The sequence below is a fragment of the Aeromonas sp. S12(2024) genome, from assembly GCF_041402305.1.
Lineage (GTDB): Bacteria > Pseudomonadota > Gammaproteobacteria > Enterobacterales > Aeromonadaceae > Aeromonas > Aeromonas veronii.
Window position 1 is genome coordinate 1 of record NZ_JBGLRB010000022.1, and the last position, 56966, is coordinate 56966.

The 56966-nt window shown below is 59.0% G+C and carries 55 protein-coding genes and 1 pseudogene (1 of these 56 running past the window's edge); 28 read left to right on the top strand and 28 right to left on the bottom strand.

Translation table 11 applies throughout. The annotated features are described in order from the left end of the window. Positions 1-185: 185 nt before the first annotated feature. From ACB035_RS18205 to glpT, 9 genes are all read right to left on the bottom strand, one after another. Complete coding sequence (locus ACB035_RS18205; protein ID WP_371167852.1) at positions 186-1376, bottom strand: amino acid aminotransferase; 1191 nt, start codon at positions 1374-1376, stop codon at positions 186-188. Positions 1377-1521: 145 nt separating this feature from the next. After that, a complete protein-coding gene (locus ACB035_RS18210; RefSeq protein ID WP_371167853.1) occupies positions 1522-2463 on the bottom strand; it encodes a hypothetical protein in 942 nt (313 codons plus the stop codon). A gap of 171 nt (positions 2464-2634) precedes the next feature. After that, complete coding sequence (hdfR, locus tag ACB035_RS18215) at positions 2635-3507, bottom strand: HTH-type transcriptional regulator HdfR (RefSeq protein WP_005337525.1); 873 nt, start codon at positions 3505-3507, stop codon at positions 2635-2637. Continuing rightward, positions 3507-3878: a DUF413 domain-containing protein gene (locus ACB035_RS18220; RefSeq protein WP_005350885.1), complete on the bottom strand. Its 372-nt coding sequence runs from the start codon at positions 3876-3878 to the stop codon at positions 3507-3509. The genes hdfR and ACB035_RS18220 overlap by 1 nt, the downstream gene beginning before the upstream one ends. A 298-nt stretch (positions 3879-4176) precedes the next feature. After that, complete coding sequence (eco, locus tag ACB035_RS18225; RefSeq protein WP_005337529.1) at positions 4177-4659, bottom strand: serine protease inhibitor ecotin; 483 nt, start codon at positions 4657-4659, stop codon at positions 4177-4179. Positions 4660-4877: 218 nt separating this feature from the next. Continuing rightward, the gene (gene glpQ, locus ACB035_RS18230) at positions 4878-5966 is read right to left on the bottom strand and encodes a glycerophosphodiester phosphodiesterase (protein ID WP_005337531.1); all 1089 of its coding nucleotides are present in this window, start codon (positions 5964-5966) and stop codon (positions 4878-4880) included. A gap of 106 nt (positions 5967-6072) precedes the next feature. Beyond that, on the bottom strand, positions 6073-7560 hold the full coding sequence (gene glpD / locus ACB035_RS18235) for a glycerol-3-phosphate dehydrogenase (RefSeq protein ID WP_371167854.1): 1488 nt from the start codon (positions 7558-7560) through the stop codon (positions 6073-6075). 317 nt (positions 7561-7877) lie between these two features. Next, positions 7878-8636, bottom strand: a complete 759-nt coding sequence (locus tag ACB035_RS18240) for a DeoR/GlpR family transcriptional regulator (protein ID WP_005347045.1) — start codon at positions 8634-8636, stop codon at positions 7878-7880. A 102-nt stretch (positions 8637-8738) separates the two neighbouring features. Then, positions 8739-10097, bottom strand: a complete 1359-nt coding sequence (gene glpT, locus ACB035_RS18245; protein ID WP_005337540.1) for a glycerol-3-phosphate transporter — start codon at positions 10095-10097, stop codon at positions 8739-8741. Between the two features lie 489 nt (positions 10098-10586). Between glpT and ACB035_RS18250 the strand changes: the two genes are divergently transcribed. From ACB035_RS18250 to ACB035_RS18265, 4 genes are all read left to right on the top strand, one after another. Then, entirely contained in the window at positions 10587-11435 is an 849-nt protein-coding gene (locus ACB035_RS18250; protein ID WP_005337544.1) for an MIP/aquaporin family protein, read from the top strand. A 54-nt stretch (positions 11436-11489) separates the two neighbouring features. After that, positions 11490-12992, top strand: a complete 1503-nt coding sequence (gene glpK, locus ACB035_RS18255; protein ID WP_005337546.1) for a glycerol kinase GlpK — start codon at positions 11490-11492, stop codon at positions 12990-12992. Positions 12993-13218: 226 nt separating this feature from the next. Further along, the gene (locus ACB035_RS18260; protein ID WP_371167855.1) at positions 13219-15195 is read left to right on the top strand and encodes a methyl-accepting chemotaxis protein; all 1977 of its coding nucleotides are present in this window, start codon (positions 13219-13221) and stop codon (positions 15193-15195) included. 193 nt (positions 15196-15388) lie between these two features. Then, positions 15389-15622, top strand: coding sequence for a hypothetical protein (locus tag ACB035_RS18265; RefSeq protein ID WP_005337550.1), 234 nt, complete (start codon positions 15389-15391; stop codon positions 15620-15622). Positions 15623-15793: 171 nt separating this feature from the next. On the opposite strand, the gene ACB035_RS18270 is transcribed toward ACB035_RS18265, so the two are convergent. Beyond that, positions 15794-16696, bottom strand: a complete 903-nt coding sequence (locus ACB035_RS18270; RefSeq protein ID WP_371167856.1) for a LysR substrate-binding domain-containing protein — start codon at positions 16694-16696, stop codon at positions 15794-15796. 195 nt (positions 16697-16891) lie between these two features. On the opposite strand from ACB035_RS18270, the gene ACB035_RS18275 reads away from it, so the two are divergent. The 4 genes and pseudogenes from ACB035_RS18275 to dkgB all read left to right on the top strand — a co-directional run bounded on the left by ACB035_RS18275 (position 16892) and on the right by dkgB (position 19980). Further along, positions 16892-17290, top strand: coding sequence for a DUF6404 family protein (locus ACB035_RS18275; protein WP_371167857.1), 399 nt, complete (start codon positions 16892-16894; stop codon positions 17288-17290). Further along, positions 17277-17625, top strand: a pseudogene (locus tag ACB035_RS18280) (VOC family protein). The gene ACB035_RS18275 and the pseudogene ACB035_RS18280 overlap by 14 nt, the downstream one beginning before the upstream one ends. Positions 17626-18814: 1189 nt before the next feature. Continuing rightward, on the top strand, positions 18815-19111 hold the full coding sequence (locus ACB035_RS18285) for a putative quinol monooxygenase (protein ID WP_371167858.1): 297 nt from the start codon (positions 18815-18817) through the stop codon (positions 19109-19111). Between the two features lie 65 nt (positions 19112-19176). Continuing rightward, positions 19177-19980, top strand: coding sequence for a 2,5-didehydrogluconate reductase DkgB (gene dkgB / locus ACB035_RS18290; protein WP_371167859.1), 804 nt, complete (start codon positions 19177-19179; stop codon positions 19978-19980). Positions 19981-20141: 161 nt separating this feature from the next. Here the strand turns inward: dkgB and ACB035_RS18295 are convergent, their stop codons facing one another. Further along, on the bottom strand, positions 20142-21152 hold the full coding sequence (locus ACB035_RS18295) for an HAD family hydrolase (RefSeq protein ID WP_371167860.1): 1011 nt from the start codon (positions 21150-21152) through the stop codon (positions 20142-20144). Between the two features lie 351 nt (positions 21153-21503). Between ACB035_RS18295 and ACB035_RS18300 the strand changes: the two genes are divergently transcribed. Both ACB035_RS18300 and ACB035_RS18305 read left to right on the top strand, forming a co-directional pair. Next, positions 21504-22682 (top strand): MFS transporter, encoded by a 1179-nt coding sequence (locus tag ACB035_RS18300; protein WP_042056344.1) that lies wholly within the window; start codon positions 21504-21506, stop codon positions 22680-22682. 155 nt (positions 22683-22837) lie between these two features. After that, the gene (locus tag ACB035_RS18305; protein WP_236561961.1) at positions 22838-23509 is read left to right on the top strand and encodes an NAD(P)H-dependent oxidoreductase; all 672 of its coding nucleotides are present in this window, start codon (positions 22838-22840) and stop codon (positions 23507-23509) included. Positions 23510-23624: 115 nt separating this feature from the next. On the opposite strand, the gene ACB035_RS18310 is transcribed toward ACB035_RS18305, so the two are convergent. The 8 genes from ACB035_RS18310 to ACB035_RS18345 all read right to left on the bottom strand — a co-directional run bounded on the left by ACB035_RS18310 (position 23625) and on the right by ACB035_RS18345 (position 30106). After that, a complete protein-coding gene (locus ACB035_RS18310; RefSeq protein ID WP_206901589.1) occupies positions 23625-24233 on the bottom strand; it encodes a DoxX family protein in 609 nt (202 codons plus the stop codon). Next, positions 24230-25024, bottom strand: coding sequence for a putative DNA-binding domain-containing protein (locus tag ACB035_RS18315; RefSeq protein WP_371167861.1), 795 nt, complete (start codon positions 25022-25024; stop codon positions 24230-24232). The genes ACB035_RS18310 and ACB035_RS18315 overlap by 4 nt, the downstream gene beginning before the upstream one ends. Further along, a complete protein-coding gene (locus tag ACB035_RS18320; protein WP_371167862.1) occupies positions 25017-25874 on the bottom strand; it encodes a DUF692 domain-containing protein in 858 nt (285 codons plus the stop codon). The genes ACB035_RS18315 and ACB035_RS18320 overlap by 8 nt, the downstream gene beginning before the upstream one ends. After that, a complete protein-coding gene (locus ACB035_RS18325) occupies positions 25862-26191 on the bottom strand; it encodes a hypothetical protein (protein ID WP_144715501.1) in 330 nt (109 codons plus the stop codon). Before ACB035_RS18325 ends, ACB035_RS18320 begins: the two co-directional genes overlap by 13 nt. Then, the gene (locus ACB035_RS18330; RefSeq protein WP_371167863.1) at positions 26184-27149 is read right to left on the bottom strand and encodes an MBL fold metallo-hydrolase; all 966 of its coding nucleotides are present in this window, start codon (positions 27147-27149) and stop codon (positions 26184-26186) included. Before ACB035_RS18330 ends, ACB035_RS18325 begins: the two co-directional genes overlap by 8 nt. A 119-nt stretch (positions 27150-27268) precedes the next feature. Continuing rightward, on the bottom strand, positions 27269-27379 hold the full coding sequence (gene cydX, locus ACB035_RS18335; protein ID WP_371167864.1) for a cytochrome bd-I oxidase subunit CydX: 111 nt from the start codon (positions 27377-27379) through the stop codon (positions 27269-27271). Positions 27380-27395: 16 nt separating this feature from the next. Continuing rightward, on the bottom strand, positions 27396-28535 hold the full coding sequence (cydB, locus tag ACB035_RS18340) for a cytochrome d ubiquinol oxidase subunit II (RefSeq protein ID WP_371167865.1): 1140 nt from the start codon (positions 28533-28535) through the stop codon (positions 27396-27398). Further along, positions 28535-30106 carry a cytochrome ubiquinol oxidase subunit I gene (locus tag ACB035_RS18345; RefSeq protein ID WP_371167866.1) on the bottom strand — a complete coding sequence of 524 codons (1572 nt, stop codon included), beginning with the start codon at positions 30104-30106 and terminating at the stop codon, positions 28535-28537. Before ACB035_RS18345 ends, cydB begins: the two co-directional genes overlap by 1 nt. A 122-nt stretch (positions 30107-30228) precedes the next feature. Between ACB035_RS18345 and ACB035_RS18350 the strand changes: the two genes are divergently transcribed. Further along, a complete protein-coding gene (locus ACB035_RS18350) occupies positions 30229-31644 on the top strand; it encodes a PLP-dependent aminotransferase family protein (RefSeq protein ID WP_371167867.1) in 1416 nt (471 codons plus the stop codon). Between the two features lie 93 nt (positions 31645-31737). Here the strand turns inward: ACB035_RS18350 and ACB035_RS18355 are convergent, their stop codons facing one another. Further along, the gene (locus ACB035_RS18355; RefSeq protein ID WP_371167868.1) at positions 31738-32196 is read right to left on the bottom strand and encodes an N-acetyltransferase family protein; all 459 of its coding nucleotides are present in this window, start codon (positions 32194-32196) and stop codon (positions 31738-31740) included. Positions 32197-32349: 153 nt separating this feature from the next. Further along, positions 32350-32988 (bottom strand): tellurite resistance TerB family protein, encoded by a 639-nt coding sequence (locus ACB035_RS18360; RefSeq protein ID WP_042656069.1) that lies wholly within the window; start codon positions 32986-32988, stop codon positions 32350-32352. Positions 32989-33126: 138 nt separating this feature from the next. Here ACB035_RS18360 and ACB035_RS18365 point away from each other — a divergent pair, with 138 nt between their 5' ends. Together ACB035_RS18365 and rsmS are read left to right on the top strand one after the other, a co-directional pair. Beyond that, on the top strand, positions 33127-33594 hold the full coding sequence (locus ACB035_RS18365; RefSeq protein WP_005337580.1) for an acyl-CoA thioesterase: 468 nt from the start codon (positions 33127-33129) through the stop codon (positions 33592-33594). Positions 33595-33689: 95 nt separating this feature from the next. Continuing rightward, positions 33690-33845 (top strand): pleiotropic regulatory protein RsmS, encoded by a 156-nt coding sequence (gene rsmS, locus ACB035_RS18370; protein ID WP_074042636.1) that lies wholly within the window; start codon positions 33690-33692, stop codon positions 33843-33845. A gap of 45 nt (positions 33846-33890) precedes the next feature. Here the strand turns inward: rsmS and ACB035_RS18375 are convergent, their stop codons facing one another. Continuing rightward, complete coding sequence (locus tag ACB035_RS18375) at positions 33891-34733, bottom strand: LysR family transcriptional regulator (protein WP_371167869.1); 843 nt, start codon at positions 34731-34733, stop codon at positions 33891-33893. Between the two features lie 176 nt (positions 34734-34909). On the opposite strand from ACB035_RS18375, the gene ACB035_RS18380 reads away from it, so the two are divergent. After that, positions 34910-36172 (top strand): cyanate transporter, encoded by a 1263-nt coding sequence (locus ACB035_RS18380; RefSeq protein WP_371167870.1) that lies wholly within the window; start codon positions 34910-34912, stop codon positions 36170-36172. Positions 36173-36237: 65 nt separating this feature from the next. Here the strand turns inward: ACB035_RS18380 and rluF are convergent, their stop codons facing one another. From rluF to ACB035_RS18395, 3 genes are all read right to left on the bottom strand, one after another. Then, positions 36238-37272, bottom strand: coding sequence for a 23S rRNA pseudouridine(2604) synthase RluF (rluF, locus tag ACB035_RS18385; protein WP_371167871.1), 1035 nt, complete (start codon positions 37270-37272; stop codon positions 36238-36240). Between the two features lie 418 nt (positions 37273-37690). After that, a complete protein-coding gene (locus ACB035_RS18390) occupies positions 37691-38059 on the bottom strand; it encodes a VOC family protein (protein ID WP_185226912.1) in 369 nt (122 codons plus the stop codon). Between the two features lie 204 nt (positions 38060-38263). Next, the gene (locus tag ACB035_RS18395; RefSeq protein WP_042056561.1) at positions 38264-38527 is read right to left on the bottom strand and encodes a hypothetical protein; all 264 of its coding nucleotides are present in this window, start codon (positions 38525-38527) and stop codon (positions 38264-38266) included. A gap of 214 nt (positions 38528-38741) precedes the next feature. On the opposite strand from ACB035_RS18395, the gene ACB035_RS18400 reads away from it, so the two are divergent. The 9 genes from ACB035_RS18400 to gloA all read left to right on the top strand — a co-directional run bounded on the left by ACB035_RS18400 (position 38742) and on the right by gloA (position 49643). Continuing rightward, a complete protein-coding gene (locus tag ACB035_RS18400; RefSeq protein ID WP_335820169.1) occupies positions 38742-41885 on the top strand; it encodes a DUF3427 domain-containing protein in 3144 nt (1047 codons plus the stop codon). A gap of 182 nt (positions 41886-42067) precedes the next feature. Next, entirely contained in the window at positions 42068-42649 is a 582-nt protein-coding gene (rsxA, locus tag ACB035_RS18405; RefSeq protein ID WP_005337600.1) for an electron transport complex subunit RsxA, read from the top strand. A 2-nt stretch (positions 42650-42651) separates the two neighbouring features. Then, positions 42652-43230 (top strand): electron transport complex subunit RsxB, encoded by a 579-nt coding sequence (rsxB, locus tag ACB035_RS18410; protein WP_139493998.1) that lies wholly within the window; start codon positions 42652-42654, stop codon positions 43228-43230. A 14-nt stretch (positions 43231-43244) separates the two neighbouring features. After that, the gene (gene rsxC / locus ACB035_RS18415) at positions 43245-45998 is read left to right on the top strand and encodes an electron transport complex subunit RsxC (protein ID WP_371167872.1); all 2754 of its coding nucleotides are present in this window, start codon (positions 43245-43247) and stop codon (positions 45996-45998) included. A gap of 11 nt (positions 45999-46009) precedes the next feature. Beyond that, positions 46010-47062: an electron transport complex subunit RsxD gene (rsxD, locus tag ACB035_RS18420; protein ID WP_371167873.1), complete on the top strand. Its 1053-nt coding sequence runs from the start codon at positions 46010-46012 to the stop codon at positions 47060-47062. A 43-nt stretch (positions 47063-47105) separates the two neighbouring features. Next, the gene (gene rsxG / locus ACB035_RS18425; RefSeq protein ID WP_371167874.1) at positions 47106-47738 is read left to right on the top strand and encodes an electron transport complex subunit RsxG; all 633 of its coding nucleotides are present in this window, start codon (positions 47106-47108) and stop codon (positions 47736-47738) included. Between the two features lie 15 nt (positions 47739-47753). Next, positions 47754-48515: an electron transport complex subunit E gene (locus tag ACB035_RS18430; protein ID WP_371167875.1), complete on the top strand. Its 762-nt coding sequence runs from the start codon at positions 47754-47756 to the stop codon at positions 48513-48515. A 16-nt stretch (positions 48516-48531) separates the two neighbouring features. Then, positions 48532-49173 carry an endonuclease III gene (gene nth / locus ACB035_RS18435; RefSeq protein WP_064341535.1) on the top strand — a complete coding sequence of 214 codons (642 nt, stop codon included), beginning with the start codon at positions 48532-48534 and terminating at the stop codon, positions 49171-49173. Between the two features lie 56 nt (positions 49174-49229). After that, on the top strand, positions 49230-49643 hold the full coding sequence (gene gloA / locus ACB035_RS18440; protein WP_005347113.1) for a lactoylglutathione lyase: 414 nt from the start codon (positions 49230-49232) through the stop codon (positions 49641-49643). Positions 49644-49727: 84 nt separating this feature from the next. On the opposite strand, the gene ACB035_RS18445 is transcribed toward gloA, so the two are convergent. After that, positions 49728-50603 (bottom strand): OmpA family protein, encoded by an 876-nt coding sequence (locus ACB035_RS18445; protein ID WP_005337611.1) that lies wholly within the window; start codon positions 50601-50603, stop codon positions 49728-49730. 223 nt (positions 50604-50826) lie between these two features. Between ACB035_RS18445 and ACB035_RS18450 the strand changes: the two genes are divergently transcribed. The 5 genes from ACB035_RS18450 to ACB035_RS18470 all read left to right on the top strand — a co-directional run bounded on the left by ACB035_RS18450 (position 50827) and on the right by ACB035_RS18470 (position 55342). Beyond that, the gene (locus tag ACB035_RS18450; protein ID WP_371167876.1) at positions 50827-51792 is read left to right on the top strand and encodes an autotransporter domain-containing protein; all 966 of its coding nucleotides are present in this window, start codon (positions 50827-50829) and stop codon (positions 51790-51792) included. Between the two features lie 625 nt (positions 51793-52417). Next, positions 52418-52957 (top strand): hypothetical protein, encoded by a 540-nt coding sequence (locus ACB035_RS18455; RefSeq protein WP_371167877.1) that lies wholly within the window; start codon positions 52418-52420, stop codon positions 52955-52957. A gap of 87 nt (positions 52958-53044) precedes the next feature. Continuing rightward, entirely contained in the window at positions 53045-53428 is a 384-nt protein-coding gene (locus ACB035_RS18460) for a hypothetical protein (RefSeq protein WP_058055916.1), read from the top strand. A gap of 310 nt (positions 53429-53738) precedes the next feature. Beyond that, positions 53739-54446, top strand: coding sequence for a phospholipase D family protein (locus ACB035_RS18465; RefSeq protein WP_042056541.1), 708 nt, complete (start codon positions 53739-53741; stop codon positions 54444-54446). A gap of 23 nt (positions 54447-54469) precedes the next feature. Then, a complete protein-coding gene (locus ACB035_RS18470) occupies positions 54470-55342 on the top strand; it encodes a nuclease-related domain-containing protein (protein WP_058058764.1) in 873 nt (290 codons plus the stop codon). A 65-nt stretch (positions 55343-55407) separates the two neighbouring features. On the opposite strand, the gene ACB035_RS18475 is transcribed toward ACB035_RS18470, so the two are convergent. Continuing rightward, positions 55408-56559 carry a DUF1615 domain-containing protein gene (locus ACB035_RS18475; RefSeq protein ID WP_371167878.1) on the bottom strand — a complete coding sequence of 384 codons (1152 nt, stop codon included), beginning with the start codon at positions 56557-56559 and terminating at the stop codon, positions 55408-55410. Between the two features lie 301 nt (positions 56560-56860). Beyond that, on the bottom strand, positions 56861-56966 hold the 3' end of the coding sequence (carB, locus tag ACB035_RS18480) for a carbamoyl-phosphate synthase large subunit (RefSeq protein WP_005337626.1). The gene runs 3119 nt beyond the window's last position; 106 of the gene's 3225 nt are visible here — the last part of the coding sequence; the start codon falls outside the window, past its right edge; its stop codon occupies positions 56861-56863.

Here is a 56966-nt window from a genome sequence, read left to right on the forward strand (position 1 = left end):
GTGCCAGTTTAAAAGTCAGCGAGTAATCGCGCTGTGTCCGTTTCACACCTTGTCCCATCGGGTTCTCCATTTATTGGGGGGAAAGGTGTAAACCATATTCAGGACGGGACATGGTGATCAAAAAAGCCCGTCACCAAGGTGACGGGCTTTTTCATGGCATAGAACCAGAACACAAGGTGATGCGATTACAGCACCTTGGCGATCGCCTCGCACAGAGGATCGATATTGGCGCGGGTAATACCGGCTACGCTGATCCGGCCGGAGCCGACGATGTAGATGGCAAATTCGCTCTTGAGGCGCTCCACCTGATCCTTGGTGAGACCGGAGAAGGAGAACATGCCGTTCTGCTCGCGGATAAAGCTGAAATCCTGGCTCACGCCGAGGGCAGCCAGCTTCTCTACCAGCAATTCGCGCATCTCGCGAATACGCACCCGCATAGCGGCCACTTCTTCGACCCACTCGGCATAGAGAGCCGGATCGCTCACCACGGCGGTGACCACAGCGGCGCCGTGTGACGGCGGGTTGGAGTAGTTGGCACGGATCACTGTCTTGACCTGAGTGAAGGCCACATCGGCGATCTCTTTGGTCGCGCTGACCAGCGTGAAGGCGCCGACCCGCTCGTTGTAGAGGCCGAAGTTCTTGGAGAAAGAGCTCGCCACCAGCAGCTCGTCATGGCACTCGGCGAAGATACGCAGGCCTTCGGCATCCTCTTCGATACCACGGGCAAAACCCTGATAGGCGAAGTCAAACAGCGGCAACCAGCCGGCAGCAGCACTCTGCTTGGCCAGCGCACGCCACTGATCAGCTGTGGGGTCGATACCGGTCGGGTTGTGGCAGCAACCGTGCAGCAGCACCAGCTCACCCGGCTGCACTTCGGCCAGCGAAGCCTGCATGGCGGCAAAGTCGAGTCCCTTGGTGGCGGCGTCGTAGTACTTGTACCACTTGACGGTCAGACCGGCGGCCTGGAACACGCTGACGTGGTTGGCCCAGGTGGGATCGGAGATCCAGATGGTCTTGGCCAGACCGTTGCGCACCACGAATTCGGCCGCGATACGCAGGGCACCGGTACCGCCCGGCGCTTGCGCGGTCTTGGCGCGACCGCTGGCAACCAGCGCAGAGTGCTGCCCGAACAGCAGTTGCTGCACGATGCGGCCATATTCGATATTGCCTTCAATACCGAGGTAGTTCTTGGTCTTCTCGTCGGTCAGCAGCTTCTGCTCGGCTTTCTTGACGCAGTGAAGAATGGGGGTGGCACCGGACTCGTCCTTGTAGATCCCTACGCCCAGATTGATCTTGTGGCTGCGAGAGTCAGCGCGGAAGGCTTCGGTCAGGCCCAGGATCGGATCCGCTGGGGCGGCAACAACCTTTTCAAACATGGTATTCCCTGTATTCCGTTGAGTTCGTTGGGTGGCAAAGCGGCTTGATAAACAAAAGCGCTCATCTGGCGAGCGCTTCGTCAACTCTTTATATCACCGCGTTCAATGAGGGAAAACCGCTTTTTGGCTCGCTTTCAGGCCAATTTCAACCAACGGCATGCCACGCTGGAGCCAGCGCACACACCTCGGCCGACAAGCCACCATTGGACTCAACCAAACCGCTACAAACTGCTAACAATGACTTGGGGATCCGGCTCGGCTCCCAGGGCCGAGCCTCAGTCAAAGGCTGGGCATACGCGCTGAGAATGGGGGCCAGATCACGGGGCAACCACCAGCTGGCCGGACGACCCAGCCGCTGGGCCAGCGCCTGCAGCCGATCCACCCCGGCAGGGTCGAGGGCAGTGAGATGACTCCACAGCACATTGGGGGGCAAGGCGGCCACCACCTGCTGCAAGGCAAAGGGAGCCGATGGGGGGGCCCACACCAGCAAGGTGCCGGGATCAAGAGGCATCTCGGCAAAGGCGCCGACGCTGTCTGTGGTGATCACACGCTCGATACTCCCCTCCCCCCAGAGGATCTTGCCAAGACCCGCCAGGGTGCGCTCGGGCAGCGCCACCTCCCCCAGCGCCTGCAACCAGGGGGCTGCGTCGATCAGGGTGCCGCCGCTGAAAAAGAGGCTGAACGGCTGGGCGGCGCGCAAGCGCAACAGCTGATCGGCGCAGAGCCGGATCCCCTTGTCCTCGAAATCAATCTGCTCGTTGGGGGTGAAGTTCACCTCTGACTTGCGATAGAGCGCCGCCAGCACCCGTTCGTTGACCAGCTCCCCCAATTGCCAGCCCTGAGCATGCAACCACTCCTCGGGCTCGGGGGGGGCAGTTGCGATCTCGGCCAGCATCAGCTCGCGGGTGAGATAGCGCCGTCCGGCCGGGGTGAGCTCATAGCTGTGGCTGCCATGGGCGAGCAGCAGCTGGTTATCCTTGAGCAGGCCCACCAGCGGTTGCCACTGGCGGCCACGGATCACCACAGGTGAGTGGCTCAGCAACTGCTGCGCCAGCGCCCGCCATTCGGGGTGACTAAAGTCGATCAATTACAATCCATCCCTGTCAGTGCTCAATCGGATAAACAGCCTGAAAAGGTACCGTTACAGGCCGATGACGCCAAGCCTCCCGCGCCAATTACGTGACTTCGCTCCCTGCAATTTTCCCCAAACAGAAGAGCCCACCGTGGGGTGGGCTCTTTCTTGGATAACACTCGACGCTTATTCGACGTTGAGGCGCAGTTCGGCATCGTGCCAACCCAGTGGCAGGGTCAACAGCTGATCGATCAGCTCCCGGCGATCGGATTTCTCCAGATAGGCAAGATAGAGCGGACGGCTCAGCGGCTGGCCCCCCTCCACCAGATGGAGCGCCCCCTTCTCGAGGAAGGGGCTGACCATCCGCCGTGGCAGGTAGGCAGCGCCACCGTTGGCCAGCACGAACTGCAACGCCATGCTGGCGGAGCTGGAGTGCAGCACCGGGGTCTTTTGCAGGCTCTGCAAGCGGCTGGGTTGCGGCTCGAAGCTGGTGCCCCAGTCGAGGTGGATGTGCGGCATCTGCATCAGGTTGTCGGCATTGGCGGCCGGATCCCGGCTCACCAGCTCGAACACCAGCTCACCGATGGGATGCAGGGCAATCTCGTCGATCTTGGTGGGCTCGGAGAGCAGGGCCAGATCGAGGGAGCGCTCCAGCAACTGGCGGCAGAGGTGCTCGCGGGAGGCTGTTTCCAGCCGCACCGCCAAACCGGGCGCCAGCGCATAGATGTGATTGAGCCAGTCGTTGAAATCGAGCTCCCAGAACACCGCGGGCGCGCCGATAGCCAACTGCTGGCTGAATCCCGGCGAGAGCGCAACATCCTGCTTGGCGCGACCAAGGGTGTGCAAGATGGCGTCTGCGTAGGGCAGCAGACGCTCACCGGAGGCGGTCAGGCGGATGTTGTTGCGATGACGGGCAAACAGACTGACACCCAGTTGCTGCTCTAGCTGGCGGATCCGAAAACTCACCGCCGACTGGGTCAGGTAGAGATTTTCAGCAGCCCGGCCAAAGTGCCGGGTCTTGCTCACCTCGATAAAGGTCCGAAGCAGCTCGGTATCCATTAATCGATGGACTCGTCACTGCCACCGCCGCTGCCACCACCGACATCAAAGCTGCCGCCACCGCTGCTCTCTTCGCTGGCGCCGCCAACGACGGTGCAGAGGCGATGAACGCGCTTGGGACCGATCACCTTGAGGTACTTGAACCACACCTTGGCATGGGGGTTGGCACCGGCTTCGCCGGATTTGACCTGTTCGACGAAGGCGGACTCGACATCGTCACGGGGTGCAAGGTTGCCCTGGTAGAGTGCCAGCATGGCGGTACCATACTTTTCCAGACTGTCCGCTTCGGCCACAGTGAATTCACCACTGCGACGCAGGCCACGGGGAAAATGTTTGAAGTCGTTGAAACGCTTGTCTGATTCGAAGCTCATAGTGCTCTTTTTTCTGGTTAGTTTGACCTTTGCGGGCAAGTATCATCAGGCCATCGCCGAGTGCAAAATCAATTTTCTCACTATGTTAATAAATATCTTTTATCGAAGTCACTTTGCCCCATCGCTGACGCCGATTTTGTGGCATAACACACAAAAAACGTTGATAAATAATAAACTTATGTAAACGTGCAGCCAATTTGCACGTCACTTTTGGGACTTCGCAGGCAAAAATAAAGCGCCATACGGCGCTTTATTTATCACATCAGGTGAACCAGCTGAACCTTTGGTTCAAACATGCTTACTCAATCATGGCCGGTTGGGCCAGGTTGTCGGCACGCCACAGACGGTAGCGCACTTCATACTCCTGCGGCACGTAGATCACGAACGGCAGTTTTGAGTTGTAGTTCACGAAGAAGCCCTGACCGTAGATCTGGACGAAGGTCTCTTTCTGCTGGTTATCCGGGCACATCATCAGGGTGCTGATGGGGTCGGAAACCTTGCCCAGTTTCAGGTAGTTGTAGCCCCAGCCTTTGACGCTGTGCTGTTCCAGGTTGCCTGCAAAACGCGGTACGTTGCAATCAACCATCATCTTTTTGCCGACCTGCAGCTCGACCATCATGTCGGCTTCTTTTTCGACTTCAGGCAGGCGGATCACCACACGTTCCTGATTCACGTCAGCGGCTGGGAACATGCTGATATCAAATTTTTTCGGCTCGGCGGCGAAGGCATGGCCACCCAGCAACAAGGCGCCCAGCAGGCTAAAACGCAATACGGTTTTCATCTGTACCTCATGGGGTTGGTTCAACGCCGCTAGACTAACCGCTCTGCCGATTTCATGCCAGCGATCTGCTACGTAAAAACTGCGTAAAATGATGCAGATCCGGCACACCATGACGTGATCTGGCTATTTTCTGACAGGGCGCACACTCCCGTTGCGAGAACCTGAAACAAAAAGCGAGGCCAATTAGCCTCGCTTTGCATTCAAATGGCGCCAGAGTGCTATTTGGCCGCCTCTTGATGGGCCTTGATGACGGCCACCGCCTTGTCGGGGAAGTCGCTGAACACCCCATCCACATCGGCCTGATAGAGGAAGATATTAAGTAGATCGGTGAAGTCCTTGGCATAGGCCGGGATCTGCCCCTCATCCTGACGGAAGGTATAGGGGTGAACTTTCAGGCCCGCCGCATGGGCTTCTTTTACCATGCCGGTGAAGACCGGTTTGCCCAAAGTGCCCGGCTCGGTGACGATCATCGGTTTCCACGGTCCAATCCCTTCGGCATAGCTGGCGATGGTTTTCATCGCTCCCGGCTTGAACATCCAGTCATAGTTGTAGGGGGTCGCCTTACCCTTGGCGTCGTAGACCATGGTCTCGTTCCAGTCGGTCTCGGCCATCAGCTGCACCAGTTTCAGATCCATACCCATGGCGGGCATCAGCTCGCTGTTGATGCGCTTGAGTTCATCGGCATCGAAGCACTGCAGATAGACCTTGTCATCCTTCCCGGTATAGCCGTACTCCTTGAGCACCTTCAGCACTGCTTTGGAGATATCCTTGCCTTCGTGACGGAACAGCCAGGGCGCCTTGATCTCCGGGTAGATGCCGATGTTCTTGCCGGTGCTCTTGTTGAGCCCCTGGATCATCTCGATCTCCTCCTGGAAGGTGTGGATCTTGAAGTCTGACTTCCAGAGCGGGAAGCGGGCCGGATAGACCGGCACCTGCTTGCCATCCACCAGCTGGAACGGCTCGGTCATGCGCAGGGAACGCACCTCGTCCAGGGTGAAATCCACCACATAGTAACGGCCGTCCGGACGGGCACGACCGGGGAAGCGCGCCGCCACATCGGTGATACCATCGAGGAAGTGATCGTGCATCACCACCAGCTGGTCATCCTTGGTCATCACCAGATCCTGCTCCAGATAGTCAGCCCCCATGCCATAGGCCAGCGCCTTGGACTCCAGGGTATGCTCGGGCAGGTAGCCGGAAGCGCCACGGTGGGCGATCACCACCTTGCCTTCATCGGCAGCCAACACGGGTAATGAGAGGGATGCCCCAAGGCTCAAGGCGATGAGGGAAACGGCGAGTTTTTTCATATGTGATGCTCTTTATTATTGTGTGTAGGTAATTGTTCTATCAGAGGTTTGTTGCATATTTACGGTGGAAAGCGGTGGGCAGCAGCGTACTGCCCACCGTCACACATCAGCTCGCCTTGCGCAGAGCCTGATGGTATTGGTCGAGCCAGATCTGCAGCATCTGCTGCTCTGACTCGTTCAGGCGCAGCCCCAGCTTGCTGCGGCGCCAGAGGATATCGTCCAGTGAACAGGCCCACTCCCGTTCGATGAGATAGCGCACTTCCGACTCGTACAGGCCGCCACCGAAGTGAATGCCGCGATCCTCTTTCAGCCAAAGACGGGCATGGGCGCCATAAGCTTCGGCAATGCGCAGGGCGCTGCGATCATCGAGCCAGTCAAACTCCAGCGCAAAGGCACGGGCCAGCTCGCGTACCGAGCAGTCAAACTCGCCGCCGGGCAGACGGCTGCTCGCCGTCCAGTCATCCCCCATCTGGCTGAACCAGGGCTTGAGCTTGTTGCAGGCGGCCTGTGCCAGCTTGCGATAGGTGGTGAGCTTGCCACCAAATACCGAGAGCAGCGGCGCGCCGTCAGACTCGCCAGAGAGTTCGAGAGTGTAGTCGCGGGTCACCGCTTGCGGCGAGTCTGACTCGTCATCACAGAGCGGGCGCACCCCGGCATAGGTCCAGATCACATCTTTCGGCGCAATTTGGCGAGTGAAGTGGGCGTTGACCACCTTGCACAGGTAGGTAATTTCGGCCTCGCTGATCTTCGCTTCCCGCGGGCTGCCGTGATGCTCCACATCGGTGGTGCCGATAAGGGAGTAGTCCTGCTGATAAGGGATGACGAAGACAATGCGGTTGTCCTCGTTTTGCAGGATATAGGCCTCTTCGCGCTCATGGATGCGCGGCACTATCATGTGGCTGCCTTTAATAAGGCGAATGCCGCGGGGGGATTTCTCGTGCAGGCTCTCGTCGTAGAAGGTCTTGACCCAGGGGCCCGCGGCATTGACCAGACCACGGCAGGTGACGGTGAACTGCTCGCCCCCTTCCCGCTCCAAAGTGAGCGTCCAGTGTTTGGAACCGCGCACCGCCTTGATGCAGCGAGTGCGGGTCTGCACGTCGGCCCCCTTGTCACGGGCCATCATGGCATTGAGCACCACCAGCCGGGCGTCGTCGACCCAGGCGTCCGAGTATTCAAATCCCTTGTTGATCCCCGCGGTCAAGCCATCTTGCGGCAGAAAGCGCACGCCGCAGCTCCCCTTGAGCTTGTCGCGCTTGGCCAGATTGTCATAGAGGAACAGACCGGCACGGATCATCCAGGCCGGACGCAGGTGTGGACGGTGCGGCAGGCGAAAACGCATGGGACGCGCGATGTGGGGTGCCATACCGAGCAGCACCTCCCGCTCCGCCAACGCCTCTTTCACCAGCCGGAATTCGTAATGCTCGAGATAGCGCAAACCGCCGTGGATCAGCTTGCTGGAGTTGGACGAGGTGGCAGAGGCGAGATCTTGCGCCTCAAACAGGGCTACCTTCAGACCCCGTCCTGCCGCATCGGCTGCGATGCCGACCCCGTTGATGCCGCCACCGACGACGACCAGATCATAATGTTCGCTCATGTTCACCTACTTTCATTTTTATGATTGCTATAACAGCAATGTTTGATTTCGCTCATTTTAGAACATGAAAATACAACAAACGAACATTTTATGGCGAAAGTGTGATCGCCACAGCCCGCCAGAGGTGGCAAAGGGAACAGGTCAGCGGAGCCAATGGCGTCGGGCCAACATCGGCGGGTTAATAGCCAAAAAAACCAGATTGAATAGTGGTTTTTGCAATACCTATAAAGGGGTGAGATGAGTGCGGGACTGGGGGAGATAAAGATAAAGGAGGCCGCCCTGACGGGCGACCGGCACAGCCTTGGCGTGTTTCGCCGTTAGCAGATGTGGCAGGCGATCTGGTGTTGCGCCATCAATCGCGTCAGCTTTTCCGGTGGCTCCTGATCGGTAAAGAGGGCGTGGATCTGGCTGAGATTGCCCAGATTGACCATGGCATTGCGACCAAACTTGGTGTGGTCGGCGGCCAGGAACACCTGACGGGAGTGAGCGATAATGGCCTGGGCGATCTTCACCTCGTGATAGTCGAAATCGAGCAGGGAGCCGTCGTTGTCGATCCCCGAAATCCCAATGACGCCATAGTCCATGCGAAACTGACCGATAAAGTCGCGGGTCGCCTCCCCCACGATGCCACCATCGCGGTTGCGGATCTCGCCGCCGGCAATGATGACGGTGAAGTCATCCTTGGCCGTCAGAATGCTGGCCACGTTGAGGTTGTTGGTGACGATGCGCAGCTCGCGGTGATCGAGCAGGGCGCGAGCAATCGCCTCGGTGGTGGTGCCTATGTCGATAAAGAGCGATGAGCCGTCGGGAATATTGGCCGCGACCTCGCGGGCGATGCGCTCTTTCTCCTTGAGTTGCATCACTTTACGGGCGCTGTAGGCGGTATTGACGGTACTCGAATGCAGGGAGGCACCGCCATGATGGCGCCGGATCTTGTTCTGTTCGGCGAGATCGTTCAGATCCCGGCGAATGGTCTGGGGGCTGACGTCAAAGTGGGTCACCAGATCGTCGGTCGAGACAAATCCCTGCCGCGTCAGGACGTCCAGGATCTCCAGATGTCGTTGGGTTTGCTTCACGCTTACACTCCGATGATGAGACAAAAAAAGGCCCCGGCAGATGCGGGGCCTTTTGGCAGTTTACCTGATCCCCTTTGGGATCAATAAGCTGAGGATCACGTTTTATGCCTTATGGGCAGCCGCTTTCTTGGCCGCAACGGCAATGTTCTCATGCTTGAGGGTCATCGCCAGCAGGATGATGGAGAGCACGCAGGAGACGGTCAGCACCATGAAGCCGCCATCCCAACCGAAGTGGTCAACGGTATAACCCAGCATGGCGTTGGCTGCCACGGCGCCGCCCAGATAACCGAACAGACCGGTGAAACCTGCCGCAGTACCGGCTGCTTTCTTCGGTGCCAGCTCAAGAGCATAGAGGCCAATCAGCATGACAGGGCCGTAGATCAGGAAGCCGATTGCCACCAGCGCCATCATGTCGATGGTCGGGTTGCCGGCCGGGTTGAACCAGTAAACCAGCACAGCCAGGGTCACCAACACCATGAACAGGATACCGGCCGGTGCACGGCGGCCCTGGAACATCTTGTCAGAGATCCAGCCACACAGCAGGGTGCCCGGAATACCGGCCCACTCGTAGAGGAAGTAAGCCCAAGAGGAGTTGTCGACGGTGAAGTGCTTGGCCTCTTTCAGGTAGGTTGGCGCCCAGTCCAGCACACCGTAACGAATGAGGTAAACGAAAGCGTTGGCGATCGCGATGTACCACAGCAGTTTGTTGTGCAGCACGTACTTGACGAAGATCTCCTTGGCGGAGAACTCCTGCTCGTGGCTCTCGTTGTAATCCTTCGGATAGTCGTTCTTGTACTCCTCGATAGGAGGCAGACCGACCGATTGCGGGGTATCACGCATCACGAAGAAGGCGATCACCGCGATGGCGGCCGCCGCTGCCGCAGGCACATAGAAAGCGCTGCGCCAGTCGTTGAACCAGCCCATCCCGAGGATAAACAGCGGGCCAATCATGCCGCCACCCACGTTGTGCGCCACGTTCCAGACCGCAACCACTTCGCCGCGCTCTTTCTGTGACCACCAGTGCACCATGGTGCGACCGCAGGGCGGCCAGCCCATGCCCTGTGCCCAACCGTTCAGGAACAACAGCACAAACATGATGGCAATGCTGGAGGTGGCCCAGTGCATGGTACCCATCATGAACATGATGGCAGCCGAGAGCAGCAGACCGGCGGAGAGGAAGTAACGGGCGTTGGAACGGTCAGAGACGTTCCCCATCAGGAACTTGGACAAACCGTAAGCGATGGAGACCCCGGAGAGCGCGAAACCGAGATCACCACGGGAGAAGCCCTGCTCGATCAGATAGGGCATCGCCAGACTGAAGTTTTTCCGTACCAGATAGTAGCCGGCGTAACCGAAGAAGATCCCGAAAAACACCTGCCAACGCATGCGTTTGTAGAAGGGGTCGACCTTGTCAGCCGGGAGCCTGTCGATGTGCGCCGCAGGCCTGAAGAGACTAAGCATGTTCTGCTTCCTTATTGTTGTTATGGGCGGTTGAGGATGCCCTGACCATTCCAACGAATCATGTGAGTCCACTAATTCGTAAGCGAGCCTATTGTGCTCATATGCGCTCATTTAATCTGTGATGCATGCTCAAATATTGCAGTTTTATTACAAATAAAAGCTCCAAATGAGAAATCACTCAGCAAGCGCCAGCCCTTGTGTGGCAAGGGTTGCAAGCTACCTCCTAAGTGGTAACTGGCGGTTATCAAGATGCTTTACGTCACATTTTCTTAGCAATGAGTGGGATCTTGTCCACATTTCCTATGGAGGGGGGATGGTGAAATTATTGGGAAGGGTTATTTTCTGTCACGACCGATAACGAGCGCAAACGAGCATAACGTTTGCGCAAGACGCAAAAACAACAAGGAAACGTTTTCGGCATCAACGGATAGACACAAAAAGATAAAACGGAACATCAAACCTCTACGGGTGGATATAAGGAACAAAAGTATGAGCATACAAAGACCCAATACTCTGCTTGGCGAGTGCATCGCCGAGTTTATCGGAACCGGCCTGCTGATATTTTTCGGCGTCGGATGTGTGGCGGCACTGGTGCTGGCAGGCGCCAACTTCGGGCAGTGGGAAATCTCCATTACCTGGGGTCTGGGTGTGGCCATTGCCATCTATGTGACCGGTGGCATTTCAGGTGCCCACCTCAACCCGGCTGTAACCCTGGCACTGATGACCTTCTGCGGGTTCGACAAGCGCAAGGTGGTGCCCTACATCATCGCCCAGATAGCCGGTGCCTTCTGCTTCGCGGCCCTTGTCTACTTCCTTTATGGTAACCTTTTCACCCAGTGGGAAGTGACCCATAACGTGGTGCGCGGCAGCGTCGAGAGCCTCGGCACCGCCGGGATCTTCTCCACCTACCCCAATGCCCTGCTGACCAATATGCAAGCTTTTGCCGTCGAGCTGGTGATCACTGCCGTCCTGATGCTGGGCATCATGGCGCTGGGTGATAACAACAACGGCGCTCCCAAAGGTTTCGCAGCCGCTCTGCTGATCGGTATCCTGATCGCGGTGATCGGCGCCTCCCTTGGCCCGTTAACCGGTTTTGCCATGAACCCGGCCCGTGACTTTGGTCCGAAACTGTTCGCGTTCTTTGCTGGCTGGGGTGATGTTGCCCTGACCGGTGGTCGTGACAACCCCTACTTCTGGGTTCCGATCCTTGGCCCCATCGTTGGCGCCCAGATTGGTACCGCTCTGTATGTCAAAGTGCTGGCTCCCTGCGTCCCGGGCAACCGTGTCGTCACCACCGAGCAAGCGACCCAAACCGCCAAAGAAGAGGCTGCCGCATAAGAGCGGCCCCCTCCAACGTATAAAAACGTGGAAAATAGAAACGTGGAGAACATCATGTCTGCTGAAAAGAAATATGTCGTCGCTCTGGACCAGGGAACCACCTCTTCCCGCGCCATCGTGTTTGATCAGGATGCCAACATTGTCGGTACCTCCCAGCGCGAATTCACCCAGCACTACCCGAAAGCGGGCTGGGTAGAGCACGACCCGATGGAGATCTGGGCGACCCAATCCTCCGTCTTTACCGAAGTGCTGGCCAAGACCGGCCTGCGCAGCGAAGAGATCGCTGCCATCGGTATCACCAACCAGCGTGAAACCACAGTGGTATGGGAAAAGGCCACCGGCAAGCCCATCTACAACGCCATCGTCTGGCAGTGCCGCCGCACCGCCGCCATCTGCGAAGAGCTCAAAGCTCGCGGTCTGGAAGAGTATGTTCGCGAGAACACCGGTCTGGTGCTGGATGCCTACTTCTCCGGTACCAAGGTGAAGTGGATCCTCGACAACGTGGAAGGTGCCCGCGAGAAAGCGATGAACGGCGAACTGCTGTTCGGCACCATCGATACCTGGCTGGTCTGGAAGATGACCAATGGCGAAGTGCACGTCACTGACCCGACCAACGCCTCCCGGACCATGCTCTACAACATCCGCGAGCTGAAGTGGGACGAGAAGATGCTGGACGAGCTGGGCATCCCCATGTCCATGCTGCCGGAAGTGAAACCCTCTTCCGAAGTGTACGGCTACACCACCCGTGGCGGCGGCTCCCGCATCCCCATCGCCGGTATTGCCGGTGACCAGCAGTCTGCCCTGTTCGGCCAGCTCTGCTTTGAAAAAGGGATGGCCAAGAACACCTACGGCACCGGCTGCTTCATGCTGATGAACACCGGCACCGAGCCGGTTCGCTCCAGCAACGGCCTGCTGACTACCGTTGCCATCGGCCCGAAAGGGGAAGTGAACTACGCGCTGGAAGGTGCGGTATTCATGGGCGGCGCCACCATCCAGTGGCTGCGTGACGAGCTGAAGATCATCCACGATGCCCGCGATACTGACTACTTCGCCTCCAAGGTGGGTGACACCAACGGCGTCTATCTGGTACCGGCCTTCGTTGGTCTGGGCGCCCCCTACTGGGATCCGTATGCTCGCGGCACCATGGTCGGTCTGACCCGTGGTGCCAACCGCAACCACATCATCCGTGCTGCGCTGGAATCCATCGCCTATCAGAGCCGCGATGTGCTGGATGCGATGCAGCAGGACTCCGGCATCAAGCTGGCAGCTCTCAAGGTAGACGGCGGCGCCGTAGCCAACGACTTCCTGATGCAGTTCCAGGCTGACATGATGCACACCCCGGTGGTACGTCCGACCCGCATCGAGACAACCGCTATGGGCGCCGCCTTCCTGGCAGGTCTGGCCGTCGGTTTCTGGAAGAGCTCGGACGAGCTGGAAGACAAGTTCAGCGTGGACCGCGAGTTCATCCCGCAGATGGACAGAGACGATCGCGCCAAACGTTACAGCGGCTGGCAAAAAGCGGTTGAGCGTTCACGCCGTTGGGCTGAAGAGGATTGATCGGGCACCCGACATTCCGTTGAGATAAACACCAGAGAGGCCGACCGCAATGTCGGCCTCTCTTTTTATGCTTTCCCTTGCCGGTTTCTGCCCCCTTCCCCGCTCATTGCTCCCTCCAGTTTTTCTGCCCCCCTCTGTTGTCACCATCCACCACAACGCAATTGAGTTCTCTATCTATAATCATCATCTGGGTCGCATATGCGACCTTATTTATGAGGAGAGCGATATGGAGAGGGCGATACACCGTTTTACACTGCACTCACTCTGGTCAAGGCTCGGGATCCGCACCCGGATCCTCGCTGGCGTGGCGATACTGATGGCCATCGCCATCAGCTGCATCACCTTGATCCTCGAGCAGATATCCCACAGTCAGGCCCAGCAGCGGGTCGAACGCTACGAGCTGCCAAGCAGCGTGGATCGCATTGCCAACCAGCTGACCGCGCAGCTTATCCAGCACCTGACCGAAGCGCAGGCGCTGGCCAGCAACCGTTTTGTCATCGACTGGCTGACCGCTGGCATGCCAGAGCAAGAGTGGCCCGCCATGGAGCATTACTTTCAGGATCTGCAACGGCGGATCGGCGGCAACGTCTTTATCGCACCCCGCCAGAGCAACACCCTGATCAACTTCAGCGGCGGCCCCACCGCCCAGAAATCGCTGAGCGAATCAGACCCGAAAGATGGGTGGTTTTTCGGCTTTCTCAAACGCAGCAAACCCTATGAGCTGAACCTCGACATCTCGGATTTTGACAAGCGAGCCTCCCTCTATATCAACACCGCCGTCACCCACGAGGGCAAGACTCTGGCGGTGGCAGGCACATCCATTGACATGAGCGCCCTGAGCAAGCTCATCAGCGGCTACCGGATCGGCAAGAGTGGTCAGGTCTATCTGGCCGACATGGAGGGCAATATCGAGATCCACCCCGAGCAGGAGGTGGAAGGCGCCGCCCACCACCAGCAATCCTTCCTCGATACCGTCAAGCGGCTTATTCCCAATGCCCGGGAACAGGTGGCCGTAGAGGCGCTAACGCTGGAGGGGCAAACCTACCTCATCGCGGTACGTTACATTCCCACCCTCAACCGGCTGCTGATTGGCGAGATCAACAGCGCCGAGCTGGAAGAGGGACTGCAGGAATCCCGCCAGCTCATTATCATGGTGTCGCTCGCCATCGGCGGGATCGCCATGCTGGCCTCCGCCTGGCTGGCTCACTCCATCAGTCGCCCCATTCGTCAGGCTGCCGATGGCATGCACCACATCACTGCCGATCGGGATCTGGCAACCCGCCTCGACTTCTCTGACGAGTCGGAGCTGGGGCTGATGGCCCAAAGCTTCAATCGGCTGATCCAGAGCCTGAACCAGAGCTTCTCCCGCTTCCAGCAGTCAGGCAGTGCCCTCTCAGCGCAGTCATCCCAATCCATGCAGCAGGCCCAGGCACTGGCAGGAGAAGCGTGCCAGCAGGCCCAGAGCATTCAGGAGCTGACCACTGTGGTCACCACCATCGGCGACAACGCCGAGCAGATTGCCAGCCGCTCTGAAGGGGTCAACGACGTAACCCAACGCATCGCCAACCATATGCTCAGCATCGAGCAGGATGTGACCCAGAGCGCCGCGCAACTCGACACCTTGCGCAGCAGCATCGGCAGCTCCTCGGCCCTGCTCGATGAAGTGGTGAAAGACAGCAACAACATTACCCAGATCATGAATCTCATCCGCGATGTCTCGAACCAGACCAACCTGCTGGCCCTCAATGCGGCCATCGAAGCGGCCCGGGCAGGGGATATGGGACGGGGCTTTGCGGTGGTGGCCGACGAGGTACGCCAGCTGGCGGTGCGTACCCAGACCGCCACCAAGGATGTGCAGGATCTTATCTTGCGCCTGCAGGAGGGAACCCGGCAGGCCAGCAGCTCGATGGCAGACTCCCGCAACCTGAGCGAAGAGGGATACAACCGGATGAATCAGGCCAGAGAGGTGCTGGTGGATGCCACCAGCCAGATCAACCAGACCGCCCTCGAGATCAACGAGATCAGCGCGCTGGCGCAGGCGCAGAATCAACAGATGGGGCAAGCCAGAACGGCGCTTGACGAGCTGGCCATGGTGGCCGAACACCAGCGGGAACACGCGCAGGAGAGCAATGCCGCCAGCCGCGAACTGTTCGAACTGGCCAAGGCCATCGACGAGCAGATCCGCCAATACCGGATTGGCTAGGCCCGGCGCTTCCCTCTCTCCCTCTCAATAACCAAGACGCCACCACCGGGTGGCGTTTTCATTTTGCAAATCATTTTGCCTGCGCTCTCGAAACGGGAATGACGAAAAAACTCGCAAGACATTGATAATTAACATGAAAAAATGTGGAACGGCCATTGCTTAGTGATATCAGACTCAACAGAGGGATATCGCCATGAAACCGACCACCACTCAAGCGCCCGTAGCCCACGTCGCCACTCAAAAAGAGACCCTGACCCCCCGCGAAGGCACCTTCCTGATGATGGTGGCCCAACTGGTGGTGCTCACCTGCATCGTACTGGCCGCCACTGTCGGCGGCCTCTCATGGCAGTGGACCCTGCTGCTGGCCATTCCGCCGGTGATCGGCGGCGCCCTGCTCAGCAGGGTATGGGGCAAACTGCCCCGCTAACTGCGTTTCAGCTCACACACCTTCCCGAACCGGCGGCCGACCCTCAAGTCGGCCGTCTGTTTATCTGCCACCAGGCTAATGCTGATTGGCCGCAACGAAGGCGCAGCTTGTTCTTCGCCAAACAAACCGCAGTGACTCACCGTCCAAACAAACCGCACAAACCAACCTGCACTAAAGGGTATGGCTGCCCAGCTGCTCTTTGAGAAAGTCGAGCCAGACCCGCAGTCGGATATCCCGCTGGGCATCGGAGTAGAAGACCGCATTGATGGGGCGCGAGGCGCCGCTGTTACTGCGGGCCAGCACCTCCAGCAGCGCGCCGCTCTCCCGATCCGGCCCGGTCATAAAATCCGACAGACAGACGATCCCCTGCCCCGCCAGCGCCAGCTGACGCAAGGTTTCACCGCTGCTGGCACGCAGACTGGGGGTGATGGCAAAGCGATCCCCCTGCTCGGCACTGAGCAGCGGCCAGTGGTTGAGGTGATCGGGATGCAAAAATCCAAGCAGCTCGTGACCGCTCAGCAGATCTGCCGGTTGGCGCGGGGTGCCGCGCTCGCTCAAGTAAGCAGGAGAGGCCAGCAGCCGCAACCGCGAACGACCAAGGGGCAGCGCACGCAGGGAGGAGTCGGTCAACTCGCCGATGCGGATGGCCATGTCCACCCGCCGCTCCATCAGATTGATAAAGCCCTCCGAGCTGTGCAGCTGCAGCTCGATGGCAGGATAGCGACGTCGAAACTCGCCGATAATTGGCACCAGCCGGTGCAGAATAAAGGGGGTAGCGGCATCGACTCTCAACACCCCTTCGGGTTGTTCCCGGCGCATCAGCAGATGCCCCTCCGCCTCGCTCATCTCGGTCAGGATCTTCACCGCCCGCTGATAGAACCAGCTCCCCTCCTCGGTCAGACTGACCCGTCGGGTGGTGCGATTGAGCAGTACGGTGGAGAGCTTCTCCTCCAGCCGCTTGATGCCACGGCTCACCACCGAGTTATCCATACCGAGGTTCTCCGCCGCCTGGCGAAAACTGCCCGCCTCCACCACCGCCACAAACAGGGTCAGTTCATCAGAATGGGTCTTCATTGCTGTTATCCGGACAAGAGTAATGGGCCTTTATAGGCGCAGCCGCTGTGGATTGGCAAGCGTGCGGTGAGGCCAGTTCTTTTTTTCTACAGAGAAAGAACGTGACCGCGAGCCCACATCATGCTCGCGATTTGTCAGTACAATGCAGCCTAAAAAGCACCGTATGACACCACTTGCTTCACAAGGATTAATACCATGACATTTGAAGAACAGCTGGCCGCCGCCCATCAGGAGCTGGCTAACAAAGGGGTATGGCAGTCCAACTACAATCTCCCCTTGTTCTGGTTGTTGCGCCAACTGGGTTGGTCTGTCAAACCGCCACATTACGAGAGCTGGCTTACCAACTTTCTGGTATTTGGCATCGGCCTTGGACTGATCTGGAGCATACTGTTGTGGTTTTTCAGCTGGCAACCCATGGGTATGGATCTGATATTTGCTCTACGTCAAACCGCTTTTTTTGCGGGATTAATCGGCCTCATTATGGCCAGTGTCCTCAGGTTACGGCACAAGCAACTTAAACTGACCCCGTGGGAACAACTTGCTGAGCCCAGCGATGCTGATGATGAGGGAGACGAACTGAATGAAAGCCCATGAAAAACTGAACTATGTGGAGTTTGCGGCCAAGGATCTCGCCGCGACCAAGGCATTCTTTCAGGCTGTATTTGGCTGGCAGTTTGTTGATTACGGCCCCGACTACAGCGCCTTTGCCAATGAGGAGCTGGATGGCGGATTCTATCGAGCGGATCAGTGCAGCGGGCGGCGCCCTGCTGGTGTTCTACAGCGCCGATATTGAAGCGACCCAAGCCAAGGTGAGCCAACACGGTGGCACCATCAGTCGCCCACTATTTGACTTCCCCGGTGGCTGCCGTTTCCACTTCGTTGAGCCCAGCGGCAATGAGTTTGCGGTCTGGTCGGTGCAAGCTAAATAACTGATCCTAATAGTGCTCCATCTTGCCGGAAGCCTTGTGGCGTAAGGCATTTGTGCAATCTGGCGAGAAAGCCTGAAGTGACAAGGCTTAGCGCACGATGCGTGCTCAACGTCACTTGTAGAAGCTGTACGAGTGCAGTGATCTACTATTCGGAACAGCTATTTAGCTGCCTGATAATACTGGACGACGTGAAACAATATACATCCATATTATTCATAATATCGTTCTCTACTACATATCCGAAAGGTTTATAAAAGAAAATACCGAGCCGTTTTTTGAAAAAAAACAGGTGAAGTGTTCATTTCATATTACGTGTTCTTGACTTAATCACGGCATTTAAGACACAGCCCCCCATTAATATTATTACATTTTATTGCAGATACAGATGGCTATCAGATTGCATCAAAATTTCAAGGTGTTATTTTGAAGGTAGTTACAGTAGAATATCATGCCATCTATATGGCAATTTTATAAAAGGTGTTCTATGAGCCCAGAATAAATTAATCTTGTAACTGAATCAATCAAGGCTATTGAAAGTAAAGGATCGAACGAATGGATTCCAGTTATTGCAGCCCTTGGCGGTGCAGTTTTGGGTTCGTTCAGTTCAATTATTACTTCTAGCATAATTGAGCGTAAAAAAGAGAAAATGTTTTCATTGCAAATTACAAGATCTCTGATTGCCGAGATATCCGCATTACTTAATTTAATGGAAACAAGAGGATTTTTTGACAGTATCAATAACGCCATTGCTCATTTAAAAGAAAATCCAGATGATACATACATATTAGCCTCCGATATCCCACCTCATTATTCCAGAGTATATCAAGAAAACTGTAAATATTTGGGCGTAGTAGATCATGAAACATCGAAGCAAATTATTAATTTCATCATTTAGCAGATGCAATAGTTCAAGATGTTAAGATGGATGGAACATTCAGCAAATCACCTACAATCGAAGCTTATGTAGAAGCACATAAGATCCTGACGCTTGCAATCAGAATCGGTCGAAACTTAGAAACTAAAAAAATAAATTGTTGGTTCGTTTAATGAGGTCATTAGCGTATTCCTCTTATATGTCCTGGATTACCCCATTGCTGCTCTCCCCTCAATACTGTTTTGCGACCAGCGCCCTGTTTCCTGCAAGTCACGGCAGGCATACTGACCCTTCGTTTTTGCCAAGGAGGTTCAGATGTCATCACCCGTGATTGTGATTGCCCAGCTTGAAGCCAAACCCGAATTCGCCGCCCAGTTTCGCGCCGCCCTTGAGCCGCTGATTGCGGCCACCTTGCAAGAGGCGGGCTGCCAGCGCTATCAGCTGCACCAAGACTTGGACAATCGAAACAGCTGGATGCTCTACGAGGTGTGGGAGAGCGAAGCGGCCCTCACCGCCCATCAGGGCCAACCCCACTTTACCGAATTTGTCACCAAGGCCGAGCCCTGGTTTGCCAGCAGCACCATTCGCCGCTATCAGCCACTGGGCGCCTGACTGGCCCTAGAGCCTGTTTCTGTTCAGCCCATCAAGGGCCAACCACCACCCCATTGAGGAACGAGATGATCAATATGCCACCCATGGGTCTGGGCACCTTCCGCCTGAAGGGCGAGCCGCTGCTTGCCACCCTGACCAACGGTCTGGAGCTGGGCTATCGCCATATCGATACCGCCCAGATCTATGACAACGAAGCCGAAGTCGGCGCCGTGCTGACCCGCAGCACTGTTGCCCGTCACGAGATCTACCTGACCACCAAGGTGTGGACCAGCGAGTTTGTCCCGGGCAAGCTGATCCCGAGCCTTGAGGTGAGCCTGGAAAAACTGGGCACCGACTATCTGGATCTGGCGCTGATCCACTGGCCCTCCCCCAAGGATGAGGTGCCGATGGCGGTCTATCTGGAGCAGCTGGCCGAGGCCAAGGCCCGGGGCCTGACCCGGGAGATCGGGGTCTCCAACTTCACCGTGGCCCAGCTCAAACAGGCTATCGAGATTTTGGGGCCGGGGGCCATCGCTCACCAACAGATCGAGGTTCATCCACTGCTGCAAAACCGCAAAGTGGTCGAGTTCTGCAAAGCCCACGGTATCGCCGTCACCGCCTATATGCCGCTCGCCTATGGCAAGGTGCTGAGCGAGCCGCTGCTGATGGAGATTGGCCAGCGCCACGGGGTATCGGCGGCACAGGTGTCGCTGGCCTGGCTGCTGGCGCAGGGCATGACAGTGATCCCGAGCTCCACCAAGCGGGAGAATCAGGCTGCCAATCTGGCCGCTCTCGATATCACCTTGAGCAGCGAGGAGATGGCCGCCATCGCCACGCTGGATCGGGGCGAGCGCTGCGCCAATCCCGATTTTGCCCCCGCATGGGACTGACGCGAAAGGCGTGAGACTAACGCGAAAGAAAGGCTGGCTCGCCAGCAAGCCAAATTAAACAGGGAGAGCATCATGCTCTCCCTGTCTCTTTTCTTGCCTCACGCTTTGCAGCGCTTGCTGAACGTCCAGCCGCCATATTGATGCCAGATGCAGCCCCGCAATCAGGGCGCGTTCTGGCAAAGGGCGGGATCGAATACCTGATTCCAGTCTGATTTCATATCGACCACCACCCAGCCCCGCGCTTTTGCCTGTGCCAGCCCGTCGATCAGCTTGCCGCTGGCTGGCGGATGGCTGTCGTAGGCGTATTCGCGCTTGGCATCGGTGTGGTGCACCAACAAACCAAAAGTGTGGTAATCCGGGTTGGTCGAGGTGTATTGCAGCATGGGCACGTCGCCATCGCTGTTACCAAAGGCGCCGACCGGACGCTGCCCCATAAAGAGGTGAATGGCGGCCGGTTTCGCCTTGCTGTCATCGAAATAGGCGCCGTTCATGGTCTTGCGGATCTCGCTGCCCTCCCCGGTCAGGGCAAACTCGCCGAGGGTAAATGAGCCAATCACCTGCTGGGGCGGGATGCCATACATCTGCTCGGACATCACCCGCATAAAGTCGACGCCGCCGCCGGAGACAATCCAGGTCTGGAAGCCATTGTCCCGCAAGTAGTGCAGCAGCTGCTTCATCGGCAGATAACCGAGCTGATCGTAGTGGCAGCCAAAACGGGGATCCTTGCTGCTGTTGACCCAGCGAGTGACCCGCTCGGCAAACTCGGTGGTAGTCATGCCGCTGTGGGTCAGTCCCACCAGCTTGGCGAGCCCCTTCTCCCCCGATTTGGCCACGGCCTTGAGGTCGTTGTTCAGCACTGCCGCGACGATGGGGTCGGCCTTCCACTCCGGGTGTTCCGGCACCAGGCGCTTGATCTCGTCCATCGCAAACTGCAGCTGATAGGTCATGGGTGCTTCCGGCCAGAGGGTGCCGTCATTGTCAAACACCACATGGCGCTTCTCTGGCGGAATAAAAGTGGCCTGCTGCTGATCGGTGGCATTGGTTACCCAGCGGGTGATCGCCTGCTTGGCTGCCGTGTCATTCCAGGCAGAGAGGGGATCGCTCTGGCCAGCCTGTACCGCAAAGGCGCCGCACAGCAGCAAAAGAGAGGAGAGTCGATTCAATGTCATCATGTTACCTGTCAGCTGGATATTGCCTGTCTATTGCCTGTAGATGAAAGCGCACGGCCATCACAACACCGACGCGCATGGGTTCAACACACACGGGTTTCACAGGAAAAATCCTATGGCTGCCAGCTTGTACTGGAGCTTAAGCAAGCTCAGAAAAGGAGCAGCGTTCATCCCGTTCTGCGAGGCAGATCACTGCGTTGCGCTCACGCCGCGGGCAACACAATCCCCTCCCACCCATCGCCATTGCTGCTGATTTGGCAAAAGTAATTTGATGTCACCATCATTTTTGCCAACAAACCACCTAGGCATACTGGCGCCATTCTCCCGTCGGGAGTCCCTAACCAAGGAGTTGTTATGCCACTGGCGTTATTTGCCCTTACCTTAAGTGCCTTTGCGATCGGCACCACCGAATTTGTGATTGTGGGGCTTATCCCCACCATCGCCCAGCAGCTCAATGTCTCGCTCCCCTCCGCGGGCCTGTTGGTCAGCCTCTATGCCCTTGGGGTGGCCATCGGCGCCCCTGTGCTCACGGCGCTGACCGGCAAGGTGCCGCGCAAGTGGTTGCTGGTGGGGCTGATGGCGCTCTTTACCGCCGGCAACCTGCTGGCCTGGCAGGCCCCCGGTTACGAGAGCCTGATTGTGGCCCGCATCCTCACCGGATTGGCGCACGGGGTCTTCTTCTCGGTGGGCAGCACCATCGCCACGGGTCTTGTGGCCAAAGAGAAGGCGGCGAGCGCCATCGCTATCATGTTCAGCGGCCTAACTGTGGCGCTGGTGACCGGCGTACCGCTCGGCACCTGGATTGGTCAGGTCTTTGGCTGGCGTGAAACCTTTCTGGTGGTGAGCCTGCTCGGTTTGATCGCCATGGTGGGTAGCCTGCTGCTGATCCCGAGCAACCTGCCCAAGGGGGCAGCCTCGACCATCCGCGAACAACTCTCGGTACTGACCAAAAAGCCGCTGCTGTTGGTCTACGCCAAGACCGCCCTCGGTTATGGCGGCGCCTTCACGGCGTTTACCTTCCTCGCCCCCATCCTGCAGCAGGTGAGCGGCTTTAGCGCCGGTGCGGTGAGCCTGATCCTGCTGGTCTACGGGGTATCGGTCGCCGTCGGCAATATCTGGGGTGGCAAGCTGGCCGACAAGATGGGCCCCCTGCAGGCGCTGAAACTGCTGTTTGCCGGTCTGGCGCTGGTGCTGCTGGCCCTCACCTTCACCGCACCCCATCCGGTGCTGGCGGTGCTCACCGTGCTGGTGTGGGGCGCCTTTGCCTTCGGCAACGTGCCGGGTTTGCAGGTACTGGTGGTGAAACAAGCCGAACTGCACACCCCCAAGGCGGTGGATGTGGCATCGGGCCTCAATATTGCCGCCTTCAACGTCGGCATTGCGCTGGGATCTGTGGTTGGTGGCTTGGTGGTAGAGCACCTCGGCCTGATGCACACCCCCTGGATCGGCGCCCTTATCGTGCTGCTGGCCTACGGGTTGACCCATGTCAGCGAGCGCCGCGAAGCCCTCCGGCTCGCCGCCTGTCAGGCATAAGCTGCGCCAGCAGGCGTCACGCAAGGGCGTGGCGCCTGCTGCAATCGGCGCGGCAGGCTTCTATGCTGTGACACAGCGTTAACCCGGCAACTGTTTCAGCAACTTTTTCAGCAACCAAGCCTGTCACCCTCGCATCATTTGCCACGGAGTCTGTTATGAAGGTGCTTATCGTCTATGCCCATCCCGAACCCAAAAGCTTCAACGGTGCCCTCTTCTGCCACGCCATCAGGGCGCTGGAGCAGGCGGGCCACACCGTGATGACCAGCGATCTCTATGCCATGGGCTTTGATCCCGTCTCGGATCGGCGCAACTTCACCGCCGCCAGCGATCCCGATTTTCTCAAGCTGCAACTCGAAGAACTGGCTGCCACCGAGCAGGGCAGCTTTGCCCCCCAGCTGGAGCAGGAGATGCAAAAGCTGGAGGCGGCCGATCTGCTGATCTTCCAGTTTCCGCTCTGGTGGTTTGGCCTGCCAGCCATCCTCAAGGGGTGGGTGGATCGGGTCTTTGCCATGGGGCGGGTCTACGGTCAGGGCCATATCTACGAGAGCGGCAAGTTTCGCGGCAAGCGGGCCCTGCTGAGCCTCACCACCGGCGGCCCTGCCGAGACCTATCTGCCCGACGGCTTCAACGGCGATATCGACGGAGTGCTGCGCCCCATCCAGCGCGGGATCCTGCAATTTGTCGGCTTCGACGTGCTGCGCCCCCATATCTGTTATGCCCCGGTGCGGGTCTCGCAAGAAGAGCGGGAAGCCTGGCTCGCCCAGTGGGCCGAGCGCCTTGGCCAGATTGAGCAGGAGTCCCCCATCGTGGTCGGCCGCTACCAGTAACGGCTGACGTAGCTGACACGCCCACCCCACACAGCACAAAAACTGCGAGCGGCCCCTGGCCGCTCGCTGTTTTTCACGCTCTGTCGTTATGGTTTTTGTTATCCGTTGGCGGGTCTTATACCGCCTGTTGCACGCCTGCTTTGCCGGTCACCGCCCGCTTGAGCCAGTAGTCGAGGCTGACGTAACGGCCCCCGCCGTAAACCAGCAGCACCAGCAGCATCACGAAGTAGGTGGCGGCAAACTCCATCCCGTTGTTGAGCATCACGGGATCCCCCAGCTCGGTGATGTAGTTGTAGCGACCGGGGAAGTTGGCGGCCAGCCACTCGATAAAACCGTTTAGGCGCACAGTAGCCTCCATGCTGCCGGTGGCGATGGCATCCCAGCCGTGCTTCCAGTGCACCATGGCGCTCGCCACGCTCATCAGGAAGATGGTGGGAATGGCCATGATGCGGGTAAAGAGGCCAAGGGCAATGCAGATGCAGCCCAGTACCTCGGTGCCCGCCGCCAGAAAGGCGAGCAGGGTCGGGAACGGCAGGTTGAGCCCCCCTTCCGAGACCGGGGCACCAAACCAGGCGACCGTGCCGGCAAAGCCCACCACCTTGGAGTGGGCCCCCACATAGATGACCGGGATGAGATAGAGGCGAATGGCCAGCAGGGCCAGAAAATCGAGCCGCTTGCACTGGGCCACCGCCCGCTCGTACCACTGGATCAGGGTGTTGTTCATGGGAATTCTCCTTGGTGTTTGCTAAATGGGGGCAAGGGAGTGCCAGGCTGGCGCTCACCGACGGGCAGGATCAACAGACCCAGCCGGTGAAAATGGCGCGCCCACTCGCTCAGATCAAAGTCGCTGCGAACCTGTTGCACCTGTTGCTTGAATGCGGCTTGGGTGATCCCCGGCTGCTGTTGCAGCAGCTGGATCAGCGCCACGTCCCATTCGCGCAACCGCTGGGTCACTACCTGATGATCCGGACTGCGAAACAGGCCATAGAAGTGGTTGCCCTGCCGGGTCGGCACCACGCCGCTGCGACGAATGGCAAAGGGGAGCTCAAGCAGTTGCAGGGTGGGATTGAGCGTAAACGAACTCTCCGCCGTTACCTCCTCCCCCGGCAACACTTGCGGCACCACCCCTTCATCAATCTCGACACAGAGGCAGGCCCACTCGTACTCCAGCAGCGCCAGCCGCTGCCTGGGCCAGTTGAGAGAGCCTTCACTGTGGCGATGCTGCACATAGCGGACAAACTCGGTGGCGATATGGTGAAACTCGGGGGCCTCGGCGCCGTGCGCGATGACAAAGCCCTCCACCAGTTGCCACCTGTCCACCGGTGCCCAGTGAGCGTGGGTGAGCGGAAAAGCGCTCTCCAGCACCAACTCCACATTGGCGCGCACGCTGCGGGCATAGTGGCTGGCGATGCCATCCTGCGGCAGCCGCACTCGGCTCGCCAGCCAGGCGGTCTGCTGCTGCATCCGCTGCGGTGCCGTTTTGGGCGCAGTGATCAGGGATAACCGTCTATCCATAGCGCACCTCCCGCACCTGACTGTCGATCGCCTCGCAACAGGCGCCGTGCACCCGTGCCAGCTCGGTCTCCAGCTCGACCAACGGTGGCAGATGATGATCCCGCTCCAGCAGCAGGGGGCGCAAACCGTGGGTCTGCACCGTATAACGGGCCAGCGCCACCACCTCCTCGCACACCGGTTTGCCATGGGTATCCAGCAAGGTGCCATCCGCCTCTTCCAGATGACCGGCGATATGGAAGTAGCGGATCGCATTGCTCGGCAGCCCGGCGATCATCCGCTTGGGGCAGTAACCGTGGTTGCGGCTGTTTACAAAGACGTTGTTGATATCGAGCAGCAGCTCGCAGCCGCTGCGCGCCACCAGCTCGGCGAGAAAATCCTCCTCCGGCATCTCATGGTCATAGCCGTGGTAGTAGGAGATATTCTCCAGCACCAGCGGGCGGGCCAGCGCCTCCTGCACCTGCGCGATCCGCTCTGCTAGATAGGGGATGTTCTCCCACTGACGCGGCACCGGTAGCAGTTCGTAGAGATAGCCCTGTTGGTCGCGGGAAAAGCTCAAATGCTCGCTATAGATCCCGATGCCGAACTCGTCCAGAAAGGTGCGGATCTGGCTGAGCAGGGTGCGATTGAGGGGCTGGCAATCGCCGAGGGAGAGGCTGAGGCCGTGGGCCACCAGCGGGTAACGCTCGGCCAGCTGGTGCAGCTGCGCCCGCTTGGCGCCGCCGATGGCCATCCAGTTCTCCGGCGCCAGCTCGAGAAAGTCGATGCCGGGGCGGACGGGGCCGGCGCAGAGCGCATCCAGATGCTCCTGACGCAGCCCGATCCCCCGACTGCGGGAGCTTATTGGCCGCATACCCCCTCCGTCATCTTGCTGCCGTTGCTGGATCTGTCGCCATCAATCCCCTCGCCCGCCACGCCACACTTGCCATCGCGAGCGCGCACCAGCCGCCCCTGCGGATCACTGTCGAGGGCTTGCTTCTCGAAGCGCTTCTCGGTGCCGCACTTGCCCGCCGCACACTTGCCGCCGTGCTGTTCGCTGGGGGCGGCCTTGACCGGCGCATCGCCCGGGGTGGCCGCCAGCGCAAGTCCCGGGGTCAGGGCAATCAGGCTGGTCATGGCGATGGAGAGAGTCAGTTTGCCGGTGGTTTTGTTGCTGCTTGAGTTACTCATGAGCGGACTCCTTGACGGATGAAACGGGGTAGCTGGAGAGATCGCGGGCGGCCACGATCTGGCCGTGGAACTGCTGTTTGACGATGGCCATCGCCTCTTTCTTGTGATTGAGGCCAACCCCCATCCAGTGGTTGAGCACCAGCAGCTTGGGGTTCACCTCGGCGGCAATTTTTGCCACCACAGATGGCTTGGCATGGAGCGAGGCGGAGACAGGGTCGGCCCCTTCGTGGATGGCGAGCGGCATCACCAGAATGTCGGCCCCCTTGGCAAACGGCACAAAGGCCGGGTTGCTGCCGTTCTGATCTGCAGAGATAACGATGGTCCCCTCTGCGCTCTCGATGCGATAGGCCAGACAGGGCACGTCACCGTGAGGGATGCCGAGCGCCGTGATGGTCAGCCCATCCTGCTGATAGACGGTGTGAGGCTGCGGGCTCTGGTAGGGCACATCGTGCAAGGTGATGGGGAAGAGGCCATCGGTGCCATCCTTGAAGCCGCTCAGGTAGGCATAAGCGCCCTTGTCTTTGTTGAAGAGGGCATCGAAGTAGCCGCTCATGCTAGGGAAGGCCGAGCCGGCCTCTGGCCCCGCCAGATCCAGCGGATCGCTGCGCTCGAAGAAGTAGGCCCCCTTGAGCAGGGCGGGCAGGTCGGTCACATGGTCGGTGTGAAAGTGGGTGATGCCGATAAAATCGACCTCTTCGAGCTTGGCCCCCGCCTGGCCGAAGCGCAGGTAGACGCCACCACCGGCATCGATCAGGATGCGGGATTTCCCCTTCCACCAGATCACCTCGCTGGAGGAGGCACGCTGATCGTCGGAGATGGGGCCGCCGCTACCGAGCACCTGCAGGGTGAAGTTCTTGTCCAGTGGCGTCAGTTGTACGCTCTGGCTGGCGGCACCCGCCGGCGCGGCGGCAAGGGCGCAGCCGATGGCCAGCGCCACCGCTTTCAATCTCTGTTTCATCACAATTACCTGTCGGTTGGTTGTCAGTTGAAAGTGTGTCGTTTAAAGAGGGGAGAGAGGGGCCGATGGCGACGGGTGAACGCCAGCCACCGGCCATGGCGGGGCGCTAGCCCCCGCCGTCAGTTGCCGTCCCGTTCATAGGCTTCCCAGCGCGCTTCCAGCCAGAGCAGGTTGCACAGGCCCAGCAGCAGGGCAAATCCGAGGCCCAAAATCCAGGTGAAGTACCACATAGCAGATCCCTTGAGGTCAGTAGAGTTGATGGCTGTCGCGCTTGATGCGGGCACGGTCGAGCTTGCCGCGCACCACCCGATAGACCCAGCCGGTGTAGCCCAGGTTGACCGGCATCAGCACCAGCACGAGGCCGAACATGATGGCCAGGGTCTTGTAGCTGGAGGTGCTGTCCCACAGGGTCAGGCTGCTGACCGCATCGAGGGATGAGGGCAGCACGAAGGGGAACAGGGCGATGGCCACCGAGCAGAGCATGGCGGCGCAGGAGATGGCGCTGGCCAGCAGCGCAACCCGGCCCCGCTCCAGCCAGGAGGCAATCCCGCTCACCAGCGGCGCCAGCGCCCCGATGATCGGCACCAGCCACAGCAGCGGATAGTCAAAATAGTTGCGCAGCCAGCCACCGGCGTGGGGGCTCACCCCCTTCATCAGCGGGCTGATGGCAGCATTTGGGTCAAAAGGTTGTGTGCCGACACCGGTCAGCTGAAACCCTTGCAGATCCACCAGATGCCAGCCAGCCAGCAGATAGCAGAGGCTCACCAGCGGGGCCAGCAGGATGGCGATCCCCCGTGCGCGCAGCGCAGGGGTGCCAGTCACCTTGGCTTGCAGAAAACCGGCGCCGTGCAGCAGCAACAGGCTGATGGCAGTGGCCAGCACCGAGAGCAGCCAGCCCCAGTGGAAGTCGAAGGCGCCATAGTGCAGACGCAGCGCCGTGTCGAAGCGAAACGGTAGCCCATCCATCACCAGACCGATAGCCGCACCGAGGATGAGCGCCGGTATCAGGCCACCGGCCACCAGCGCCCGATCCCACCAGCGGCGCCAAACCGGATCGGCCAGCTTGCTGCGATAGTCAAAACCGACCGGACGCAAAAATAGCCCGAGCAGCAGCACCACCATGGGGATGTAGAGCCCCGAGAAAGCTGCGGCATAGACCAGCGGCCAGGCGGCGAACAGGGCACCGGCACCAGCAATCAGCCACACCTGATTGCCTTCCCACACCGGCCCCACGCTGTTGATCACCAGACGGCGGTCGTCGTCATCTTTCGACACCACCGGCAGCAGCATGGCGATGCCGAGATCGAAACCATCCATCACGATAAAACCGACCATCATGAAGAGCACCAGCGCCCACCAGATGAGTTTCAGGGTTGCGTAATCCATCAGGCGATCCTCGCAAGTTCGGGTTGTTCACCGCTGTAGCGGCCGGTATGGAGAATGGCGGGCCCCTTGTGGATCACATGGCGCAACAGGAACAGCTCCACCACCAGCAGCAGGGTGTAGATGGAACAGATAGCGATGAGGCTGAACCAGAGTTGGCCCGGCTGAAGCAAAGAGACCGAGGCCGACACCGGCAGCACATCGCTGATGGTCCAGGGTTGACGGCCGAGCTCGGCCACCAGCCAGCCCGCCTCGATAGCAATCCAGGGCAGCGGCATGCTCCAGAACAGGGTCTTGAGCAGCCGTGGGGAGTCTTGCAGCCGGTTGCGGCAGAGCTGGACAAAGCTCACCACCATCAGCCCCAGCATGGTGACGCCAAGCCCCACCATCACCCGAAAGCCCCAGAACAGCGGCGCCACTGGCGGGATGGAGTCATCGACCGCTTTGGCAATCTCTGCCTCACCGGCCTTGGCGATATTGCTGGCATAGGGGGTGAGCAGCATGCCGTAGCCAAGATCCTTGCCGTGCAGCTCGAAGCGGGCGCGGTTGGCCGGGGTGTCATCGCCCTGCCGGATCTGGTCGAGGGCCTCGGCCGCCACCATGCCGCTGCGAATGCGCGCCTCGTTTTGCACCTTGATATCCTTGAGGCCGGTCACCGCCTCGTCGATGGAGCGGGTAGCGATGATCCCCATCAGATACGGGATCTTGATGGCTGCGTGGGTGGTCTCGGCAGTCTGATCCGGGAAGCCGAACAGGGTAAAGGAAGCTGGCGCTGGCTCGGTCTCCCACTCCGCCTCGATGGCGGCGAGCTTGACCTTCTGCACCTCGCCGGTGCGATAGCCCGACTCATCCCCGAGCACAATGACCGAGAGGATGGCCGCCAGCCCGAAGCCGGAGGCGATGGCGAAGGAGCGCAGGGCAAACTGCACCTCGGTCTTGCGCAGCAGATACCAGCTGCTCACCCCCATCACGAACATGGAGGCGGCCACATAGCCCGCCGCGACGGTGTGAACGAACTTCACCTGCGCCACCGGGTTAAACAGCACGGCGGCGATATCCACCAGCTCCATGCGCTGGGTCAGCAGGTTGAACTCGGCCCCCACCGGGTTTTGCATCCAGCCGTTACCGATCAGGATCCAGAGCGCCGAGAGATTGGAGCCGAGCGCCACCAGCATGGTCACCAGCAGGTGCTTGCCGCGGGAGAGCTTGTCCCAACCGAAGAAGAAGAGCCCCACCAGGGTCGATTCGAGGAAGAAGGCCATCAGCCCCTCGATGGCCAGCGGGGTACCGAAGATGTCCCCCACATAGTGGGAGTAGTAAGCCCAGTTGGTGCCGAACTGAAACTCCATGGTGATCCCCGTGGTGACCCCCATGACGAAGTTGATGCCAAACAGTTTGCCCCAGAAGCGGGTGATGTCCTGATAGATCACCTTGCCGGTCATCACATAAGCCGACTCGGCGATCACCAGGATCCAGGACAGCCCCAGCGTGAGGGGCACAAACAGGAAGTGGAACAGGGCCGTGGCGCCAAATTGCAGGCGAGACAGGCTGACCACGTCATCCGGATTGATCATGCGTCACTCTCTTTTGTTGTATTTGCCTTGCACGTTTCGTGCGTGACAAGTACATCACGGAGCATGACACCTATAACAGATGCAGTTATATTGAATTACACCTATAACAGTTGATCCAGATCATGTCCCTTTACCAGCAGTTGGCCGACCGCCTGCAAAGCCAGATCGACGATGGCATCTGGCAACCGGGGGAGCGCATCCCCTCCATTCGCCAGAGCTGCAAGACCCACGGGCTCAGCCCCATGACGGTGCTGCAGGCCTATCAACTGCTCGAAAGTCAGGGGTGGATCCTCGCCCGCCCCCAGTCCGGCTACTACGTCAAAGCCGCCTCACCACAGCTCGTGCAGCACACCCCGAGCCAGACCCACTACAGCGGCTCGGTGGATATCAACGATCTGGTGTTCGAGGTGTTGCAGGCGAGCAAATCGCGGGATCTGGTGCCCCTTGGCATGTCGGTGGCCGATCCGACCCTGTTCCCACATCCCCAGCTCGGGCGGGCGCTGGCCAGCTGCATGCGCAAGCTCGATCCCTTTAGCACGGTGGCCGACCTTCCCCCCGGCAACGAGGCGCTGCGTCGTGCCATCGCCCAGCGCTACGCCAGCGATGGGGTGGCGGTCAATCCGCAGGAGATCATCATCACCACCGGCGCCATGGAGGCGCTCTCCCTCAGCCTGCAGGTGCTGACCGAGCCCGGTGACTGGGTGGTGGTGGAGTCCCCCACCTTCTATGGCGCCCTGCAGGCCATCGAGCGGCTGAAACTCAAGGCGGTGGAGATCCCGGTCATTCCGGGGGTGGGCATCGATCTGGCGCTATTGGAAGACGCCCTCACCCGCATTCCGGTCAAGGCCTGCTGGTTGATGGGCAATGTGCAGCACCCACTCGGCCACACCATGCCGGATAGCCACAAAGCGCGGCTGATGGCGCTGCTCAACAGCCATGGGGTGCCGCTGGTGGAGGATGACGTCTATGCCGAGGTCTACTTTGGCCGCGAACGCCCCAAGCCGATCCGCCACTGGGATCAGCGTGGCGACAGCCTGCTTTGCAGCTCCTTTTCCAAGTGTCTGGCGCCGGGCTTTCGGGTCGGCTGGGTGGTGGCGGGGCCCCATGCCGAGCGGGTACAGCGGCTGCAACTGATGTCCACCCTCTCCACCAATGTGCCGAGCCAGCTGGCGCTGGCCGAGATGCTGCGCCAGGGCGGGGTCGATGCCCACTTTCGCCGCCTGCGCCACACCCTGGCACAGCGCCAGCAGCAGATGCGGGCGGCCCTGCAACGGCTGTTGCCGGACGAGGTACGGATCTCCTCCCCCGATGGCGGCTACTTTCTCTGGCTGGCGCTGCCTGCCCATTTCGACAGCCGCGCCCTGCACGCCAAGGCTCTGGGCAGCGGTTTTTCAGTAGCCCCCGGCGCGCTCTTCTCCAGTCAGGGGCAACACAACCACTGCCTGCGCCTCAACAGCTCCCATCCCTGGAGCGAGCAGCTGGAGCAGGCCCTCACCCGACTGGCCGCGCTGATTGCCGCGCAGCTCGGTGAAAAGTAACGAGGCAAGGAGCCGTTGGCGAAACGAACAAAGGCCCGCAACGGGCATTTGTGGTTGGGGAGTGACGCGCCTTGGCTCGCCATCAGAAACTGGTTATCTGGCCATGATCTGCGACTGCACCTTGAAGCCCAGCGCCTCGTAGAGCGCTTGGGCACGCTCGTTGAAGACCATCACCTCCAGCCGGATTTGCTGAGCATCACGGACCTTGGCCCACTCATCGCAATGGGCGATCAGCGCCTTGCCAATCCCGCGGGAGCGGTGCTGCTCATCCACCACCACCGAGCCGATACGGCAGATAGGCAGCTTGCTGAGAAAAGGCACGCTCTCATTGATGTCTATCCGCGCCGTCAAAAAGCCCACCACCATACCATCCTGCTCGGCAACGCAGAACAGACGCCCTTCCACGCCGATGGCGCTCAGCAAAAATGCCCGCTCCTCTGGCGAAGGGGGGCAGAACACCTCGGGATAGTGTTGATGGTGGATCTCTCCTATCTGCCGGTTCAGCTCGACAATGGCGTCGATATCCAGTTCGCTTGCCTTGCGTATCTCCAATGGTTGCTCCTTGCAAAAAAGGTGATGGTCATGCGCCATCTTAGGGGCTGTGTCCCGCAATCCAAATAGGCTCATCCGTATCTTTTGACGAGCCGCAGAAACAACAACGCCCCTTGAGCGGGGCGTTATCGGCAATCCATGGCGGTGAGAGTATCAGGCGGGGGCGTTAAGTTGGGCCACCTGCCGCTCGATGCTCCCTTTGAGGTTGTCATCGAGTTTGAGGGCGCGCGCCAGTTCGTCGAGATAACCGCGCTCCATAAAGTGATCCACCTCGATGGCGAGCAGGGAGGCGAGATAGACCTCGGTGGCCAGCTCCATGTCGGTCACTTCCCGCGCCAGCGCGTGGGGATCGAGGGGTCGGGCCAGCTCGGCGTCAATCCAGCGGGCGACATCGCTCTGGCCCTGTTCGGTCAGGTACTCCTGAATTTTCTGGCGCTCGGCCCCGTCGATATGGCCATCGGCCCGGGCTGCTGCCACCATGGCGCGCACCAAAAGCGCCGCGCGGGCATCCAGCGCATTGCCTTCCAGCCCACTGATGGGATGGGTGGGCTGGGCCGGTGCCGCCTGCTGGGCCTGCCAATCCTGATAGAGCTTGTAGGCCAGCCCGCCAAGGGCTGCGGCGCCGCCCACGGCAGCGGCCTTGCCGCCATATTTGCGCACTTTTTTATTGCCCAGCAGCAGACCGAGCGCGCCACCGGCCAGCGCCCCCTGCATCTGCCCCTTGCGCTTGTCTCCGCCTTCGTTGAGCCAGCCTTTGCCAGCCCCCAGCAACTGTTCCAGCATCTGTTTCATGGTGTCACTCCTGCGGCTATGTTCCCGTCGATAGAGCCAGATAGTGACCCCGCCCCCCTGAATCGGGGATGAACCCTTGACCGGGCAGGCCGATGGGGCAAAGCTCAGGGAAACCCTTCAGGCAATAAGGATGTAACTGTGCCAAATCGCGAACTGACCCTGCAATTTCTGGCCGAACCCTCCGACGTCAATTTCGGCGGCAAGGTACACGGCGGCATGGTGATGAAGTGGATCGATCAGGCGGGCTATGCCTGCGCCGCTGGCTGGTGCGGCGGCTATGCGGTGACCGTCTATGTGGGGGGGATCCGCTTTTTGCGCCCCATCCAGATTGGCCAGCTGGTAGAGGTGCACGCCCAGGTGATCCACACCGGCACCACCAGCATGCATCTGGCGGTGGATGTCTACAGCCGCCACCCCACCGAGACCGAGCGCCACAAGACCACCCACTGCATCATCATCTTTGTGGCGATGGATGAGCAGGGCAAACCGACCCCGGTGCCTCAGTGGCAGCCGGTGAGCGAGAGCGATCTGCAGTTGCAGCAGTACGCCAAAAAGCTCATTGCCCTGCGCGAGGAGATCGACAAGGAGATGCGTCAACACCTCTGACCTTGGTGCCTCCCCTCCCCGACAGAGCGGGCGCTTTCGGCCAACGGCGGCGCCCCTGTATAATCCCCCCTCTTCCCGCAACCGGAACCCTGCCCATGTCACTGGAAACTGCCCCGCCCGAGGTGAAACTCGCGGTGGATCTGATTGAACTGCTGGAGACCAACCAACTGGCCCCGGAGCTGGTGCTGGCAGCACTGGCCATCGTGAAACAGGATTACGAGCGCAAGCTGGCGGAGGGGAAGGATCACTGATCCCCCCGTTTATCTTTCCGACTTCAGTTTTCCCCATACCACAAGTTACTGCGGCCCCATCACCTCATCACAGAGGGCGATCAGGGCCGAACTCAAGCGGCTGTGCGGTTCACCCCCATCCTTTGCCGCATGGAGCGCCAGCTCCACCGGCGCCACCTTGGGCCACTGGGTCAGGGCCAGCTGATCGGCGGGCATCAGCCGTTTGGGCAGCAAGCTCACGCCGATGCCTGCGCTCACCGCCCCCTGCAAACTGGCGAGGCTGGCGCTGACATAGGCGATACGCCAACGCCGACCCAGACCATCAAGCGCCTCGGTCATCTGCCGCCGATAAAGCCCTTCGCTCGGGAAGGCGACCAGCGGCAGCGGATCACGCCCCTTCGCTGGCCAGTCGCGGCTATCTACCCACACCAGCGGCTCACGCCAGCTGGCGAGCGGCGAGCCCTGTCCGCGCACCTGCTTGACCAGCGCCAGATCCAGCTCCCCCGCCGCGAAGCGCTGCCAGATGTGATGGCTCAGGCCGCTCTCCACCTCCAGCCGTACCTCGGGGTAGTCGCGGGCAAAGGCGGCCAGCACAGGGGTGATGGCGCCTGCGGCAAAATCCTCCGGCACACCGAGGCTGAGCGCCACGCTCCCTTCCGTCACTTGTTCTTCGGCCTGCGCCAGCAGCGCCAGAATGCGGCGGGCCAGCCCCAGCAATTTTTCCCCCTCCGCCGTCGCCACCACCTGACGGCCAGCACGATCGAGCAGTGGGCAGCCAAGCTGCTGCTCAAGGCGGCGGATCTGCTGGCTGATGGTGGATTGGGTCAGATGGACCCGTTCACCGGCGCGGGTAAAGCTGCCGGTGTCGATAATGGCGACAAAACTGCGCAGTAACAGGGGATCCAGCATGGGGCACTCCATTTACAAAACCACTGAAGCCCATTCTATCATTTAATTTCCAAATGACTTTAGACCCCGCTAGGCTGGCGTTTTTGCCTCCTTTGACGGTGATCTGCCACGTTCAGCCCCGATGACTCCGTGTCCCCAATGCCCCCTGTCTCTCCCAGAACCGGAAACAGCACCCGATGAATCAACGAAATGCGGATCAACCCGCAGGCCAGACCGCCCTGCTGGTGCTGGTGATCCTGACTGGCCTTAACCTGCGCCCCTTTCTTACCGCCATCGGCCCGTTGAGCGGTGAGATTGGCCGCACCCTGTCGCTCGGGATGGATACCCTGGCCTGGCTCACCCTGCTGCCGCTCTGGCTGATCGGGATTGGCGTGCTGCTCACCCCGCGCCTGCGCAGCCTTGCCAGTGCCACCACCCTGCTGGGGCTGGCCCTGCTGCTGCTCGGCATTGGCAGCGCCATGCGCTTCGATGCCCAAAGCGGTGCCTTGCTGATCGCCAGCGCGGCGCTCTGCGGCCTTGGGTCGGCACTGGTGCAGGGGGTGCTACCGGCGCTTATCAAGCAGGCCTTCGCCCACAAGGTGCCGCTGGTGATGGGGATCTTCTCTGCCTGCATGATGGGGGGCGGGGCGCTCGGAGCCAGCCTCACGCCAAGGCTGGCAGTCAGCCTCGACTGGTCGCGGGCGCTGGCGCTCTGGAGCCTGCCGGTGCTGCTGGCCCTCGTCTGGCTGGTGTGGCAAGTGCGTCTGCCACGGGCCGCCGCGGTCGCCATTCCCGATGGCGAACAACGGCTGATCACCCAGCCCCGCAGCTGGTTGCTGATCGTCTGCTTTGGCATCATCAACAGCGGTTACGGCATCGTAGTGGCCTGGCTGGCCCCCGCCTATATGGCAAATGGGTGGAACGCTGCACAGGCTGGCGAGCTGGTCGCCTGGCTGGCACTAGCGCAGACCGCCAGCGGCCTCGGCTTGCCGCTACTGGCGGCGCGCAGTCTGGATCGGCGGCCGTGGATGGGGCTTGCCATCGCCATGCAGCTGGCGGGATTTGGCGGCCTCTGGCTGGCACCCGCCAGTGCCCCCATTCTCTGGTGCATGCTGTGCGGCGCCGGTCTGGGCGGCAGCTTTTCGCTCATCATGGTGATTGCGCTCGATCACCTGCCCGACCCGCGCCGCGCGGGCACCCTGAGCGCCCTGATGCAGGGGTTCGGCTTTATGCTGGCGGCCACCGGCCCCTGGGTGGCGGCACGGCTCTATCACTATGTGGGCGACTTTGCGGCCGCCTGGCAGTGGCAACTGGGAGGATTACTGCTGATGAGCCTGCTGGTAGTGCGCCTCGACCCGCGCCACTACCCCCGCGTTATGCGGTTACCGACCGCCAGCGAGCCAACCCTTTCGGCGCCCCGCCCAACCGACTCTGCGACCCAAAGCAACACACCGGCCTGAGGCCGGTGTGTTGGAGAGAACCGTATTGGAGATGACTGGCGGCTGACGCCACTCAGAGGGGCAACTCAGCGCCCCTTCTTCTGCCGTCCGGTGTTAGCGGTGCGCGGCTTGCCTGCGGCCGGTTTACCCCCCTTGCCGAGAGCCCCTTTGCCTGCACTGCCCTTGCCAGCACCACCTTTATTGGCGGCACCTTTGCCCGCGCCCCCCTTGCCCACCGGCAGCTTCTTCTCGAAGGCTTCCGGGCCCGGCACATTGGGGCGACCACCAATCTCGTGATCGTCATCGCGGCGCGGCTTCTTGCCCTGCCCCGGCTTGGCGCCTTGCGCCGCAGGAGCCTTGGCCGCCTTGGGTTTGTCGCCTTTGGCCGGTTTCACCTCGGAGGAGGAGTCCTCAATCAGCTTGAACAGATCGATCAGCTCGTCGTCGGTCAGATCGCGCCACTCACCCACCGGCAGCCCCTTGAGGCTGACGTTCATGATGCGAATGCGCTCCAGCTTGGTCACTTCAAAACCGAAGTACTCGCACATGCGGCGGATCTGGCGGTTCAGCCCCTGCACTAGCGTGATGCGAAAGACAAACGGCGCCTCTTTCTTCACCTTGCACTTCTTGGTCACAGTACCGAGGATCGGCACCCCGGCCGCCATGCCGCGCACAAACTCGTCGGTCACCGGCTTGTCGACGGTCACCAGATACTCTTTCTCGTGATCGTTGCCCGCCCGCAGGATCTTGTTGACCAGATCGCCGTGGTTGGTGAGGAAGATCAGCCCCTGCGAATCCTTGTCGAGCCGCCCGATGGGGAAGACCCGGGTGCTGTGGTTGACGAAATCGACGATGTTGTCCTTCTCGCCCGCCTCTGTGGTACTGACGATGCCCACCGGCTTGTTGAGGGCGATCAGCACCAGACTGTCCGCCTCGCGCGGCTCGATCACCTGACCGTTCACCTTGACCAGATCGCCAACCTGCACCTGATCACCGATCCCGGCCCGCTTGCCGTTGATAAAGACATGGCCCTGCTCGATAAAGCGGTCGGCCTCGCGGCGCGAGCAGATGCCGCTCTCGCTGATGTATTTGTTCAGGCGCATGGATTCGTTAGCCAGCATGAGTCACCTGCCAGAGGGGCTGAACCCCATCCTGTTGTACGGTTGCGTGCGTCGGCCATGCCGGACACATGATCTGCGGCATCACCCTCTCCACTACGTCGATTTTTTGCATACGGCTCCAATTTCAACGAGGCCAATGCCGGCCCATCCGGCAAAAAAGTGCGACACATTACCACATCACCTGCCACAGCACGCCGGATTATCGCCAACTCCAGCGCACCGGCGACACAATTGCGGGCCAGCTCACAGCACCAAGCCCCGCGTCAGGGGCGATGGGGCAAACAGGGTTAACCGATTTCACGGGAAGCAAAGGCGCCGGCAATGGCGAGTGCGGGGCACGCCAAGAGAGGCAAACGAGGAAAAGATGCGCCCGGCCAGCGGTTGATACGCCAACCCAACTCCCTCTGTCGCGGCGGACTCAGGGGTAGCGACTTATCTCGATCAGGTTCTGATCCGGGTCGAGGAAGTAGATGGACTCGATGGGCCCGCAAGCCCCGCTTTTGGTCACCGGCCCCTCGACAATCTCCACCCCGTGGCAGGCCAGCTGGGCCATCACCTGCTCCAGCGGCCAGCGGGTGATCAGGCAGACATCTCCCGACCCCACCTGCGCCCGATTGCGCGGCTCCTGCCCCAGCAGTTGCAGATTGATCTTCTGGTTGCCAAACCCTACCGCCCGGCGCCCCGCACCGAAGGTGATGGCCTCCATATTGAGCACCGAACTGTAAAAGGCCACGGCCCGTTCGATATCGCTGACCGTCAATACCAGATGGTCGATATGGCTGATCATGGTTACCTCCTGGTGGTGATCTGGCTGATGTGACCGGCATATGCCCGCAAACATCCGACTGTTGCCGCTACAGCGGGCAACCCCATCTTACCCGGCAAGAGGGAACCCATGTGTGCCGTGGCGCGCAAAGCGAGCGCAAATGATGATGTAATTTTTAAGGGGTGTTCAGTTGGGCGTTGCAATGGCTGCTGTTGTCGCGTTTGGCTAACTCTTCACTGGCATTAATGCTTCTGGAGTCATCACAATGAGCGGGATGGCCAGCGCCTGACTCAACCGCTCCGCCAGTTCGTAGGCAGGGCCGATGGTGTCGTAGTCTGCCACACAGGTTGCCAAGGCACAGCCGTTGCTCTCTTCGACTCGCAAGTAAACGCTGTAGCCTTGAACGGTCAGACCGCTGTCACGCACCACTTGTATCTCACCTTCCTGATTGATGGCCTCCAGTTCAACCGCTACCGGTTTCTTGAACATCTGTACTCCTCAGTCACTGCAGATAGTGGCAGTAATAAAGCCCAGCATGGGGTAAGAAAAAAATGCTGCCACATCTTGAATCTGTGAGCCACGTGAAAAAATTAATAATACGGGCTCCATAACCAAACATGCCACCGATAATAACATGCTGATTTAGATGAAAAAAATGATATTATCTCTTTCTTCTATAGACAATGTTCGAGGCTCGTGCGAGATGCAACAATGCGGTATTTATGAACAGCTCATTACTCAACTGCTGACATCTCGACTCGACCGCGAGCGCTTTTACGTAGGGGAACGCCAGCTTGAACCTGCCGAAGCGGCAGTTTGGTTATCCAGATTTCTGAGTCGGGTTTTGGAATATGCGGTGGGTTCGGTAACTGGTGAAGATCAGCTGCAACGGCAGATTGAGCTGGCTAACCAGTTATTGCTTTGGCTAAAGGATCGCACCCAAGACCCAGACTTTATTGGCGAGAACCTCATCGATAGTCAGGGAAAAATTCTGACAGCGCTCTACCAATTGGATAACCCCATCTCCGCCAATTTAAAGCAATATGCCGAGGATATTTTCCCTCTGACCGGTCTAACGCAAAGTGAGCTGTTCTGCGGTAGCAATGCGGGTTTGTCGATGGAGTCTGAGATTAAACGGGAAATATTATCGGCAGATAGCATCTGCTGGCTGGTCTCATTCATCAAATGGGCAGGTATCCGTATTTTCCGTCATGAGCTGGAAGAGTTCACTCGCAGCGGCCGCCAATTAAAAGTAATTACTACCTCTTATATGGGGGCGACCGATGCCAAGGCAGTTGAATTTTTAGCTAGTCTCCCAAATACCGAAGTCAAACTCAGCTATAACACCCAGCGCGAGCGGTTGCATGCCAAGAGCTATCTCTTTTGCCGGAATACCGGCTTTCATACCGGCTATATAGGCTCCTCCAATCTATCTCACTCTGCCCTCACCAGCGGCTTGGAGTGGAACCTAAAAATCACCTCGCAAGAGATCCCGCATATTATCGAGAAATCCCTGAGTACCTTTGAAACCTATTGGGAATCCGATGATTTTGAGCTGTTTGATGGCAAGCTCGAAAGCCGTAAAAAATTGCAGCATGCGCTGCAAGAGGCCCGTGGGGATGGGGACAAAAATAGCCCTGCCTATTTCTTTGATATCACGCCGTTTCCCCATCAACTGGAGATCCTTGAACAATTGGCGATGGAGCGCGCTTTACACCAGCGCTTCCGTAACTTGGTGGTTGCGGCCACCGGTACAGGGAAAACCCTGATCTCCGCTTTTGATTTTGCGCGTTTTCTGAAAACCAAACCCGACGCCAAGTTTCTGTTTGTCGCCCACAAAGAGGAGATCTTGCGCCAAGCATTGGCCTCATACCGCGGAGTGCTCAAGCAATCCAATTTTGGCGAACTCTTAGTCGGCGGCGCCGTGCCAACCCACTACCGTCAGCTATTTGCCTCGGTGCAATCCTTGAATAACCAGCTGGCTAATTTACGTCTTAGCCCAGACTATTTCGATTACATCGTCATCGATGAGGTTCACCATATTGCGGCGACCAGTTATCGCGGTCTGCTCGCCGCCTTTGAACCTCACATTCTGTTGGGGTTAACCGCAACGCCAGAGCGCCATGATGGCGGTGATATTCTTGCCGACTTTTGTGGTGTCATCGCAGCAGAGATCCGCTTGCCCGAGGCCATCAATCGTCGCCATCTCTGTCCGTTCCAATATTTTGGTATCGATGATGATACTGACTTGCGCCAAGTGGCTTGGAAAAATGGCCGTTATGACATCACTGAACTCACCAATATCTATACCCACAATCAGCAGCGGGTACAGAAAATAGTCCAGAGCCTCAATGAGATCGTCACCGATATTACCAAGATCAAAGCGCTGGCATTTTGTGTGAGCCGTGAACATGCCGACTTTATGTGCAAGGCATTTTTATTGAAGGGCATCAAGGCTGACATCCTCACCAGCGATAATCGAGACGAGCGGCATAGTAAACAACAAGATTTGCGCACTGGGGTTATCAATATTCTCTGCGTGGTGGACATCTTCAACGAAGGGGTTGATATCCCGGAAGTCGATACCTTGCTGTTTTTACGACCAACGGAAAGCCTCACTATCTTCTTGCAGCAATTAGGGCGCGGCCTGCGGCTGGCGAGCGATAAAGAGTGCTGCACCGTGTTGGACTTTGTTGGCAATGCCCGTGCTGAGTATGACTTTGCCCAGAAATTCCGGGCACTGGTGGGTAAAACTAATAAGGCGATCAGCCACGAGATCAAACAGGGCTTCCCTCATGCCCCCTTGGGCTGCCGCATCGAACTCTCAAAACAAACCCAAGAGTTAATTCTGAAAAATATCAAAAAGGCGACCCTCAATACCTCACGCCTCATGGGCCTGATCCGCCGTTTCTCACAGGACTGTGATTTACCACTGACGCTGGCGAACTTTTTGAAGTTCTACCCTCACATCAGCCTTGAGGAGATCTACAAGCGCGGCAATTGGACCAACTTGGTCAAACAGGCCCGCAACCATACCATTTCTGAAATGAGCGATGAGAAGCTGTCGACCCTCTACACCCGGGCCATCAAAACCCGGCTATTGGGCTGCGATGCGCTCCATTACTTGAACTTCTTACAAACCTTGGTGGAAAGCGCCTTTACCTTAACGGCTGAGCACGATGAGCGGATGGCCTTGATGTGCCATTACGACTTCTGGCAACAGAGCGGCCCCACTGCAGGCTTTAGCTCCTTGGCGCACAGCCTGAAACAACTCAATCAACCTGAATTAAGGGCCGAGCTGGCAGATCTGTTGCCCATGCTGATCAACCGGGTGCAACACGAACAAAGCGCCATGCCAAACCTTCCCGGTAATCCGCTGCAACTGCATGCTCGCTATGCCAGAGAGCAGGTGCTGGTTGGCTTTGGCGCGACCACCTTCGCGCAGCAACCCACGGCTCGCGAAGGGGTCTATGTCATCGCAGAGCAAAATATCGAGTTGCTGTTCGTGACCTTGAACAAAACGGAACAGCACTTCTCCCCCACTACCCGTTATCACGACTACGCCATCAACGAGTCGCTGTTTCATTGGCAGAGCCAAAACAGCGCTCGCCCAGAACGGGGCAAGGGGCTGAGTTACATAAACCACAGAGCAGAAGGTAAGCGCTTGTTTTTGTTCGTCCGCGAGCAGAGCAAAGATGAATTTGGCCGCACCCTTGGCTTTGTGAACTTTGGTGAGGTGGAGTACGTATCCCACACTGGCAGCCAACCGATGAACATTAAATGGCGTCTCACTACTCCGATGCCGCCATTTATGTGGAAAGAGGCCGCCAAACTGGCTGTTGGTTAGTAAGGCTTCTCACCCGGTGGGTGATATGACGCAAAACCCACCGGATTCTCGCCCAAAACCCCGTCTAAATTATCCAGTTGCATAATAACCATGCGGCCTTGCGGTTGTTTAACTGGCCCTAACGTCAGATAATACCGCCCGCCTTCAAACCCCGATAACCCGACTTTCAGTGACGGTAATTGATGACTGAGTACCTGCTTTTATTGATCGGCACCGTGCTGGTTAACAACTTCGTGCTGGTGAAATTCCTAGGCCTCTGCCCCTTTATGGGGGTCTCCGGCAAGCTGGAAACCGCCATCGGCATGGGGCTGGCGACCACCTTCGTGATGACCCTCGCCAGTGCCAGCTCCTATCTGGTGGAGCACTATATCCTGCTGCCGCTGGATATCGCCTATCTGCGCACCCTCGCCTTTATTCTGGTGATCGCCGTGGTGGTGCAGTTTACCGAGATGGTGGTGCGCAAGAGCAGCCCGACCCTCTATCGCCTGCTGGGGATCTTCCTGCCCCTCATCACCACCAACTGCGCGGTGCTCGGGGTGGCGCTGCTCAGCATCAATGAGCGACACGACTTTATCCAGAGCGTGATCTACGGCTTTGGCGCCGCCACCGGCTTCTCGCTGGTGTTGATCCTGTTTGCCGCCATGCGCGAGCGTCTGGTCGCCGCCGATGTGCCCGCACCGTTTCGCGGGGTGTCGATTGCCATGATCACCGCCGGTCTGATGTCGCTGGCCTTTATGGGCTTTACCGGCCTTATCAAGATATAACCATGATCCATATTCTCTTTGCCATTCTGGTGCTCACCCTGCTGGCGCTGGCGTTCGGGATTATCCTGGGCTTTGCCGCCGTCAAGTTTCATGTGGAAGCAGACCCCATCGTCGATCAGCTCGATGCCCTGCTGCCCCAGACCCAGTGTGGCCAGTGCGGCTATCCCGGCTGCAAACCCTACGCCGAGGCGCTCGCGGGCGGCGATCAGATCAACAAGTGCGTACCCGGTGGCGAGGCCACCATGCGCAAAATTGCCGATCTGATGGGGGTAGAGCCCCAGCCGCTGGGGGGCAGTGACGAGGCTGCAGTGCCAGTCAAGAAGGTCGCCTTTATCCACGAAGATCAGTGCATCGGCTGCACCAAGTGCATTCAGGCCTGCCCGGTGGATGCCATCGTCGGCGCCACCAAGGCGATGCATACCGTGATTGCCAACGAGTGCACCGGTTGCGATCTCTGTGTCGATCCCTGCCCGACCGATTGCATCGAGATGATCCCGGTGCCTACCACGGTCGATAACTGGAAGTGGGATCTCAATAACGTGCATGTTCCGGGCAAGATTCCGGTCAAGATAGTGGAATAAACAGCGGAGCAACCATGCATTCCTTACTCGAACGTATCAAAGCCGGCACGCTCTGGGACTTTCACGGCGGCATTCACCCCGCCGACAACAAGCTGCAATCAAGCCAGAGCCCGGTGGTAGACGCCGGTCTGCCGCCGCGCCTCATCATTCCGCTGCGCCAGCACGCAGGCCCCGCCGGCGATCTGCTGGTGCAGGTGGGCGACAAGGTCAAAAAAGGGCAGCCGCTGACCCGTTATGCCAAGGGGCGGGTCGTCCCTGTCCATGCCTCCACCTCCGGCACCATCACCGAGATTGGCAACCACACGGTTGCCCACCCCTCCGGACTCGGCGATCTCTGTGTCATTCTCACCCCGGATGGGGAGGATGAGTGGGGCGAGCGCAACGGCAAAGCCGATTACTGGAATCTGGAGCGGGGCGAACTGCTCGAGCGCATCCAGCAAGCAGGGGTGGCGGGCCTTGGCGGCGCCGTGTTCCCCACTCACAGCAAGCTCGACGGCCGCGGCCAGCTCACCGAGATCCTGATCGTCAACGGGCTGGAGTGCGAACCCTACATCACTACCGATGATCGGTTGATGCAGCAATACGCCGACGAGATCATGGATGGCATCCGGGTGCTCAAGCACCTGCTCAAGCCCAAGCTGACCCTGATCGGGGTGGAAGACAACAAGCCCGAGGCGATCGAGCAGCTGACCCGCCACGCCACCGATGAAGATGTGCTGGTCAAGACGGTGCCGACCAAGTACCCCTCGGGCGGTGCCAAGCAGACCATCGAGCTGCTGACCGGCCGTCAGGTGCCCAAAGGCGGCCGCGCGGTCGATATCGGCATCATGGTGCTCAACGTCGCCACCGTGTTTGCCATCAAACGCGCCATTATCGACGGCGAGCCGCTGATCGAGCGGATCGTCACCCTCACCGGCGACAGCTTCAAAAAACCCGGCAACGCCTGGGTGCGCCTGGGTACGCCGGTGCGCTGGCTGTTGCAGCGTTTCGAACTGCAACCGGAAGCGGAGCAGCGGGTGATCATGGGTGGCCCCATGATGGGCTTTACCCTGCCCCACGCCATGGTGCCTGTGGTCAAGGCGACCAACTGCCTGCTGGCGCCGACGCAGGCCGAACTGCCCGCTCCCGGCCCGGAGCAGGCCTGCATCCGTTGCAGCGCCTGCGCCGATGCCTGTCCGGCCACCCTGCTGCCGCAAGAGCTCTACTGGTACAGCCGGGCCAAGGAGTATGACAAGGCCGAGAAGCTCAACCTGATGGACTGCATCGAGTGCGGCGCCTGCGCCTGGGTCTGCCCAAGCGAGATCCCGCTGGTGCAGTACTACAAGATCGCCAAAGACGACATTCGCGAAGCCCGTGCCGAGGCCGAAAAAGCCGAACGCGCCAAGCAGCGTTTCGAGGCCAAGCAGGCCCGTTTCGAGCGGGAGAAAGCGGCCCGCGAAGCGCGCCATGCCGAAGCTGCAGCCCAGCGCCGTCAGACCATGACGGCCGCAGGCGGGGAAGATCCGGTGGCAGCCGCCTTGGCCCGTATCAAGGCCAAGCAGGATGCCCCCATCACTGCCATTGCCGCCACCGCAGAGGGCTTGCCTGACAACAGCGCAGTGATTGCCGCCCGCGAAGCCCGCAAACGGGAAGCGGAGGCGCGCCGCGCCGCCAAACTGGCGGAGAGCGCAAACAGTGACACTGCCGCCGCAGCGCAATCCGCCGAGGCGGTTGACCCCGCCAGCGATCCCAAGAAAGCGGCAATCGCCGCCGCACTGGCCCGCGCCAAGGCCAAGAAAGCCGCTCAGGCTGGCGATAGCGCCGAGCCAGTGACTGCCGAAGCCGTTGCTGCCCCTGCGGTAGATGCTGATCAGCAAAAGGCAGAGGTTGATCCGAAAAAAGCGGCGATTGCCGCCGCCATTGCCCGGGCCAAGGCCAAAAAGGCCGAAGCCTGTGGCGAGTCGGTAAGCGCAGATAACAGCGCGGTAACCGACGCAGGCACGCAAGGCGATGCACCCGCAGATCCCAAGAAAGCTGCAATTGCTGCTGCCATCGCTCGTGCCAAGGCCAAGAAGCTGGCCCAGCAGAGTGACAGCGCTGAGGGCGATCTGACTGCAAATGCTGGCACCAGCGAATCCGCTGCAACCCAAAGCGATGCGCCATCTGCGGCCAGCGAAGCGGTCGATCCCAAGAAAGCAGCTATCGCCGCAGCCATTGCCCGCGCCAAGGCCAAAAAGCTGGCCCAGCAGGGCGCAAGTACCAGTGCTGAGGTAGAAAATGCCGGTGCTGAAGGTGCGCAGAGTGAGCTATCAGCAAACGCGGAGACCCGCGACATGACGGTAGCCAAGAGCGAAGTAACCACCAGCCAAAGCGATACGGCTGCAAGCGAAGCGGTCGATCCCAAGAAAGCCGCTATCGCCGCAGCCATCGCCCGTGCCAAGGCCAAAAAGCTGGCCCAGCAGAGCGCAAGTACCAGTGCTGATGTAGCAAGTCCCAGTGCAGAGGTAGAAAGTGCCGCTACTCAGGTAGATAGAGCCGAAACTGAGGGTGAGCGCGCACCGGCTGAGCCGATGCAAAGCGATGGAGCCAGCAGTGAACAACCACTTGCCGTCACTGCCGCGCCTGAAGCGAGCGCCCCTGCTGCTGATGCCCCGGTTGATCCGAAAAAAGCGGCCATTGCGGCTGCCGTGGCCCGCGCCAAGGCGAAGAAGCTGGCGGCCGAGGCAGCCAGAGCCACAGAGACCGCAGCGGAAGATGCTCCGTCAGCCGACCGAACAACCACAAGGTAATCGACAGACTCATGTTCAATATTGCGACTGCGCCGTTTGCCCATAACCGCAAACAGACCCGAACCCTGATGCTGCTGGTGATCCTGGCCTGCGTGCCGGGCTTGCTGGCTCAGACCTGGTTCTTCGGCTGGGGCTCCTTTGTCCAGATCCTGCTGGCGTTGGTGACCGCGCTGCTGTGTGAGGCGCTGGTGCTCAAGCTCCGTGGCCGCGCCATCAAGCCTGCCCTGATGGATGGCAGTGCGGCGCTCACCGCCGTGCTGATCGGTCTCTCCCTGCCGCCGCTGCTGCCGTGGTGGATGCTGGTGGTGGGCACCGCCTTTGCCATCATTGTTGCCAAACACCTTTACGGCGGACTGGGTCAGAACCTGTTCAACCCGGCCATGGTCGCCTATGTGCTGCTGCTGGTCTCCTTCCCGGTGCAGATGACCAGCTGGCTGCCGCCGGAGAGCGTGCGCGCCTACAGCCTCGGCTTTGGTGATGCGGCGTCGGTGATCTTCACCGGCTTTAGTCTCGACGGCTACAGCATGGCCCAGCTCAAGCAGGGGGTGGATGGTCTCACCATGGCGACTCCCCTCGATACCCTGAAAACCGGCCTGACTCAGGGGCTCACCACCGGCGAGATCCTGAGCGGCCCGCTGTTCGAGGGTTGGGGCGGCATCGGCTGGAGCTGGGTCAACCTCGGCTATCTGCTGGGCGGCCTCTTCCTGCTGCAACAGAAGGTGATCAACTGGCGCATTCCCACCGCGATTCTCGGTGCCCTGCTGGCGGCCTCCACCATCGGCTATCTGGTGAGCCCGGATGCGACTGCCACGCCCATGTTCCATCTCTTTAGCGGCGCGACTATGCTGGGAGCCTTCTTTATCGCCACCGATCCGGTCAGTGCCTGCACCACGCCGCGTGGCCGACTGGTCTATGGCGTGCTGATCGGAATACTGGTCTACATCATTCGCCGCTTTGGCGGCTATCCGGATGCGTTCGCCTTCGCCGTGCTGCTGGCCAACCTTTGTGTGCCGTTTATTGACAGCCTGACTCGCCCGAAAGTTTATGGAGCCCGTCGCCAATGATGTTTCTGCCCTTTTCCCCCATCACAGCTGACGGAGCCCGGACATGTTAAAGAGCATGCGCAAGAACGGCCTTATTCTGGCCATGTTCGCGTTCGGCTGTACCGCGCTGGTGGTACTGACCAACGAGCTGACCAAGGATAAAATCGCCCACCAGCAGCAGCTGGAGAAACAGCAGACCCTCTCGGTATTGCTGCCGGAGGGGAGCTATGACAACGATCTGGTGGCCAGCTGCAAGCAGGTGACCAGCAGGAAGTATCTCGGCAGCGATCAGCCGCAGGCCCTCTATACCGCCAGCAAGAATGGCGTGGTGACCGGCTATGCGCTGGAGGCGATCGCGCCGGATGGCTACAGCGGGGCGATCCGCATCGTGGCGGGTTTTGATGCCAAGGGCACCATCACTGCCGTGCGTGTGCTCGCTCACAACGAGACCCCGGGCCTTGGTGACAAGATCGAGCTGAAGAAATCGGACTGGATCAACAGCTTTGCCGGAAAATTCCTGACCCATGACAACGAGCCCCAGTGGGCGGTGAAGAAGGATGGCGGCGAGTTCGATGCCTTTACCGGCGCCACCATCACCCCGCGAGCCGTGGTCAAGGCGGTGAAGAACCTGCTTAAACTGCAGCAGGAGCAACCCGAACTGCTCAGCAACGCCCCGGCTTGTCCGGCGGCGAACTAACGGAGTCGAGCCATCATGAACCAGATGGAACAGATTGAAACGGGCGCAACCCCGATTGCCGAGCTGGAAAGCCGCAAGGGCGAGCTCAAGGAGCTGATGAGTCAGGGGCTGTGGAAGAACAACCCCTCGCTGGTGCAGGTGCTGGGGCTCTGCCCGACCCTCGCCGTCTCCTCCACCTTTACCAATGCGCTGGGGCTGGGCCTTGCCACCATGGCGGTGCTGGTCTGCTCCAACCTCGCCGTCTCGCTGGTGCGCAACTGGGTGCCGAAGGATATTCGCATCCCGGTCTATGTGATGATCATCGCCTCGCTGGTGACCAGTGTGCAGCTGCTGATGAACGCCTACACCTATGGCCTCTATCAGGCGCTCGGCATCTTTATCGCCCTCATCGTCACCAACTGCGTCATCATCGGCCGCGCCGAGGCCTATGCCTCCAAGAACCCGCCGCTGCTGGCGGCCCTCGACGGTCTGATGATGGGGCTGGGCTTTACTCTGGTGCTGCTGGTACTTGGCACCATGCGCGAAATCATCGGCATGGGCACCCTGTTTGATGGTGCCGATCTGCTGCTGGGCGAGTGGGCCAAGTCCCTGCGCATCGAGCTGTTCCACGCCGATGCCAGCCTGCTGCTGGCCATACTGCCGCCGGGCGGCTTTATCGGGCTGGGGCTGCTGATCGCCGCCAAGAACGCCATCAACGAGTGGCGTGACCGCAAGCAGGCGACCACAGTAGCTCACTGCAATGTGCCCCCCGTCCGTGCCCGGGCGACCCAGCTATGACACCACGCGAGGCTGCATGAACAACCAGAAACGCAGAGAGATCCTCGAGCGACTGCGGGAAAACAACCCCCACCCTACCACAGAGCTCAACTTCAACTCGCCGTTCGAGCTGCTGATTGCCGTGCTGCTCTCGGCACAGGCGACCGATGTCAGCGTCAACAAGGCGACCGACAAGCTCTATCCGGTGGCCAACACCCCGCAAGCGATGCTGGAGCTCGGGGTGGACGGGCTCAAGGAGTACATCAAGACCATTGGCCTCTTCAACACCAAGGCCGAGAACGTCATCAAGACCTGCGCCATCTTGCTGGAGCGCCACGGCGGCGAGGTGCCGGAGAACCGCGAAGCGCTGGAAGCCCTGCCCGGTGTCGGCCGCAAGACCGCTAACGTGGTACTCAACACCGCCTTTGGCTGGCCCACCATCGCCGTCGATACCCATATCTTCCGGGTATCGAACCGCACCGGCTTTGCGGTAGGCAAGAACGTGGATCAGGTAGAGGAGAAGCTGCTCAAGGTAGTGCCCGCCGAGTTCAAGCTGGATGTTCACCACTGGCTCATCCTGCACGGGCGTTACACCTGTCTGGCTCGCAAGCCCCGTTGTGGTTCCTGTATCATCGAGGACTTGTGCGAATACAAAGAGAAGGTCTATCCCGACAGCTGATGGCCTCGCAACCGAGATTGAAAGCAGTACACATCACCAACCCGGAGAACTGAGCAATGAGAATTCTGCATACCATGCTGCGTGTCGGCGATCTGCAACGCTCCATCGACTTCTACACCCGTGTCCTTGGCATGAAGCTGCTGCGCAAGAGCGAGAACAGCGAGTACAAGTACACCCTGGCCTTCGTCGGTTACGGTGACGAGAAGGATGAAGCGGTGATCGAGCTGACCTACAACTGGGGGGTGAGCGAGTACGAACTGGGCTCAGCCTATGGCCACATCGCGCTGGAAGCGGACGACATCTACGCCACTTGCGACGCCTTGCGCGCCGCCGGTGCCAAGATCACCCGCGAGCCGGGCCCGGTCAAGGGTGGCACCACCGTCATCGCCTTCGTCGAAGATCCGGACGGTTACAAGATTGAACTGATCGCCAAGAAAGATGCCGGTACCGGCCTCGGTGACAGCTTCTAAGTTGCCCTAATCTCACGGCCTAATGGCAGGATCAAAAAAGAGCGCAGATGCGCTCTTTTTTATGCCTCTTTGCCGGGGACAGCGCTAGATCTCGCCATTGCGCCCCATGCTGATCACCACCCGCCGGTTCTTGGCTCGACCCTGTTCGGTTTCGTTGGAGGCAACGTGCTGCTTCTCGCCATGCCCCTCCACCGAGATCTTGCCGGGATCGATCCCCAGATCGACAAACACCTTCTTGATGGCATCGGCCCGCTTCTCGGAGAGTTTCAGGTTCGGCCAGCGGCCACCATAGCTATCGCTGTAGGCGTCGATCACCACCACGTCGATGCTCTTGTCCGCCTTGATAAACTCGCTGATCATCGCCAGCCGCCGCTTGGAGGGGATGGAGAGCTGATCGCTGTTTTTGTCGTAGGTGAGCACGCTAAAGGCGATGTCATTGAAGCTGTAGGGCAACAGCCCGCTCAGACAGTCGATAAAGGCCTGATATTTCACCCGAAAGTTGACAGACGAGAGGGACACTCGCACCGCGCGGTTCTGGCGATACCAGTCCCGATACTGGAAGGTCGGCATCCGCCCCCCCTCCAGCTCGTCGAGCATGGTCCAGGCGGTTTGCCCCTCCACCAGCCCATCGAACTGCTGATAGAAACGCAGTTGACTCACTTCTCGCCCGGCTATTCCCGGGCGCCATACCGGCGGCATGATGCCAAGACTCACCGTCTGGGTCTGGGCCTGCGGCCGCTTGCCCTTGAGCTCAAAGTCGAGGTTGATCTTGCGACCGGCACGACTGACAAAAGCCCCCGTTCCCCAGTTGGGGATCGGGTGCTCGAGGCGACACTCAATCTGGGTATCGGAGGTCAAACGCCAGACGGATTGATCCAGACCGGCACCAAATTCGGTGACCCCAGCCTGTAACTGCATACTCACGGATATGCTGACCAACCCCAACACCCAAGCGTTCAATTGCTTGTCCTCCACACGATCTCACAAGAGATATCGGCGGCAAGAGGCCAAGCTTTAGCGACAAACTGCAAAGGCGTGCCGTTGGTGTGGCAAAGGCTTGCCCCCGGCGGCAACCGACCACAAGCGGCGCTCACTCTCCCCCTCTTTGCTCCGTGCCAACCGGCAGGAAGCTCGCTACAGTAAAGCCAGGGCAACCAGACGCCGCTTATCGGGAACCACACTCATGCACAGCTCTTGCTCCTCTTTATTGCAGATGTTGTTGCCAATGCTGCTGGCGCTATCCGGCAGCGCCGTCAAGGCCGCAACACAGGATCAGGAGTGGGCACAAGAGCGCGCCAATGCGGTGCTATCGCTGATGACCTTCACCGTGGTGCCCGACATCACCGCCAGCAACCTCGATATCGGCAGCGGCACCAATCAATCTGCCGCCCTCAACATGACCCAGATCGGTGGCGGCGCCACCATGAGCGAAGCCGTGCCCATCTATCTGGAAGGGGCGATCGGCTTTAGCCGCTACGATCCCCAGTTTGTGGTGAGCAACGGCACCGAGAGCCGCACCCTCCCGACCAAGTGGAACAGCCTGACCGCTTCAGGCGGGATCGGCTGGGATATCGCCCTCCATGAAGACCCGCGCGGTGGCCACTGGATGCTGCGCCCCATCGCCAACGTCTCGCTCGGTACCATGGCCAGCGATCTGCGGATCGGCAACTGGCTGCTGGAGCGTACCAAGGGCTACTCGCTGGATTTTCTCGATGGTGGGCAGCTCAATATGTACGGACTGGGGGGCTCGCTGATGCTCGACTACGAGCTCTTTTCAAAGGCGCAGGATATCGATATCGAAGTGCGCTACTCCTACCAACACCTGCAAAGCTTTGGCGGCACCTCGACCAGCGTCCGTGGTCACGCCGAGGCGGAGAACCTCGGTCTCTATCTGCGTCGCCGGGCCCCGCTGTTTGACTGGACACTGCTCGACAGACCGGTGCGCTATGTACTGGAGGGGGCTCATACCGCATATCTGGGGGAGCAGCGGGGGTTACTTGGCTTTGACTCCCTCAACTCTATCGGCGCCGGTCTGGAGCTGGACAGCAGCAAGTACAACATCATAGTCACCCGTACCCGGCTGGTTGCACGCTATATGTTCAGCCACAACACCAGCGGTTATTCCATCGGGTTGGCCATGAGTTTCTAAGTCGTTATATTTTCCTGCCAAGAGTGGGCAATCCTCAGGGAAAGCACAGTAACACTCCGGATAATTATTTCCGTATTGATGGGGGGATTTATTTATCCGTCCCCGCTCATATTTCTCACTACTCAGTCATATCAGGTAAAAATATCCACCTGCTGGTAGGCTAATTCCCCCCCTCGCACACCGAATATTGGAGTTTTTGTCTGTATATTTACGGCGCGCAATGGCTGATTGGTCCTGTGATGTCGCCAGCCTGTACTCGCTTGCAACAGAGAAAATACTCAACTCCAGATATTGCAGCTCAATGGCCAACTTTATCGATGCCCATAAGGAACCAACCCGGAGGTCCCCCATCTTTTACCCAGTGACCTGAATTGCACCTAACTCACTGTTTTAAATGATTTATAGTTTTTCATATTTTATGAATCCAATTAATCCTGTTTTATTTTACTTACATCACCCGACTGCTAAATTTGGTGTCATCCCGGCAGGACGAGGCGCACTGAAACGACTGACTGCGGGCTACCGATAACAGGTGTGCAATGAGCACAGAAATAACGTTCAGGCATAGAAACCGTTATTTTGACGACATCACACTTGCTGATCCTTGTTGATTTGAGGTTATCTGATGAAAAAAACGCTGCTTGCTCTCACTGTATTGGTCATAACCGGAACCGCATATGCAGGGGTGCCTGATTTATCCGCCAGCTGTCCTGGACATATTAATCTTCGCATCGAAGATGGCACGGCTTATATCAATAACCAGCAAGTTCCGCTTAAAAAAGTGAATTCAAATTTCTACGAGGCGAGCAAGGGGCGCACCACCCTCTCCATGGTGAAAAATGGCGACTGGGGCATCACCTATTTTGTCAAAAATGGCGACAGCGGCGCCTGCCAGCTCAATGACGATGAGAACAATGACGACGGCGATGATGAGAGCGCCAGCAGCATTGCCTACAACGGTAGCACTGCGCAAACCAAGGTTGCCGAGAACGCCTGCATGAACGCCGTCGCCAGAAAAGCGGGCGTCAGCCGCAGCAAACTGACCCTCGACTATGTTGCCGACTCCCAGGCGGGGATGATGATTGATATCAAAGGGCCCCATGACCGGCTCTGGCACTGCCTCACCGACGCCCGCGGCCATATTTCTGGCATCAATCAGGACTGATTTCGAGCCACGGCTCAGCGGGGCCCACACCGACCGTGGGGGCTCCACCCCTTATCCATTGCAATTATTTGATACAGGAAAATGAAGATGAAATCCAAACAGACTCTGCTCAATGTCGCCCTCGGTTGCCTGCTGGCGGTCGGTATCTCCGGCTGCGCCGTGGCCAAAACCCATCACGGCCACAAGACCCATGCCCAAGCGCACGCTCAGGAAGGGGCCGTGCAGTATGGCGACGAGAGCCCGTGGGCTGGCAACTATAAAGCGGTTACTGACGATGGCCGCACCGTGGCCGAAATTCACGTCGATACCACAGGGGAAACCTATATCGATGGCAATCAGGTCAAACCAAATCACAGCGGCAGCGACTACCTGAAATTCAAGCAGGAGACCATCACTTACACCCTGCGCAAAAGCGGTGCCAGCTGGAAAGACAGCGATGCCGGCACCAGCGGCCGTATCCTGTTCGATTGATAATCCCGACACCGCCCAGCCAGACACCAAGCCCCGCCAAGGGGCTTTTTTGCACCTGTGATTTACCATCAACCACAGCCCGCCCCGAAAAATCCAGCCTTGTCACAGAGTTAGTGCAATCTGTCACATATTCCTTCTGATGGAATGGGTAGAATGGCTCAGTTTGGCCCCCATCATCCACATAGAGCCACGATGTCGATTGCCAACCGCACTGGCAGGGTGATCACGGCCCCCGGAATGGAGATGGCCTGCCGAGCGCCAGCCAAGTATTTGCGCCACCAGTTACACCACAGGGATAGAGATTTTTGCCATGGCCAAGTTTTTGAATACCAGCGCAACCAACTATTTTCTTGAAGAACTTATCAAAGATGCCAAAGAACGTCTGATCCTGATCAGCCCCTTCCTCAAGCTCAACGACAGGATCAAGGAGCTGCTCACCGACAAGAACCGCCTCAAGATCGATGTGCGGATCGTCTATGGCAAAAGCGAGCTGCAACCGGAAGAGATCAGCTGGCTCAAAGAGCTCACCTATATCCGCACCAGCTTTTGCAAAAACCTCCATGCCAAGTGCTATCTCAATGAAGAGATGTGCATTGTCACCAGCCTCAATCTCTACGAGTTCAGTCAGGTCAATAACAACGAGATGGGGGTATTGATCCAGCGCTCGGAAGATCATGACCTTTACCGTGATGCCTATGATGAGGCCCAACGAATTATTCGAGTCAGTGATGAAGTCCGCATATCACTTGAACGGGTTGTCAGTGAAGCCGAAACCCAACAGCCTTCTGCTAACGAAAATGAGTCAGCCACTGAAAAACTGACCTCATCCAAACTGGCGCAAAAGTGGGGGATCAAAACCAATGAGTTGTTGGAAAAAATGGTGACTCACGGCTTGCTTGAGCTGCGTGACAGCAAGCATTACCTCACAGCGAAAGGCAAAGAGGAAGGAGGGGAGTTTAGAATGAGCCCCAAATTTGGCCCCTATTTCCTCTGGCCGGAGGCCATGAATCCCCTCTAATTCACTGACTGGATAAATGTGAAATGGACTTCACTCCCGTTATTGCGGTTCTGCTGGGCCAGTTCTGGTATCTGCTGCCCCTGTTGTTGATTGCCACCCTGATCAAAACGCCCAGGTTCAAGGGGATTGTTGGGGAGACATTTATCAACTTGGGCATCCGGCTTTTTCTCGACAAGCGGGAGTACCACCTGCTCAAGAACGTGACCCTGCCGACCCCGCAGGGCACTACCCAGATCGATCATGTGATCGTCTCGCGCTTCGGGCTGTTTGTGATCGAGACCAAGAACATCAAGGGGTGGATATTTGGCAATCCAGCCCACAAGAGCTGGACCCAGCAGCTCTATCGCCGCAGACATACCTTTCAAAATCCCCTGCGCCAAAACTATCTGCACCTGATGACGCTCAAATCCTTGCTGGGTCTTGCTGATCATCAGCTCCATTCGATTATCTACTTTATTGGCGACTGCACCTTTAAAACCCCCATGCCGGATAACGTGATGAACCGTGGGCTTATTCGCTATATCAAGAGTAAAACCACGCAGGTGTTGACCCCTGCTGAAGTCACCAGAGTGATCGACACCATCCAGCGGGGACGACTGGCCGCCAATTGGCAGACCCATAAACAGCATGTGGCGCAGTTGAAAGCACGTCACAGCGAGGTTCCCCGCCCGCCTTTATCCGTAGCTGCAATGCCTGTCGTCAATCAGGTGGTGAACGCCGCGCCAACCATCACCGAATCGCTCACCCAAGCAAATCCACTATGTCCCAGATGCGGCAACCCGATGGTATTGCGTACCGCCAAACGGGGGGATAACCGAGGCAATCGGTTTTGGGGATGCAGTGGATACCCCAAATGCAGATTCATTGTAAATCTCACAGGGAACAGCAAGGCATGAACTGCCACACAAGGGGAAACTCACTCTTACATCAAGGGCAGCCAATTGGCCGCCCTTGATGTTTCTTAGCGAATCGTCGCCATCTGCCGCACGCAACGTTGTTCTCTGTCATCCACCCGCTTGGCAAACCAGGCGGTAGTGAGGTTGCGGGTAATTTTCGGGCTCTTTAGCTGAATGCCGGGCAGGATGGCGCGGGGCAATCGCTTGCCCGCTTGCTTGTCGGCCAGGGTAAAGATGCGATGGTAGAGATCGGTCTCGGCAAATTCGGCGGTATCCCCTTTGCGCAGGCTCTGGTGGATCGCCTGTTTGCTCATATTGACCCGGTTGGCGAGGGTGTAGACGGCAAGCTCGGTGTTGCCCGGCAGATCCGAGTCATAACGGATCAGATCCCCGTCCAGCGCCAGAGTTTTGCCACTCAAACGGCTGACGGCAGCTTGAAAAGCGGCATTGCGACTGGCGTACCAGCCAGCGTTGAAATCGGCAAAGCGGTAGAGGGTATCCGGGTAGTCGGCGGGATAACCGAAGATATGCTTGGTGCCAAACCAGATGCCGCCGCGACGGGTAAAGACTTCGTGGCGAATGGAGTCCTTGATTGGATAGGGGTAGCCACGGGCGTTGGCCTCGGCAAAGGCGATGCTCACCTGCATCGGGCCGCCGGTATGCACCGGGTTGAGGTTGCCAAACAGCGTCTTGCCCATCGGCAGCATGCTGATCATGTCTTCGAAGATTTCGCTCATCTCCCGCTCGGTACGCAACTTGTCGATCCGCTCGGCGTAGCTCTTGCCGGTGGGCGAGTTGATGGAGAGCGCGGCCCGCACCATAAATTCGGGGATCAGCAGCTTGGCTGCCCGTGAGTTGATCTCTTTCCAGGCGATCTTGCCAAGGCCCGGCACCATGGGGTCGGCCTGATAAGTGGCTTCCTGCTCCGCCACCGCCAGCACGCTACAGACATTGTGATCATTGACCGTCACCCCCTGGGTGGTGAGCGCCGTCACCACGTCGTTGGCCCACCCCTGTTTGTCAGGCACCTGACGGGGCAAGAAGCGCACGATGCGGCTCTTCATATCCGCCGGTTTGCGCGGCTGCATGGCAGGCGGCGTTTTGGGGTTGCTCACGCTCGCCTCTTTGGCAGGCGCGGAGGCGGGATCACTGGCACAACCGGCCAGCAACAAGGCAGAGCAGAAGGCAAGAAGACGACAGGAAGGCAAAGCGGTCATAAGCATGTCCATTTTTTGTAGGCCCTACAGGCAGCGCCGCTGGCACTGCACTGACAAGCAAAGTGGGGCCATTGTAGAGGATTGCCTGCCGCAGTTGAAACCCGCGCTCGCAGCATCCCCTCCCCTTGCCAGCTTTTGCCACCCCACGCGCCATCCGTTGTCTGCGATGCGGAACTCATGACCTTCTTCAAGGATTCACCCGGCCCGAACCGAACGGTGAGCGCCTGATAAAAAGAAACCCCCGCCATCGCTGGCGGGGGTTGGTCGTCTGGCAAGGCGAGCTGATGCCCGCTGCAAACTCTTAGCGGTTTTTCACCTTCTGGTGCAGCTCCTGCACCGAGTTGACGTTGGCGGTGGCATCCACGCTGATGGCCATGCAGGTGGCAAACGCCTCATTCATGGTGGTG

Excerpts from the sequence above, each read along its gene's own strand:
- ACB035_RS18430 (WP_371167875.1), top strand. The coding sequence starts at position 47,754 with ATGAACCAGATGGAACAGATTGAAACGGGCGCAACCCCGATTGCCGAG.
- ACB035_RS18260 (WP_371167855.1), top strand. The coding sequence starts at position 13,219 with ATGGAGAGGGCGATACACCGTTTTACACTGCACTCACTCTGGTCAAGG.
- rsxB (WP_139493998.1), top strand. The coding sequence starts at position 42,652 with ATGATCCATATTCTCTTTGCCATTCTGGTGCTCACCCTGCTGGCGCTG.
- ACB035_RS18265 (WP_005337550.1), top strand. The coding sequence starts at position 15,389 with ATGAAACCGACCACCACTCAAGCGCCCGTAGCCCACGTCGCCACTCAA.
- ACB035_RS18320 (WP_371167862.1), bottom strand. The coding sequence starts at position 25,874 with ATGCGGCCAATAAGCTCCCGCAGTCGGGGGATCGGGCTGCGTCAGGAG.
- ACB035_RS18470 (WP_058058764.1), top strand. The coding sequence starts at position 54,470 with ATGGACTTCACTCCCGTTATTGCGGTTCTGCTGGGCCAGTTCTGGTAT.
- dkgB (WP_371167859.1), top strand. The coding sequence starts at position 19,177 with ATGATCAATATGCCACCCATGGGTCTGGGCACCTTCCGCCTGAAGGGC.
- ACB035_RS18375 (WP_371167869.1), bottom strand. The coding sequence starts at position 34,733 with ATGCTGGATCCCCTGTTACTGCGCAGTTTTGTCGCCATTATCGACACC.
- rsxD (WP_371167873.1), top strand. The coding sequence starts at position 46,010 with ATGTTCAATATTGCGACTGCGCCGTTTGCCCATAACCGCAAACAGACC.
- glpQ (WP_005337531.1), bottom strand. The coding sequence starts at position 5,966 with ATGAAAAAACTCGCCGTTTCCCTCATCGCCTTGAGCCTTGGGGCATCC.
- rsmS (WP_074042636.1), top strand. The coding sequence starts at position 33,690 with ATGTCACTGGAAACTGCCCCGCCCGAGGTGAAACTCGCGGTGGATCTG.
- ACB035_RS18325 (WP_144715501.1), bottom strand. The coding sequence starts at position 26,191 with ATGAGTAACTCAAGCAGCAACAAAACCACCGGCAAACTGACTCTCTCC.
- ACB035_RS18345 (WP_371167866.1), bottom strand. The coding sequence starts at position 30,106 with ATGATCAATCCGGATGACGTGGTCAGCCTGTCTCGCCTGCAATTTGGC.
- ACB035_RS18285 (WP_371167858.1), top strand. The coding sequence starts at position 18,815 with ATGTCATCACCCGTGATTGTGATTGCCCAGCTTGAAGCCAAACCCGAA.
- glpT (WP_005337540.1), bottom strand. The coding sequence starts at position 10,097 with ATGCTTAGTCTCTTCAGGCCTGCGGCGCACATCGACAGGCTCCCGGCT.
- ACB035_RS18275 (WP_371167857.1), top strand. The coding sequence starts at position 16,892 with ATGACATTTGAAGAACAGCTGGCCGCCGCCCATCAGGAGCTGGCTAAC.
- rsxC (WP_371167872.1), top strand. The coding sequence starts at position 43,245 with ATGCATTCCTTACTCGAACGTATCAAAGCCGGCACGCTCTGGGACTTT.
- ACB035_RS18455 (WP_371167877.1), top strand. The coding sequence starts at position 52,418 with ATGAAAAAAACGCTGCTTGCTCTCACTGTATTGGTCATAACCGGAACC.
- ACB035_RS18350 (WP_371167867.1), top strand. The coding sequence starts at position 30,229 with ATGTCCCTTTACCAGCAGTTGGCCGACCGCCTGCAAAGCCAGATCGAC.
- ACB035_RS18220 (WP_005350885.1), bottom strand. The coding sequence starts at position 3,878 with ATGAGCTTCGAATCAGACAAGCGTTTCAACGACTTCAAACATTTTCCC.
- glpK (WP_005337546.1), top strand. The coding sequence starts at position 11,490 with ATGTCTGCTGAAAAGAAATATGTCGTCGCTCTGGACCAGGGAACCACC.
- ACB035_RS18205 (WP_371167852.1), bottom strand. The coding sequence starts at position 1,376 with ATGTTTGAAAAGGTTGTTGCCGCCCCAGCGGATCCGATCCTGGGCCTG.
- ACB035_RS18390 (WP_185226912.1), bottom strand. The coding sequence starts at position 38,059 with ATGATCAGCCATATCGACCATCTGGTATTGACGGTCAGCGATATCGAA.
- rsxG (WP_371167874.1), top strand. The coding sequence starts at position 47,106 with ATGTTAAAGAGCATGCGCAAGAACGGCCTTATTCTGGCCATGTTCGCG.
- eco (WP_005337529.1), bottom strand. The coding sequence starts at position 4,659 with ATGAAAACCGTATTGCGTTTTAGCCTGCTGGGCGCCTTGTTGCTGGGT.
- ACB035_RS18270 (WP_371167856.1), bottom strand. The coding sequence starts at position 16,696 with ATGAAGACCCATTCTGATGAACTGACCCTGTTTGTGGCGGTGGTGGAG.
- ACB035_RS18250 (WP_005337544.1), top strand. The coding sequence starts at position 10,587 with ATGAGCATACAAAGACCCAATACTCTGCTTGGCGAGTGCATCGCCGAG.
- rsxA (WP_005337600.1), top strand. The coding sequence starts at position 42,068 with ATGACTGAGTACCTGCTTTTATTGATCGGCACCGTGCTGGTTAACAAC.
- ACB035_RS18380 (WP_371167870.1), top strand. The coding sequence starts at position 34,910 with ATGAATCAACGAAATGCGGATCAACCCGCAGGCCAGACCGCCCTGCTG.
- ACB035_RS18330 (WP_371167863.1), bottom strand. The coding sequence starts at position 27,149 with ATGAAACAGAGATTGAAAGCGGTGGCGCTGGCCATCGGCTGCGCCCTT.
- ACB035_RS18295 (WP_371167860.1), bottom strand. The coding sequence starts at position 21,152 with ATGATGACATTGAATCGACTCTCCTCTCTTTTGCTGCTGTGCGGCGCC.
- hdfR (WP_005337525.1), bottom strand. The coding sequence starts at position 3,507 with ATGGATACCGAGCTGCTTCGGACCTTTATCGAGGTGAGCAAGACCCGG.
- ACB035_RS18395 (WP_042056561.1), bottom strand. The coding sequence starts at position 38,527 with ATGTTCAAGAAACCGGTAGCGGTTGAACTGGAGGCCATCAATCAGGAA.
- ACB035_RS18300 (WP_042056344.1), top strand. The coding sequence starts at position 21,504 with ATGCCACTGGCGTTATTTGCCCTTACCTTAAGTGCCTTTGCGATCGGC.
- ACB035_RS18450 (WP_371167876.1), top strand. The coding sequence starts at position 50,827 with ATGCACAGCTCTTGCTCCTCTTTATTGCAGATGTTGTTGCCAATGCTG.
- ACB035_RS18305 (WP_236561961.1), top strand. The coding sequence starts at position 22,838 with ATGAAGGTGCTTATCGTCTATGCCCATCCCGAACCCAAAAGCTTCAAC.
- ACB035_RS18475 (WP_371167878.1), bottom strand. The coding sequence starts at position 56,559 with ATGACCGCTTTGCCTTCCTGTCGTCTTCTTGCCTTCTGCTCTGCCTTG.
- cydX (WP_371167864.1), bottom strand. The coding sequence starts at position 27,379 with ATGTGGTACTTCACCTGGATTTTGGGCCTCGGATTTGCCCTGCTGCTG.
- cydB (WP_371167865.1), bottom strand. The coding sequence starts at position 28,535 with ATGGATTACGCAACCCTGAAACTCATCTGGTGGGCGCTGGTGCTCTTC.
- ACB035_RS18360 (WP_042656069.1), bottom strand. The coding sequence starts at position 32,988 with ATGAAACAGATGCTGGAACAGTTGCTGGGGGCTGGCAAAGGCTGGCTC.
- rluF (WP_371167871.1), bottom strand. The coding sequence starts at position 37,272 with ATGCTGGCTAACGAATCCATGCGCCTGAACAAATACATCAGCGAGAGC.
- ACB035_RS18460 (WP_058055916.1), top strand. The coding sequence starts at position 53,045 with ATGAAATCCAAACAGACTCTGCTCAATGTCGCCCTCGGTTGCCTGCTG.
- nth (WP_064341535.1), top strand. The coding sequence starts at position 48,532 with ATGAACAACCAGAAACGCAGAGAGATCCTCGAGCGACTGCGGGAAAAC.
- gloA (WP_005347113.1), top strand. The coding sequence starts at position 49,230 with ATGAGAATTCTGCATACCATGCTGCGTGTCGGCGATCTGCAACGCTCC.
- ACB035_RS18315 (WP_371167861.1), bottom strand. The coding sequence starts at position 25,024 with ATGGATAGACGGTTATCCCTGATCACTGCGCCCAAAACGGCACCGCAG.
- ACB035_RS18400 (WP_335820169.1), top strand. The coding sequence starts at position 38,742 with ATGCAACAATGCGGTATTTATGAACAGCTCATTACTCAACTGCTGACA.
- ACB035_RS18465 (WP_042056541.1), top strand. The coding sequence starts at position 53,739 with ATGGCCAAGTTTTTGAATACCAGCGCAACCAACTATTTTCTTGAAGAA.
- glpD (WP_371167854.1), bottom strand. The coding sequence starts at position 7,560 with ATGAGCGAACATTATGATCTGGTCGTCGTCGGTGGCGGCATCAACGGG.
- ACB035_RS18310 (WP_206901589.1), bottom strand. The coding sequence starts at position 24,233 with ATGAACAACACCCTGATCCAGTGGTACGAGCGGGCGGTGGCCCAGTGC.